27 protein-coding genes (1 of these 27 only partly in view) are annotated in these 44,010 nt (G+C 38.8%); 13 read left to right on the top strand and 14 right to left on the bottom strand.

What is annotated here, in order from left to right; genetic code table 11:
• Positions 1-422, top strand: partial view of a cytochrome b/b6 domain-containing protein gene (locus FNN08_RS15815; RefSeq protein WP_143587460.1) — the 3' portion only. Its footprint begins 232 nt before the window's first position; the window shows 422 of its 654 coding nt (coding positions 233-654); its start codon lies off the left edge, out of view; it ends in the stop codon at positions 420-422.
• A gap of 36 nt (positions 423-458) precedes the next feature.
• On the opposite strand, the gene FNN08_RS15820 is transcribed toward FNN08_RS15815, so the two are convergent.
• From FNN08_RS15820 to FNN08_RS15845, 6 genes are all read right to left on the bottom strand, one after another.
• On the bottom strand, positions 459-1,325 hold the full coding sequence (locus tag FNN08_RS15820) for a TraB/GumN family protein (protein WP_143587461.1): 867 nt from the start codon (positions 1,323-1,325) through the stop codon (positions 459-461).
• Between the two features lie 105 nt (positions 1,326-1,430).
• Positions 1,431-2,864 carry a M20/M25/M40 family metallo-hydrolase gene (locus FNN08_RS15825; protein WP_221931810.1) on the bottom strand — a complete coding sequence of 478 codons (1,434 nt, stop codon included), beginning with the start codon at positions 2,862-2,864 and terminating at the stop codon, positions 1,431-1,433.
• Between the two features lie 36 nt (positions 2,865-2,900).
• On the bottom strand, positions 2,901-6,047 hold the full coding sequence (locus FNN08_RS15830; protein WP_143587462.1) for an efflux RND transporter permease subunit: 3,147 nt from the start codon (positions 6,045-6,047) through the stop codon (positions 2,901-2,903).
• A gap of 6 nt (positions 6,048-6,053) precedes the next feature.
• Positions 6,054-7,139 carry an efflux RND transporter periplasmic adaptor subunit gene (locus FNN08_RS15835; protein ID WP_143587463.1) on the bottom strand — a complete coding sequence of 362 codons (1,086 nt, stop codon included), beginning with the start codon at positions 7,137-7,139 and terminating at the stop codon, positions 6,054-6,056.
• 218 nt (positions 7,140-7,357) lie between these two features.
• Entirely contained in the window at positions 7,358-7,699 is a 342-nt protein-coding gene (erpA, locus tag FNN08_RS15840; RefSeq protein ID WP_143587464.1) for an iron-sulfur cluster insertion protein ErpA, read from the bottom strand.
• A gap of 111 nt (positions 7,700-7,810) precedes the next feature.
• A complete protein-coding gene (locus tag FNN08_RS15845) occupies positions 7,811-8,530 on the bottom strand; it encodes a DUF6776 family protein (protein WP_143587465.1) in 720 nt (239 codons plus the stop codon).
• A gap of 69 nt (positions 8,531-8,599) precedes the next feature.
• On the opposite strand from FNN08_RS15845, the gene FNN08_RS15850 reads away from it, so the two are divergent.
• From FNN08_RS15850 to hemL, 4 genes are all read left to right on the top strand, one after another.
• Positions 8,600-10,282: a chloride channel protein gene (locus FNN08_RS15850; protein WP_143587466.1), complete on the top strand. Its 1,683-nt coding sequence runs from the start codon at positions 8,600-8,602 to the stop codon at positions 10,280-10,282.
• 4 nt (positions 10,283-10,286) lie between these two features.
• On the top strand, positions 10,287-10,724 hold the full coding sequence (gene hemJ, locus FNN08_RS15855) for a protoporphyrinogen oxidase HemJ (RefSeq protein WP_143587467.1): 438 nt from the start codon (positions 10,287-10,289) through the stop codon (positions 10,722-10,724).
• Positions 10,725-10,881: 157 nt separating this feature from the next.
• Positions 10,882-11,889 (top strand): aspartate carbamoyltransferase, encoded by a 1,008-nt coding sequence (locus tag FNN08_RS15860; RefSeq protein WP_185962697.1) that lies wholly within the window; start codon positions 10,882-10,884, stop codon positions 11,887-11,889.
• Between the two features lie 49 nt (positions 11,890-11,938).
• A complete protein-coding gene (gene hemL / locus FNN08_RS15865; RefSeq protein ID WP_143587468.1) occupies positions 11,939-13,219 on the top strand; it encodes a glutamate-1-semialdehyde 2,1-aminomutase in 1,281 nt (426 codons plus the stop codon).
• Between the two features lie 96 nt (positions 13,220-13,315).
• Here hemL and FNN08_RS15870 read toward each other — a convergent pair whose 3' ends face one another.
• On the bottom strand, positions 13,316-14,209 hold the full coding sequence (locus FNN08_RS15870) for a LysR family transcriptional regulator (protein WP_143587469.1): 894 nt from the start codon (positions 14,207-14,209) through the stop codon (positions 13,316-13,318).
• A gap of 114 nt (positions 14,210-14,323) precedes the next feature.
• Here FNN08_RS15870 and FNN08_RS15875 point away from each other — a divergent pair, with 114 nt between their 5' ends.
• Both FNN08_RS15875 and FNN08_RS15880 read left to right on the top strand, forming a co-directional pair.
• Positions 14,324-15,310: a zinc-dependent alcohol dehydrogenase family protein gene (locus FNN08_RS15875; protein WP_143587470.1), complete on the top strand. Its 987-nt coding sequence runs from the start codon at positions 14,324-14,326 to the stop codon at positions 15,308-15,310.
• A 67-nt stretch (positions 15,311-15,377) separates the two neighbouring features.
• Complete coding sequence (locus tag FNN08_RS15880) at positions 15,378-16,181, top strand: SDR family NAD(P)-dependent oxidoreductase (protein ID WP_143587471.1); 804 nt, start codon at positions 15,378-15,380, stop codon at positions 16,179-16,181.
• Between the two features lie 42 nt (positions 16,182-16,223).
• On the opposite strand, the gene FNN08_RS15885 is transcribed toward FNN08_RS15880, so the two are convergent.
• The 5 genes from FNN08_RS15885 to FNN08_RS15905 all read right to left on the bottom strand — a co-directional run bounded on the left by FNN08_RS15885 (position 16,224) and on the right by FNN08_RS15905 (position 23,689).
• On the bottom strand, positions 16,224-17,057 hold the full coding sequence (locus tag FNN08_RS15885) for a LytR/AlgR family response regulator transcription factor (protein ID WP_143587472.1): 834 nt from the start codon (positions 17,055-17,057) through the stop codon (positions 16,224-16,226).
• 22 nt (positions 17,058-17,079) lie between these two features.
• A complete protein-coding gene (locus tag FNN08_RS15890) occupies positions 17,080-18,195 on the bottom strand; it encodes a sensor histidine kinase (protein ID WP_185962698.1) in 1,116 nt (371 codons plus the stop codon).
• 107 nt (positions 18,196-18,302) lie between these two features.
• The gene (locus tag FNN08_RS15895) at positions 18,303-19,274 is read right to left on the bottom strand and encodes a glycosyl hydrolase family 17 protein (RefSeq protein ID WP_185962699.1); all 972 of its coding nucleotides are present in this window, start codon (positions 19,272-19,274) and stop codon (positions 18,303-18,305) included.
• Between the two features lie 24 nt (positions 19,275-19,298).
• On the bottom strand, positions 19,299-20,186 hold the full coding sequence (locus tag FNN08_RS15900) for a glycosyl hydrolase family 17 protein (protein ID WP_143587473.1): 888 nt from the start codon (positions 20,184-20,186) through the stop codon (positions 19,299-19,301).
• 47 nt (positions 20,187-20,233) lie between these two features.
• Positions 20,234-23,689 (bottom strand): hypothetical protein, encoded by a 3,456-nt coding sequence (locus FNN08_RS15905; protein WP_143587474.1) that lies wholly within the window; start codon positions 23,687-23,689, stop codon positions 20,234-20,236.
• Positions 23,690-24,145: 456 nt separating this feature from the next.
• Here FNN08_RS15905 and FNN08_RS15910 point away from each other — a divergent pair, with 456 nt between their 5' ends.
• The 5 genes from FNN08_RS15910 (at position 24,146) to FNN08_RS15930 (ending at position 33,449) form a co-directional block, all read left to right on the top strand.
• The gene (locus FNN08_RS15910; protein ID WP_143587475.1) at positions 24,146-26,920 is read left to right on the top strand and encodes a family 16 glycosylhydrolase; all 2,775 of its coding nucleotides are present in this window, start codon (positions 24,146-24,148) and stop codon (positions 26,918-26,920) included.
• 124 nt (positions 26,921-27,044) lie between these two features.
• Positions 27,045-30,005 (top strand): TonB-dependent receptor, encoded by a 2,961-nt coding sequence (locus FNN08_RS15915; protein WP_143587476.1) that lies wholly within the window; start codon positions 27,045-27,047, stop codon positions 30,003-30,005.
• A gap of 104 nt (positions 30,006-30,109) precedes the next feature.
• Positions 30,110-31,666: a tryptophan halogenase family protein gene (locus FNN08_RS15920; protein ID WP_143587477.1), complete on the top strand. Its 1,557-nt coding sequence runs from the start codon at positions 30,110-30,112 to the stop codon at positions 31,664-31,666.
• Between the two features lie 47 nt (positions 31,667-31,713).
• The gene (locus FNN08_RS15925; protein ID WP_143587478.1) at positions 31,714-32,436 is read left to right on the top strand and encodes a SapC family protein; all 723 of its coding nucleotides are present in this window, start codon (positions 31,714-31,716) and stop codon (positions 32,434-32,436) included.
• An 8-nt stretch (positions 32,437-32,444) separates the two neighbouring features.
• A complete protein-coding gene (locus FNN08_RS15930; RefSeq protein ID WP_143587479.1) occupies positions 32,445-33,449 on the top strand; it encodes a cupin-like domain-containing protein in 1,005 nt (334 codons plus the stop codon).
• A gap of 113 nt (positions 33,450-33,562) precedes the next feature.
• Here FNN08_RS15930 and FNN08_RS15935 read toward each other — a convergent pair whose 3' ends face one another.
• Both FNN08_RS15935 and FNN08_RS15940 read right to left on the bottom strand, forming a co-directional pair.
• Positions 33,563-36,529, bottom strand: coding sequence for a di-heme oxidoredictase family protein (locus tag FNN08_RS15935; protein ID WP_143587480.1), 2,967 nt, complete (start codon positions 36,527-36,529; stop codon positions 33,563-33,565).
• Between the two features lie 235 nt (positions 36,530-36,764).
• Positions 36,765-39,881, bottom strand: coding sequence for an immunoglobulin-like domain-containing protein (locus FNN08_RS15940; protein ID WP_143587481.1), 3,117 nt, complete (start codon positions 39,879-39,881; stop codon positions 36,765-36,767).
• 377 nt (positions 39,882-40,258) lie between these two features.
• Here FNN08_RS15940 and FNN08_RS15945 point away from each other — a divergent pair.
• Positions 40,259-44,010: putative Ig domain-containing protein (locus FNN08_RS15945; protein WP_185962700.1), on the top strand; the 3,752-nt coding region annotated here is incomplete at its 3' end.

Raw genomic sequence — 44,010 nt, forward strand, 5'->3', positions numbered from 1 at the left:
GGTGTGACAATACCATAACAGAGCCGCACAGCGGCCATAATCCAGTTGGTGGTTATATGGTATTAGCCTTATTAGCGACCATTGGACTGCAAATAGTAAGTGGCTTATTTTCTAGTGACGACGTGTTTAGTGAAGGCCCTTTATACGCCATGGTAAGTGACTCTTTAGCTTCTACTATGGACTCTTTACATCACTCAAACTTTGATATTTTATTAGTGTTAGTTGTATTGCATGCACTGGCGGGAGTTTTCCATGTATTTCGTGGTGACAATGTTATAGCTGCAATTATCACAGGTAATAAAACCTTTGCTAATGTAAAAGCAAAAGCACCTAACATTAAAGGTGCATTATTGCCTTTATCTTTATGGATAATCCTTTCTTCAGGTTTATATTATTGGGGCATGCAAGCTTCCAGCTATTAACCTCTCTAACTATAAAGCCCTTAATTATTAAGGGCTTTATAGTTGTGTAACTTTATAGCCTTTACTTTGCAATTGTTCAATTAAGCCATCTTTACCGACTAAATGCATAGCACCAACAAGCACAAATTCAACTTCACTGGTATTAAAATATTGCTCAATATGTGGCATCCAATTATTGTTGCGCTCAATAATTAACTGTTGATAAGATTTCGGAAACTCTTGTTGCCACTCTTTGCCACCAACCTCAAATAACTTGTCACCATCACCAGATCGCCAAGCATCTTTCATTTGCTGAAGCACCGTTGGCAGTTTATCCATATCATTTAAGGTATAGTTTATAAGCTCATCTTCATGACCTTTACCCATATTTGCTAAGTAATTAATTTGCTCTTCTGGCTTTTCTAAAAACAAAAATTGTTTTGAATCATTTAAGCCCCGTTGAGCATAAAATGCATCCACACCAGTACCACTTAACTTAAGACGTTGCAGTTCAAACATAGTTAAAGCGATTGATAGCATTGCAGGTTTAAATACTTGCATGTTTGAAGCCGGGATCCCTCGAGTAGCCATATATTGATTTAACTTGTTTACTGTTTCAGGCTTTAATTCATCGGCATAGGTTCGACCATCTTGATAGGTTAATTCTTTCATCATAGCTTGTTGAAACTTTTGAGTTTGAGCTTGGCTCATATCCATTTCAAACACTAAGGTTGCAGCTTGCTCGTACGCTGTTTCAAAGGCTTTAGGCAAAGGATAGTCACTCTGACTGAGAACATGTACAGTGCCACCTAAATAGACTGTCTTACCTGATTTTGTTACCTGCCAAACTGGCGAGTCGGCAAGGCTGTTATAACTAAATGTAAGTAATATAAAAGCTGAAGTAATTTTCCATAATTTATTCATGATGCGTCCAAGTTAAGTTTGCTCTTAGTTTTATAATAGCGTAAAAATAAAAAAGGTTAACAATAGTTAACCTTTTTAATGATTTAAATTTAGCGAGTTAGACAGTTACTTTCTAAAGTTAACGTCCGCCTGCGCAGCAAAATAAGCAAAAATAGTATACACCGAAGTGTTTTGTTGCAGATCTTGCGGTGATACTTTATCTAATGTGTCGTTGTCAGTGTGATGCACATCAAAATAACGACTTCCATCAGGGGCAAAGTTCATTGCAGGTACGCCTAAATCGGTCACAGCGCCCATATCAGATTGACCTCTAGCTTTATTGGCTGGATTAAATTCCACACCTAATGGTGCAACGTAATTAGCCAATTCAGCAATAGCAGGCTTGGCGTTTTCAGCAACATTTGCTTGCATGCTATAAATCTTACCTAAACCAAAGTCCCACTCAACGGCAATGACATGCTGATTTAATTCATCTTTATGGTCAATAACATACTGTTTAGCGCCAAGTAAGCCAACTTCTTCACCAGCAAATAAAATCACTCGGATGGTACGTTTTGGGCGCTGCGAAAGTTTTGCTATATGAGCCGTGGCAGCCATAGTCATCGCCACACCTAAACCATCATCAACCGCGCCGGTTCCAACATCCCATGAATCAAGGTGAGCACCTAATGCAACAATCTCATTAGGTAATTCACTACCTGTGATTTCGCCAATTACATTAGCACCTTTAACTTCAACACTTTCATTACGCATCGCGGTAACTTTAAGAGAGAACTCTACTGGTTTTTGACGACGAAATTGATTCACTAATAAGTCTGCATCAGGGTTTGATAACGCAACGGCTGGAATGCGCTTAACACCATCTTTATAACGAGTAACGCCAGTGTGGCCTAAACGATTATCATCTGTACCTACCGAGCGCATAATAAATGCAACAGCGCCCTTTTCAGCAGCAACTTGCGCACCAGTAACACGTGCACCAACAGCTTTTCCATAGCCTTTACCTGTGATGTGACGTTCCATACGGTATGAGATAAATGCAATTTTACCTTTTAGGCTATCACTAGGTGCGGCTTTTAAATCATCTAAAGTTTTAAAATGTACCACTTCAGCTGTTAAACCTTGTTCACCAGTACCAACGCTTTCACCAAGCGCAATTGCTTCAACACGATGCGGGAATGGAGCTAAAACTTGCGCTTCAACGTCACCTCTAATCCATTGATAATGGGTTACTTCTTCGGTCCAGACTTTGTCAAAACCTAAAGCATTCATTTTATCAACAGCCCATTTAATGGCACGTTTATCAGCTTCAGTGCCTATCATACGAGCCCCAACTTCAGTAGTTAGTGACTCAACAATATCATAAGATAATGTAGACTCTGCTGTTGTTGCCGTTAACTGCTCCAATTGCACCTTGTCGTGATCCGAAATATAGCTTTTAGTTTGAGCTATGGCATTGCCCATGCCCAAAGTTAATATTGCCGATGACAGCATTAAACCACTAAATGCTTTTGTTAAAATTGTTTTTTTAATACGCATAGGTTGTCCTAATAGATAGTTATACTAGGTATAACTTTAAACTTCTTCATAAACTGGTGCAGGAGTATAACCAACACTAGGGTTTGTTTTTTTACTTGGTTTATTTTCTTTACGATTATCGCGAATAGCTAATAAACAAGGGGTGAGAACTAAAGTTAAAACCGTCGCAAACGCTAAGCCGCCAGCAACGGCTGTTGCTAATTGTGCCCACCACTGCGTTGAAGGTGCGCCAAAGCTTATGTCTCTGCTAATGAAATCAATATTCATTTGTAACACCATAGGCATTAAGCCAAGAATCGTTGTGATCGTAGTTAGCAATACAGGACGAATACGCTGTGCACCTGTTCGTAAAATGGCATCACGAACTTTAAAGCCTTCTCTTCTAAGTACATTATAAGTATCGATTAATACAATATTATTGTTTACCACAATACCTGCTAAAGCTATTACCCCAAGGCCTGACATAACAATACCAAAAGCTTTACCTGCGATTAATAGCGCTAAAAACACCCCAACAGTTGAAAATAATACTGCAGACAAAATAAGGAATGCTTGATAAAAACTATTAAACTGGGTCACTAAGATAATTGCCATAACAAAAAGCGCAACACCAAAAGCATTCACTAAAAAGTCTTGTGACTCTTGCTGATCTTCTTGTTGACCTTTAAATGCAATATTCACCGTAGTCCAATCAATATCGAGTTTTTCCAACTCTTGCTTAAGAACTGGTAATACTTTACCTAGCTGTGCTCCACTGATTAAATCTGCTTGTAAGGTAACTACTTGTTTAGCATCGACACGACGAATTATGTCAACTTTTTGGGCAGCGCTTTTTTCTACAAAGTTAGTAACAGGTACCAAGCCGTCATTAGTTTTTAAACGTAACTCATCTAAACGACTTATACTGCGTTTTTCAGCAGGAAAACGAACACGAATATCTAGCTCATCGTCAACATCATCTGGACGGTATTCACCAAGTTTTAAACCATTAGTAACCATCTGAACTGATGTGCCAACTAAGGTTGCATCGGCGTTAAAGGTTGCTGCTAACGATCTGTCGACTTTCAATTGCCATTCAATACCAGGTTTAGAACCGCCATCTTCAACGTTAATCAGCTGGTTATTGGCTTGCATCGCTTTACGAATAATCACCACAGCATCTTGTAACTTATCGGCAAATCGAGACGATAGCTCTAACTCAAGATCTTTACCTTGCTGCGGACCGCTTTCATCTTTGCGGATCTCAATCTCAACACCCGCAAAATTATCTAAGCGTTGATGTAACTCTTCAATAATTTCATCGGCAGGTGCGCGGAATTGCCAATTGAGTAAATTCATGCGCAGTCGGCCAACTAAATCTGTGCCACCCGTTCTAGAATACAAAGATTTAATCTCTTCCATATCTAATATCCGGCGCTCAACCTCTTTCATGATGCTATCTTTTTCAGCTATAGATAAATCGCCAAAAGAGCGGACTTTAATATTAAGGCCTTCTGGCTCTACAACAGGGAAAAACTCGTCACCTAATCCCGATTGCACATAATTTGTCATTACCGTTATCGAGAATAAAATAGTTACTAACAACACTTTAACAGGGTGAGTTATGGCAACATTAAGCACATTAACGTATTTACCCATTAAACCTTTTAATTTGGTTAAATCACCTTCTTCTGCTTCAATAAACTGTTGTTTTTCTTGCTCTGAAATAAGCCTGCTTTTACCCCAAAGAGTCCCCATAGTAGGAACAAAGATTAACGCCATAACAAGAGATGCCGATAACACAGCAATTAAGGTAATAGGCAAGAATTTCATAAACTCGCCCATCATTCCCGGCCAGAATAATAGCGGAGCAAACGCAGCTAAGGTTGTTGCTGTAGAAGCTATGATTGGTAATGCCATACGACGAGCTGCTAAAACATAAGCTTGTTTACGGTGCATGCCTTCACTCATTTGCCTATCGGCAAATTCAGTAACAACAATGGCACCATCAACTAACATCCCCACCGACATTATCAAGCCAAAAAGTACCACCATATTTATGGTAAAACCAAAAACTGATAACACTAAAATACCCGTTAAAAATGCACCAGGAATTGATAAACCAACTAAAGATGCAGTTCTCGCGCCCAAAGCAGCAATAACCACAATAACTACTAAAAGCACCGCGGAAATTACATTATTTTGTAAATCACTGAGCATGGTTTTAACCTGCCTTGATTTATCACCAGTATAATTTACTAAAATATGATTCGGCCAAAATTTACGCTGCGCTTCAATAAGTGTTTTAACATTATCAACTGTTTCAATAATGTTTTGTCCTGGGCGTTTTTTTACTTCAATTGAAATAGCTCGTTCACCATTTAAGCGGGCAAAACTTGTAGGGTCTTTATAAGCGCGGCGCACGACAGCAACATCTTGGAAAGTAACAACTCGGTCGCCATCAACCTTAATAGGTAACTCCATTAAATCTTTTACCGACTCAAACACTGAAGGTACTTTTATGGCAAAGCGACCTTTACCAGTATCCATGGTACCGGCCGGTATTAAACGGTTATTACGCTCAACTAAGTTATAAATATCATTTTGATCTAGACCATAGCTTTCCATTAATAACGGGTCGACAATGATCTCAAGCATATCTTCGCGATCGCCGCCAATTTCTACTTCCAGCACTTGCGGCATACTGGCAATCTTATCTTCTAGATTACGAGCAATGGTAATTAGCCCGCGTTCACTAACGGGGCCTGATAAAAACACAGTAACCGCAGGATTTTGGTTGGCCATAGTTACTTCACGTACCTCTGGCTCTTCGGTTTCATTGGGCAGTTTAGCTTTGGCGAGAGTTACTTTATCACGTACATCGGCAAGGGCTGTTTTAGGATCAAAGCCAGCAATAAATTCAAGCGTCACACTCGCATGGCCTTCACTCGCTACAGCGCGCATTTCCTTTACGCCTTCAATAGCTTTTAGTTCATTTTCCATTGGCCTAACAAGCATGCGCTCGGCATCTTCAGGTGAAATACCATCGTGTATCATTGAAACGTAAATATTAGGAATGGTAATGTCTGGTTCAGCTTCTTTTGAAATAGACAAATAAGTCATCATGCCGCTAATTAGCAACAAGATGAACACCATCATTACCGACCGTGTGCGAACAAGACAAGAATCAATTAAAGACAGCATCTGTGGTTATTGCTCTTCACGAATTGGGTTTACTTTATCACCCGGTCTCACAAAGCCTTGCCCAAGAGTAATAATTTCAGCACTCTCGCCAATACCGGTTAGCCACACGCCATTTTCATCTGACTTAGCAATATTTATTTGAGTAAATACAACCGTATCATCAACAACAGATTTGACCCCAATATTGCCACTTTCATCTAAAGCCAATAATGCAGGAGACACTTTAATTGCAGAAACCGTATCTAGTGGTAATTCTACTTCAGAGCTAATACCCGCAAGATATTTGTAACCAGGATTAGCAATAGCGATTTCAACTTTAAAGGTATTGGTATTTTCATTGGCAACACTTGCCACATAACGTAATTGACCATTTATTTCGCGCTCATTAAGCAAGTTTACCTTAGCTTTTTGGCCTTCTTTGATAGCGCTAATTTGGTTTTCTGTAATGTGCGCGCGGATCACTAACGGGTCTAAATCAGCGACAATGGCAATATCATCACCAACTTTAAGATAATCACCAACTTCAACAAAGCGTTCGTTCAAAATGCCATCAAAAGGCGCAACGATAGTGGTGTTAGCTATATCATTTTGTGTTTGAGCAAGTTGTGCTTTGGCAGCAGTTACCGCAGATAAACGTTCGGCTAAAGCTGACTCGCCTTGATAACCACCTTTAAATAACTCTTTCGCGCCGTAGTAATCAATACGGCGTTGTTTAACTAAAGTTTGGTAATGCTCTAATTGTGCAGGTAAATCATTTAATGCAATGGTGGCAATAACATCGCCTTTTTTAACGAAGCTACCACGATTAGCATAAATTTTTGTAACCGCGCCTTTTACTTGCGCTTGTAGGGTAACGATTCTATCAGGCTCAGTACGGCCATATAAATTAATCGTGTTTTCAATTGATTCACCAATAAAGGTTTCAACTTTCACTCGAGGGGAAATGATTTTTCTTTCAGCAAGTTCATCAGGGTTAGTTTTTTCATTGTTAAAGCCGGAAGCAAGCCAAACTAATAATAAAATAGATATAAACGCGGCAATGAATGCTGGTTTTTGATATAGCTTTTGCTGATTTAAATTCCCTGAACTCATACTTACCCTTGTAAAGTACTACCAATCTATTTAATCATCTGTTTCAACGACAACATTAAATACCATGAATATTCATCATGAGCTTGGTATAAAACATTTATTATTATGTTAACAGTATAAAACGAACCAGTATGAATAAGCACCAATTTATTCACAGTTTTTGCGATAAATTAGTGCTTTTTTGTATGAAATTCTTTCTGAAGGGGTAAACGAATAGCTTAGATTGAAAAAGAAGAGCCACAACCACAAGTACTTTCTGCATTTGGGTTATCAACTAAGAAGCGAGAGCCTTCTAAACCTTCAATATAATCAACGGTACCGCCAACTAAATATTGTAGACTCATAGGGTCAACAACCATAACTACGCCTTGTTTTTCGATAGTCATGTCGCCTTCATTCACTTTTTCATCAAAAGTAAAACCGTACTGAAAACCTGAGCAACCACCACCGGTTACGTAAACACGCAATTTAAGCTCTGGATTTTCTTCTTCGCTAATTAATACTTTTACTTTAGTCGCTGCTGCATCACTAAATTTTATTGGCATTTCAGGGGTAGACATAATTATCTTCTTACATAGTTACAACTTAATGGAGCGAATTATCTTAAACCTGAGCGATTTAATCAAGTATTAGCTGAAATTCAGGCAAAGAAAATACAAATTATGCTGTTTTTAAGATTTATCTGGCCACGGATAGCTTTCATCTAAACGTAAACCTTTTTGCCAACGTCCAGCGGGCATAACCGCAGCAATCTCAATTTGTTCAGGAACAAAATCTTTCGGTAACGTAAATTCACCTTCTAACACCTGAAAATATTGAAAGCTAAAAGAAAGTTGTTTTTTATCCATTTCCGATACACTTTCCAATTTTATCGTTGCTGGGCGGCTTAATAAACTACCATCAAACTTAACTTCTATATGGCCTTTGGCATAACGTTTACTTTTTTGCTGCTGTACCAGCACCACTCTAATGCGGTAATGATTTTCGCTCGCACTAGGTGACACTTCGACTTCATCAATAATAACACCATTAACTTGTTTTTCCGGCGCCATAATTTTTTCATAAAAAGCTAATTCTTTTTTCAAAGCAAAATGATCATCTTCAATACTACGCAGTGCTTGCTGCGCCTTTAAATTAGCAAGTTTTTCAATTTCCAATTCAACATTTAAGGTGTTTATTTGGCTCTGCGCGGTTTCATTTTTTTGATAAAGATTGTCTAGTCGCTGAGCTTGTTCTGCAATGATCTGACTTTGATGTTTTTGATAAAAGTTACCCGCTTTAAAAGCCATAACCACTAACAAAAGTAATAATATAGCCGTGGCAATAAGTAATTTAAAAGCGCCGAAACGCTGATGTAAGTCTGATATTTTTATTGTTTTTAACCAATTCATTTTTAACGTATTATCTATTTTAAGTATGTTAAACTTTACCGAAAAGAATATTAACCTGACAGGAAAACTATGTCTCTCGTTGCGCTAAGGAAAAAACTTGCCCAGCCACAACCCTCTTGGCAATTATGTTTGCTCGGGTTGATTGGTGGCACCTTAGCATCAATTTTTATTATTATTTTTCGCTTTAGTGTTGAAAGAATTCAATTATTGTTTCTGAACAAAACTGATGATTACAGCACTTTATCAGATTTTTACATTTTTATAACCCCATTAATTGCAGTAACTGCAATTCTTATGGTTGCTAAATTATTAGGCTTTAAATATACCCGCATGGGTATTCCTTTTGTGATCCACCGCTTAAAAATAGCCTATGGCTCTATTCCTTTTAAAAATACTATCACTCAATATTTCGGTGGTATATTTGCCCTTGTAGGTGGATTCTCAGTAGGTAAAGAAGGCCCAGCTGTACACATAGGGGCAGCAAGTAGTAGCTTTTTTGGCTCTTACTTTGCACTGCCTAAAAACTCAGTAAGAACTTTATGTGCTTGTGGTATTGCCGCTGGTATATCAACGAGCTTTAACACGCCTTTAGCTGCGGTTATTTTTGTGATGGAAGTGATCCTGCGCGAGTATAAATTGCATGTTTTTGTGCCTGTAATACTCGCCTCAATCATTGGCTCAATTATGTCTAATGCTTTTTTTGGACCTTATCATGAGTATGAGTTTTTTGCCTTTATCAACCTTGACCTGTGGCACTATCCTTTTTTAATTCTCGCCGGCATGTTACTTGGTACTTTGGCCACTGCATTTAATAAAAGCTTGATGTCGATAGTCAAATTATCGGTCAAGTTGCATATGGTAAAACGTTTATACATAGCTGCAATTGTCATGTCATGTATAGCAGTACTTGTACCACAAAGTATGGGTTCAGGTTTAAATTCAGTCGGTTTTTTATTCGAGCAAAATCCTCACGCCTGGTTAATATTAAGCTTGTTAATTGCTAAGTTTATCGCCACCGTCGTTGTATTAGGCTTAGGTGTACCGGGCGGTATTATAGGTCCAACCTTGAGTATAGGGGCTATTGCAGGTGCATTGATTGGCTTTGGCGTAAGCTTTATTTATGAAGATATCCATTTTGTTAGTGATTATGCGCTATTAGGTATGGCTGGTATGTTAGCTGCCACGCTCAATGCTCCTCTTGCTGCACTTTTAGCGGTAATAGAATTATCTAACCAGCTACAAATAGCCTTACCCGCTATGGTAGTGATTACCTCTGCATTTTTAACCTCAAGTCAGTTATTCAAGAATCGTTCTATATTTTTACAACAACTCGACTTTCAGGGCTTGGCTTATCAGTTAGCACCAGTTGAACGTACCTTGCAAAAGCATGGTGTGATCAGCCAAATGGATACTGATTTTACCGTGTTAGAGCACAGTGATAATGCCTGTATTCGCCAGCACTTTATTGAGCAAGAGGATAACAAGCAATTAATAATCAAACCGAAGGAAAAAGGTGGAGAGTTTAGAACCGTTGAAATAGACCTCAACATTCATCCTTTAGCCAGTGAAGACCAAGCCATTAGATATATTTCAATGCCGGGCATAGATAGTGAGGCAACGTTAGCTGAAGCATATTTTGCTCTATATGAAAGTCGTCAAGGTGCGGTGTTTATTTATCATCGCCATCAAGATAAAATTATTGGTTATTTAACCTTTGACAAAATTCGCAAAATTCTAACCCATGGAGATTAACTAAATGACCACTATTCTTTGGATAAAAGCATTGCATATTGCTTTTATGGTGGCTTGGTTTGCTGGCATATTCTACTTACCTCGTTTATTTGTTTATCATGCCGAAAGTGATAGCAAAGAAGTGCAAGAACAATTAAAAATAATGGAACGTAGGTTATTATTTTTTATTACCCCTTTTGCCATACTTACCTTAGTTTTTGGCCTAGCTCTTATTTTTTTAATGGGTAGCCAGTGGTTTATACACAGTGGCTGGCTACATATAAAGCTTGTATTGGTTGCTGCGCTTTACGTTTACCACGGTTATTGTTTTAAGTTATTGGCTGATTTTAAAAATGATAAAAATACCCGTTCAGGCAAGTTTTATCGAGTATTTAATGAACTACCGGTTTTAGTTTTATTTGCGGTAATTATTTTAGCTATTTTAAAACCCGTATTTTGGTAAATAATTAATAGCAATTTGTTCTATAAATAGGCTATTTATGCTAAGGTTCTGCGCAATAAATTAAGCACACTTATGAAGGCATTCGAATCAAGCAAAGCCTTCATTTGTTAGTATGTAAATATAATAAATTTTATTAAAAAATATCAGGTAGTTAACCATGATGAATTTTCAAGGCGAGCATATTTTATCGGTTTCACAATTTGACCGTGAATCTGTCTCTCGTATTCTACAAGTTGCACAAAGCATGATCCCTTATGCTGCAAGACAAAAACGCTGTAATGTTTTAGAAGGTGCAATTTTAAATAACTTATTCTTCGAACCTAGTACTCGTACCCGTATTTCTTTTGGTACTGCTTTCCAGTTACTTGGTGGTTTTGTGCATGAGACAGTTGGCCAAGAAAGCTCTTCTCTTTCTAAAGGTGAATCTTTATATGACACCGCTAAAGTGATCAGCGGCTACAGTGACGTTATCGCGATGCGCCATCCTGCGATGGGCTCAGTAGCTGAATTTTCACAAGGTAGCTCTGTACCCGTGATTAATGGCGGTGATGGCGCAAATGAACACCCTACTCAAGCATTATTAGATTTGTTTACCATTCAAGCTGAAATGGAACGTTATGGTAAAGGTATTGATGGCTTAAACATTGTGCTAATGGGCGATTTAAAACATGGCCGTACAGTACACTCTCTTTCAAAACTATTAAGTCTTTATAAAGATATTACCGTTACTATGCTTGCTCCTAAAGAGTTGCAAATGCCAGATTCAGTCGTAGACGTACTTGCTAATGCAGGTCATAAAGTAACTATTACTGACACCATGGCAGGAAATTTAGCTAGTGATGTTGTTTATCAAACTCGAATTCAGCAAGAGCGTTTTTCGAGTAAAGAGGAAGCGGATATGTACCGTGGTCACTTTAGCTTAAACAAAACCGTGTATGAACAATACTGTAAAGATCATACCGTGATAATGCACCCACTGCCTCGCGATTCAAGACCAGAAGCAAACGAGTTAGATACCGATTTAAACGACAACACTAACTTGGCTATTTTCCGTCAAGCACAAAATGGTGTATTGGTGCGAATGGCTTTATTTGCATTAACTTTGGGTGTTGACGAAAAGCTCACTCAGTACGAAAAACCAGTTACATGGTTTACCAATAAATAAGTTTTATTGATAAACCTAATATTTACCCAAATTATTAAATAGGCAGAACATGTCACATTCACAACAATTATTTGAACAAGCTCAAAACACTATCCCTGGCGGCGTGAACTCGCCAGTACGTGCATTTACCGGCGTTGGTGGCACACCTTGCTTTATTGAACGCGCAGAAGGCGCAAACATTTTTGATGCCGATGGTAAAAAATACATCGATTACGTTGGTTCTTGGGGGCCAATGATCTTAGGGCATAATCACCCTGCAATTTTAGATGCCGTAATAGCAACAGCTAAAAATGGTCTAAGTTTTGGTGCGCCAACAGCGCTTGAAATTACCATGGCAGAGAAAGTGCGTGAAATTGTACCTTCGATGGAAAAGCTACGTATGGTTAGCTCTGGTACAGAAGCGACTATGAGCGCTATTCGTTTAGCTCGTGGTTACACTGGCCGTGATAAAATATTAAAGTTTGAAGGTTGTTACCATGGCCATGCCGACTCTTTATTAGTAAAGGCTGGCTCTGGTGCATTAACTTTAGGCGTACCAAACTCACCTGGTATCCCTGCTGATTTTGCTAAACACACGCTAACAGTTAACTATAACGACATTCAATCGGTTAAAGATATCTTTGCCGAACTTGGCGATGAAATTGCTTGTATCATCGTTGAGCCAGTTGCAGGTAACATGAACTGTGTACCTCCAGTTGCAGGATTTTTAGAAGGCTTACGTGAGATCTGTGACCAATATAAATCTGTACTTATTTTAGATGAAGTTATGACAGGTTTTCGTGTTGCATTAGGTGGCGCGCAAGCACATTACAATATAGTTCCAGACTTAACTACATTAGGTAAAGTTATCGGCGGCGGTATGCCAGTTGGTGCTTTTGGTGGTAAAGCTGAAATTATGGATTACATTGCTCCTGTAGGCCCGGTTTACCAGGCAGGTACATTATCTGGTAACCCTATTGCTATGGCTGCAGGTTTAGCTGCATTAGGCGAATTAAGCAGTAAAGATCACCACACACAATTATCTACTAATACCAAAGCAATCGCTGAAGGCTTTAAAGCTGCAGCACAACGCCAAGGTGTTGATTTATGTATTAATTACGTAGGTGCAATGTTCGGCTTCTTCTTTACCGACCAAGAGCGTGTAGATACATTCGCACAGGTAATGAAATGTGATACTGAGAAGTTCAATAAGTTCTTCCACCTAATGTTAGACGAAGGTGTTTACCTAGCGCCATCAGCATTTGAAGCAGGCTTCTTATCAACAGCACATACAGAGCAAGATATTGCAGATACCATTGCTGCAGCCGAGCGTTGTTTCGCTAAACTATAAGCACAGATTTCACTAATCAAATGAAAAAGCACTATATCTATAGTGCTTTTTTATGCCTGTTAGTAAAATTTAGAATCGTTTATTCTATATGAAAATTTACTTATCCCAAGAAGCCTCATTGTTAAAATGATTGGAAACATAATCGATAAACGCTCTGACTTTCGGTGCTAGCTGTCGAGAGCTAGGATAAATAGCCCAAATAGCTGTTTCTGAAACTAAAGGATATTCTGGTAATACTTCGACCAACTCTCCACTATGTAGTTGTTTGTATGCACTCCAAGTTGAATTAATTGTAATGCCAACCCCCAAGGCACAAGCATCTCGTATAGCTTCACCATTATCGACTCTAAAATTACCACTGACTTTAACATTAAAACTAGTTTTACCATTATCAAAATTCCAGTGGTCCATATTTAACAGCGTTATACAATTATGATTTTTAAGCTCTTCTGGGGTGCTAGGTAAACCAAATTTTTCAATGTAACTTGGAGACGCACATAAAATACGTTTATCAGGTACTAATTTTTTAGCAACCAAACTTGAGTCCTTCAACTCAGAGTTACGAATAGCAATATCAAATCCGCCTTCAACTAAATCAACGATAGTATCGGATAACTTTAAATCAACTTTCAAATTAGGATTTTGATTAATAAAATCTGCGATAACTGGTAATAAGTGCATTCGCCCAAATGACGCTGGTGCGGCAACCCTTAAAGTGCCACTTGGCGATGAAACACCAGCCCCAACGGATGCCTTTGCGGCTTCAACGCTAGCAATAACATCTTCAGCATGGTGAAGAAAAGCAGCCCCCTCTTCGGTTAGTGACACCTTTCTTGTGGTACGATGAATTAGCCTTACCCCTAAGCTTTCCTCTAACTTTTTTATATGGCTACTAGCTACGGCAGCCGATATACCAAGCTCTGCACCTGCGAAACTTATATTATTGGTAGCTGCTATTCGTACAAAAAGATTTAAATGCTCTATATTCATTATCAATATTTATTTGAAAGTGATTCACTATTTATAACCATTATCAAAACTATTACAAGTATCTATACTGTTTACAGTTTAAAAAACACACATCACCTTAAGGAGCGTGCTCGTATGAAAGCAATGATTGTCAATGAATTTGGTGGACCTGAAGTATTCGAACTTGCCGATATTGATAAACCAACAGCTAAGCCAAATCATGTGTTAGTAAATATTAAAGCAACAAGTGTTAATACTGTGGACACCATGATCCGTCAAATGGGTAGTGAGTTACCTCTTTCACCAGCGGCTCCTGCTATTTTAGGAATGGACTTTGCGGGTATTGTTGAGCAAGTAGGTGAAGGAGTTACTGAATATAAAGTAGGTGATGAAGTGTATGGTTGTGCCGGTGGCTTAGCAGATTTACCAGGCACTCTTGCAGAATACATAGTGGCAGACGCGCAACTTATCGCTTTAAAACCTAAAAACTTAAATATGGAACAAGCTGCAGCATTACCTTTAGTAGGTATTACTGCATATGAAGGATTAATACGTTCAGGCATTAAAGCAGGTCAAAAAGTATTAGTTCATGGAGGCTCTGGTGGTGTTGGTCATGTTGCTTTGCAGCTAGCCAAGCATTTTGGTGCAGAGGTTTATTCGACTGGAGGTGGCGAGGCTCAACTCGCTCTTATCAAACAATTAGGCGCTAAAGCAATAAACTACAAAACAGAAACCGTAAGTGACTACGTAAATCAATATACACATGGTAACGGCTTTGATGTGGTTTTTGACTCTGTTGGTGGTGAAAATATGCTTAACTCCTTTGAAGCTGCTGCGCTAAATGGTCAAGTAGCTTCAACTGTTGCATTAGTAAACATTGATTTATCAGTGGCACACTTTAAAGGCTTATCATTAAATGTAGTGTTTATGTTGATCCCTATGCTGCATAATATCAAACGTCAACAGCACGCTAGCATCCTAAAAGAGCTTGCTAGCATTGTTGAAGCCGGAGAGTTAACACCTATACTAGATACAAAACCGTTTTCATTAAGTGAGGCAGGTAAAGCTCATGAGCGCTTAGCAAGTGGTAAAGCCATGGGTAAAGTTGTTATTAGTATTTAGTAATCACAATTAGTAGCTGATTGTAAGAAGATGATGACTTTGATCAGCTATTGATAAAAGGTAAGTTATGAAAAATATTTTTATTACCGGTGCCACTGATGGTATTGGTTTAGAAACGGCAAAGTTATTAGCCGAAAAAGGACATAATTTAATTATTCATGGCCGCAGCGCTGAAAAATTAAAATCCGCTGAACAACAATTACGTTCGATTAACCCAACAATTAAGATTAATACTTATTTAGCTGATCTAGCAAATTTTACACAAGTAAGAAAATTGATTGAAGCGATTACAAATGCCAATAAGACTATCGACGTTATTATTAATAACGCCGGAGTATTCAAAATAAGTAATGCTATGACAGCAAGTGGCATAGATGTTCGCTTTGTTGTTAATACCATTACTCCGTTGATAATTACCCAAGAGCTTTTACCGCTGCTTGCAGCTGATGGCAGAATTGTTAATTTATCATCGGCGGCACAAGCGCCTATTGATATTAACGCCTTATCGGGCAAAGTTAGTATTGAAGATGAGTTTCAAGCTTATGCACAAAGTAAGCTTGCCATTACGATATGGTCACAAGAGCTAGCCAAGTTGTTAACTCCTAAGCAAGTAATTGTCGCTGTTAATCCAGGTTCTTTGTTAGCCAGTAAAATGGTTAAAGAAGGATTCGGCGTAGCAGGTAACGACCTAAGTATTGGAGCTGATATTTTGATCAGAGCAGCACTTGAAAATGAGTTTGCTAGCAATTCAGGTAAGTATTTTGATAACGATATTGGAAAATTCAGCTCTGCTCACCAAGAAGCTGAAGATACACAAAAATGTCAGCGATTAATGACTGCATTAGAGCAAATTGTAAAGCAACATAGTTAGAGCTCAAAAATCAGCTTAGGCAAAGAACGCGTAAGCCAATGCTTAAACATCAGTAAGGAAGTCTTTAATGACCTCTCGGTAATTACGACTTACTTTTACTTGATCATACTCGCCAAGCTTTAAGAAAAATTCACCTTTGGTATGAGGGATAACCTTTTGAATGAAATTCAGGTTTACGATGGTAGAGCGATGGACGCGTTTAAAGATTGCTGGATCGAGTTCATCAAGTAAGCTTTTTAATGTACTTCTTTTTATATGAGTTGCGCCATTAGCATGTAAGCAAACATAATCGCCAGCAGCATCGACCCATTCAATCTCAGATTGCTTGAGTAAGGTTATATCATCTCTATCTTTAACCACTACTTTTGGTTCAACATTGGCGTTAAAACCTGCTGCAGGTTGCTCATTTAAATCGTCAGCTAAAGGAAATCTGATAATCGTTTGTTCACGCTCATTAATTGAATCTATGGCGCCGATAATCCGGTTTTTATTGTTTTCACTTTCACCACGGTTAAATCGAGATAGTGCTCGTTTAACGGCTCTTTGAATGTGCTCTTCGTCAATTGGTTTTAAGATGTAATCTACAGCATGCACATCAAATGCATCTAAAGCGTATTGTTCAAAAGCAGTGGTAAAAACCACCATAGGAACTATATCTGTTTGTAGCTTTTCAATAACACCAAAGCCATTGACCCCAGGCATTTGAATGTCTAAAAATAATAAATCAGGCGCTAAATCTAGTGTCGCCTCAATTGCTTCACGACCATTTTTACATTCCGCGATAATTTCCAATTCGGGAAATTTCTCTAATTTAGAACGCAACAGCTTTAGTGCAAGAGGCTCGTCATCAACAATGATAGTTTTTAATTTAGTCATATTATTTAGTTTATTATAGTTATTATACTTTTGCTGCAGATTCAAAAGGTATTGTTATAGTAGTTTTTAATCCACCCGATGCCGTGATATTTAACTCAAAAGAGTAATTATCTTTATAAAGCACTTTTAATCTTTCGTCTATATTTCTTAAGCCCACACCACGTCCTTGCGATATTTGTAATTTGCTTTTGCCTAATTTAATTCCAGAACCAGTATCGGACATACCAAGAACCAATTTATTATCGACAATTCTAGCTTTGATACTGATAGTGCCCCCTTCTTCATTTTGGGCAACAACATGTTTCATTGAGTTTTCAATTACAGGTTGTAAAATCAAACTAGGAACTCGCGCATCTTCAGCTTGCGTATCTATTTGAAAATCAAGCTGTAAACGTTCACCAAAACGTGTTTTTTCAATATCTAAATAAAGATTAAGGGCATTAAGTTCGTTACGCAGGGCAATTTTATTATCGGGATTATGATCAAGAGAATAACGTAAAAATTTACTTAATTTGATCGTCATTGATTGCGCTATTTTCGGCTCTTGTGCTTCAATTAATGAATTAATCGCATTTAACGTATTACATAAAAAGTGAGGGTTTAATTGGTAGCGCAACATTTTTATTTGCGCATCTCGAGCAATAGTTTGTGCCGCGATTCTTTGTTCTAATTCATACTTTGCATCGGCCTCTGCGCTGAGCATAATTTTATGCTCTATTTGTGATAATTGATAATATTTCACTCCATGAACTAAGCCAGTCCAGCTTAAAAACACTAAGATACTACCGAAATACCAGCCACCAAAATCATTCCAAATATCATATTCTGGTGTCATCATGATAAAGGCCTGCATACGCATAACTGTCCAGGCAAAAGAAATCACGATAACGCCAAGAAGAACCACTACCAAGCGATAGCGCAATGAATGTTCCCAAAACGCAATAAACACACGATATAAAGGTATAGAGAGTAACAAGCCAAGACCTGATTGCACGATTGTGTGAGCTAAATTGGCAAAATTAAACTGCGCATACCACACGGTTAGCGTTGATAAACTAATTAAACATATAAATGCCCAATAGCTGCATTGCATAAACCAGTACTGATAGCTCTGATCATTAGCTATTTTTTTTAACATTTAGGCTCTCTATTACCAATTGAGATAAACTAAGTAGAATACATATTTTATCCTACTCAAGTTCAACAGCTAATACTAGCAATTTAAAATCTATTATTAACAATAAGTTAGCAGTTCTCAATGGCTAAATTAGAAAGCTCTACTTGATCACTGTCAAATTCATTTGCACTAGCAAATAAATCATTCATAACCAATTTAGGCTGTCTATCAACTGTAAATAGTCCCCAATGTTTCTCCGGCTCTTGCGGATGTTCCGATCCTTTCCAAGGTTCATCAAATGCTTCAAAAACAAAAGTGAGTATCTGCTCTTCATTACTCCAATCAACCAATTGCTTGTAGTAACTCGCTTGAATTTCTTGTGATGCATTCCATGGTTCAATACCACGGCCATTAGACTGAGTTGTCCAACCCGCCTCCGTAATAACAACAGGAGTATCTGGATATTGATTTGCAACAAAATGGTAGTTTTGCTTGGTGTAGTCTAGTGCTTCATCAATGGATTTATATTCCCAAGCAGGATAGGTATGAATTGAAATAAAATCTAATTCCGCCACTAAATCAGCTAGCTTATGGACCCAAGGAATGTAATTTTCACAGAAGGTAACCGGTTGCTTAATGTTTGCTTTAATACGATGTACAAAGCTAATCAGTCTATCTACAGGCACCATATGATCAGTCCAATCAACACTTGCCTCATTTCCGATAGATACTGAAAAAATAATGTCTTGGTATTTTGTTGATAAAGCAATTAACTTATCAATATTAGCAATATTTTGTAGTTTATTTGCTTGTAATTTTTCGTCACTGTAATCGGCTCCCCAAGGACAATTTGGGTTGCTCATTTCAGCGCCAACATCAGCACCTAGCATAACTTTTAAGTCGAGGTTTTCATTGCTAATAACAGACAAGGTTAGCTCTGCATGAGGGCCACAATCGTATAACCGAATGTAGTGCCAGTGTTGTGTTAAAATCAGTAGATCTTGTTTTATCTGTTCATAGCTAGGGTAAATTCCTTGGCCAGGCCCTTGCCCTTCTCGATAGCCTGAGTAACATATTGCATTAGCGTGAGTAATATTCATTATTTTTTACCTGTTATAGTTAATTCAAGCGTATTTTAATTTACCGTCTTTATCCCATAAGCCCCAATAAGCACCAACGTCACCTTCATCAGCTACTTTCCAAGCTTCATCGAATGATGAAAAATAGAATACATCTATGTCATCATTTTCGGCCCACATATAGGTATTAACAAAATATTTAATGGCGTTATCGGTAGAAGGTATAGCCCCATATTCAGCAGTGCCGACATTTGGCCAACCAGTTTCTGTAATAATCACTCGCTTACCATTACCGGCTTTAAGGGCTCGTTGATACATATCTTTCATATACAGTAATGAATACTCAAGCGCACAGCCTTCCCAAAAAGGGTAACAATTGGCTAAGATTAGATCACAAGCTTCGGCGACCTTTGGGTGATCTTCAAACTCATAATAAGCATCTACATAACCTACTTCGATTTCAGGCACGGCTTGTTTAGCACGCGTAATATAATCAATAAGCTGCTCTTGCGTTAAATCACCACGTAACAACACTTCATTGCCGACAGCAAGAATATCGGCATGTCCTGCCTTAGCAACTTCAATGGCATTAGTAAGCTCGAGTTCGTTATTGGCTAAGTCATCATCTAACCAAACCCCAACCATAGTCTTTAAGCCTTGCTTTTTAGCTATTTCAGGGATGTATTGATTACCTTCAGTACATGAAAACGAGCGCACCCAATTAATATTTCCTTTAATTATCTGCAAACGATCTTCTATTTGTTGTTTGCTTATTTGACTGCCTGGTCCTTGCCCTTCTACATAGGGACTAAATGAAATACCGTGAATTTTGTTTTGTAAAATTTCAGCGGCGACAGTTTTTAACTCATCCGTCGATAAACGGTTGTAGTTTTCACCAGCTAAAAACTGTTTTTTATAAGAATTACTCGACACCTTGTGCTCCAATAATATTAATATTTTTTATGGCTAATAAAGTCATGCTATTGCACGAATAAACTGCTAGCAGATACTTTTAATGTAATACGACGAATAAGCCCCGCTTTAGTAAAAATCAACGAGCTTAAGTCGGTAGACAATGTGTTACCGTCAATGATTTTTTCGCTAGAATCGTTAAATGAAACCGTTAATTGCTCATTAACGTCTTCATTGTTGGTAAGTTGATAAACAATTGGTATCTGACACCAAGTAAAAGCTAAGGAGTTATTGGCTAATAAGATTTCCTGCCAACAATTGTCTATATCTAAAAATTTAAATTTGCGCTGTGTTGCCGCAAACTCTTGGCTGCGTAATAGGCTTGGTAAAAATTGCACTTCGCCATTATTTACACGAATGCCTAACTCACCAAAACGAGTTAATATTTCTTCTTTTACTTGCCCTGTCATCCCCGGTTGCTGTGCACCGGCATGCTTAGGTGTGTGAGAATATGGGTCGGTAGGGAATGCGCCGTATTCACTCGGCGATTTATTAAACCCGATACCTTCGCGCACTTGATAATAAAGGTTTGCTAATTGCTGGCTAACCTCTGTATTGGCATTTGTCGCTATGGCATTAAAGTAGTTTTCTTGTACCGCTAAAAGCAACTTAGATACCATGTGCCAATAAATACAACCCAAGCCTTCAAAACCAAACATACCACCAGAGCGACCAGTAAATTCTTGATGATTAAATACTGATTCAAAAAGCTCGCTCAGTGCTTGTTTACTTTGCAGTAGCTCTGGGATTTCAGAGCTCGCGATTACATCTATTTGAGCAATTAAATCGCTAACATTTTTAAATGCACTATTAAAACGATAAGTACCTTCAATATCTTGTTCAATGATTGCTGTGTTGTTACTTTCTAAGAGATTTAATACACCAGGTATTGCTTTGAGTTGTTCACTATCGATAGTGTTTTTCGCAAGAAAACTAGGCAATTGACGATCAGGATAAAGCATAAAAGTCTTTTGATCGTTTCGATAGACATCACTCGCAAATAAAGACTCAACAACCTGTGCAGCTTCTTTAGGGGCTAACACACCTGAACTTAAAGCAGCTACTTGACCTTCAAGCATTGGGTATAATGCGTCGATAGATAATGATTCAGGCTTTAATGCAAGTAAATTGTAAGCATTATATAAACCGTCGCTACGCTTGTTAAATGCAATGGTTTTATCAATGGCAATAAGAGCATCACTTAATAATGTTTGTACATCGCTTACTGATTGCTCAGCTGTGCCACTAAAGCCACCATTTTTATATACGGTTAAACGATAGTTACTGGCAAATTGCCCTAGTTCATTTAAGCTAGCAAAGCGCTCTTGTGGTGTTAACGCATCCGCTTTAACCAGTTCACTCAGGTTGGTAATTGCTTTGGCTGTTTGAGCAAACCATTGGCTTACTTCTGCTGACAAGGTAAACGAACCAGTTTGTTGTGATAACAGGGTTTGCAAAAACTGAATATAGCGGCGTAAATAAGATAAGGTCACCATAGATAAACCTTGACCAACCAAGGCATTATTGGCGTCGTTCCATTCAGGCCTTTGAGTGTTTAACCAGATGCCTCCATCAACAACAAAGTTGCTTAATTTAGACAATAAAGTTACTAATAATTTTTCAAATAAATTAACTAAATATACTTGCCCATCACTGGCTAATAAAAGCTTACCGTCAGAGCCTATTTCTGCCACTCGCTTTTCTATTTCAGCAGCTAATTCATCATCATATTCAACGGTATCTTTAGCGTTAATAAGTAAGTCAGAAAAAGCCTTTATGCGATATGGTACGTTAGCATAAGTAAATATTGGCTTAGTTAAGAATTCAGTTAATCGCTGTGGATGGAATTGCGCGGAAAGCTCAAGCATCTTTTGCAAATAAATGATTTGGTGATCGCCCCAATAGCCAATATAACTCCAAGGATCAGCTGGGTCTTCAACTTCCCAATCAATTCCTTCTTTCGTGACACGGTACGGGTTATAACCATCTATAGTTGAGGCATTAACAAACTTACAAATTATATTTTCAATAAATTCAGGATTACTAAAGGTTAATGCTTCCCAGTTTTGGAAAATATCACGCCAGTTGCCCTGATAAGTTAAAATTCTTTCATCATTTTCATCGGTAAGATTAATGGCAAACTGATTCCAAGGTCGACTTGGATCGCCATGTCTTCGACCAAACATAATCGGTAAATATTCATAGCAAAGGCGCTCCAACTGAGCTGAATTTTGCTTTTTAACCAATGCAAGTAAATCAATAAAACTACAATGCGCAGGAAGTATAGACAAAAACTCTTGATGCTCAGTAAATACGCCTTGGTTAAATTGCTTTATGGTTGCGATAAAGTCTTTCTTGGTTATGCTGTAATGGTTATCAAATACACCGCCGCGCAATAAATTAAACTGTACGTTAGCATAATGGTGCACCGAGACTTCTTCTTCAGCCGTACATTGGAACGCATCGCCAGATGCCATTATGCGCGCTAAATCATCACTACCATGTGCTATAGAGTCTTTAATTTTTTGTTGCAGTTGTTCAGGGTTATTAAGTTGCTGCTTTAACGCAACGGCTTGTGCTTGGCTTTGCTCAACATTTGCGATAATTTGCCATGTCTGAGAGCTACCTGCTGCTAAATCTAGCTCACCGTTAACCATATATGCACCACGTATACCGCGCTTGTGGTATTCAGCGGCAACATCTTCGCCAACTAAGTAGCCAGCTATTTGTTCTGTTGAAATAAGTATCTTGCTATTGCTTAAACCTAAGCTAAACACGGTATTAGCATTTAATGATTCACACGGCTCGGCTCGATCTGTGATACCTGAGAAAAGGGTAAAAAAAGCTAATCCAGTTTGCTTATCAACTTCCGTCCATTTATAGGCGTCAACTAGATTACTTGAATTGGTTTGCGTAAACCTTGGTGTTCCGGCTGGCAAAATATTTTGTAAGCCATCTAAAACATCTACCTTAACTGCTGTTGAAGCTTCATTAATAAGTTCGCTTTCACGCACAAAGCCATACTCATGACTCAGCATCCATGTGTAACGATAGGAAAGCTTAAGATCGTGATTAACTTCTTCAAAGCAGAGTTTGTTGCCTAAGGTATTTTTATAAATATTGCGCGATACATTAAAGTTAGTATTTTGCTGTTGATTAAATGGTTGCCACTGAACTTTTTGTTCATCTGTTACAACTCTAAAGATGGTTTTAGAACCCGTATTTAAATAATCATCGTGGATCTTATCAACGGTTGTATAAGGGAATAACGCTGTATCAGGAGATACTCTACCAGCTGTTAAGCCACCAGTTGTAGAAATAAATAGCCAATGGTCACTGTTTGAAACCAAGCTAATAAAAAAAGGGCCCATTTGATCCATATTACAAATTTCGTAATAACGCTCAGTGCCCATGGTAACAAAACCGCCCGAAACTTGATTCTGCTTAAGATTATATTTGGTCATAATATTTTTAACTTATTAGTTAACGAGTTAATGGAAAATCTTTTAATTAGTTGCGTAAGTTTTAACTATCACAATCTTCAATAAAGCAAACATGAATCTTCAAATTTATTTGCGCAATCAAAACAAGTTAAAACGGACTCGGTTTGCGACCAGAAGAACTTTAAAAATTATTTAGAGGCTTATTTACAAAGCGAGTAAATAAGCTCGAACAATTAAAATCATTGAACTTTTTTAAATTATTTAGAGGCTAGTCCGTTTTAACTTTTCCCCAATCCGCTTTACCGTATTTTAATTTTTAATGAAAAATATCTGTGCTACCACTAACAATAAGGAATTTACAAGCAGTTAACACTAAGACGACTATTTACATAAATAAGTAAGTTTTTCATCGCAAGCGTTAATTAAGTTTTTATCAATATATAGAACAATAATATTCACATCTCTTGGGGAGATAACATGAAGACAACAGGTAGCGTAAAACGAAAGTCACACGCTTTCGCAACTTTAATCAGCGCATCAGTTACCCTAGCCTTATTTGGCTGTGATGACACAGAAACCAAAACAGATTTCAATGCAGTAGATTTTGTACAACCAGCGCCGACAGGTAAAATAGTTACTGATAACAAGTTAAGTTCAGATTGGAAAATGGTATGGAGCGATGAGTTTGACGGTGACACTATCGACCCAGACAAATGGTTTCATGAAGTAAATTGTGCAGGTGGGGGTAACAACGAAAATCAGTGTTACACCGACAGCCCTGAAAACTCATTCGTTGCTGATGGCAACTTAAATATTGTAGCTCTCCCTGCAAACGATACGTCAGAGAAAGATTATACTTCAGCACGCTTAAGTACTAAAAATTTAGGCGACTGGAAATATGGACGCTTTGAAATGCGTGCAAAAATGCCATTTGGACAAGGTACATGGCCAGCCTTTTGGATGTTACCGACAGATGAAGTTTATGGTGGCTGGCCAAAGTCTGGTGAGATTGACATTGTCGAGACTGTGAACTTAAAAACTATCAACGATGAGGGAGTTACTGAGTCTAATGTATATGGCACATTACATTACGGTAAAGCCTGGCCTAAAAACGATGAATCAGGTAAAGCTTATTCATTACCTTCCGGACTTAACCCTGCTGATGAATTTCATACTTATGCAATAGAATGGCAAGAAGGCGAAATTCGTTGGTATGTCGATGGTTATTTATATCAAACACAAATGGCATCGGATGTTAGATATAACTCTAAAGATCAAGCTGTTGGTTTAAGACATCGTGGTTGGTATACCGAATATTACAACCTTGTAACTGGTGAGTTAGAAACTCATTGGGACGCAGCTCCATTTGACCAAGATTTTCATTTATTACTTAATTTAGCTGTTGGTGGCGATTGGGCCGGCAACGTTAATGATGGTGGTATTGACCCTGCAGCATTCGCTAACGGCCAAGCATTTGTAATTGATTATGTTCGCGTTTACGAATGTTCAGCCAATCCTGAAACAGGTAAAGGCTGTGAAACGGTTCGAGCTGGATATAAAGACGCAGATGATGCATTAGTTACCGGCGCTGCGCCAATTCCTAGACCTCCTTCAACAGGCGTAGCTGTTAATTTAACCATCTTTGATACCGTTGAGAATCCGAGTTGGCCAATATGGGGCGATAATGGTGAAATTGAACCAACGATTCAAACTGATGATGAAGCTCACGGTGAGGTAGTCGAATTTTCAATTGGCGATACAAATACAGTAATGGGTTTTAATGTGTTTGAGTCTGATGCGCCACTTGGTTTTGACGCTTCTCCAATGATTGACGCCGGCAATGTTAGTTTTGAAATGAAAGTTGTAACACCACCAAGCAATTCAAGCGCAGAATGGTGGTTTAAAATCGAATCCAATGGAGCTGAAGAAGCTGTCGAATTAAGAGTGACAGAAAGCGTTGAAGGTTTAGCGCCAGTAACAGGCGAATGGCAAACTTATACCTTTAGTTTGCAATCTCTTTCTGACAAAGGTTTAGATTTAACCAACATCGATGTATTAATGCTCTTCCCTACCTGGGGCTCTGGCTCAGGCGCCGTATATAGAGTAGATAACGTAACAATTGCTCAAGAAGGCGTTGTTGGCTCTGGTCCAAATACTCCTGAACTAACTCTATTTGAAGATGGACCAAACCCTGATTGGGCTCCTTGGGATTGTTGTGGAGGTTCAACACCAACTGAGCAAACAGATGGTGATAACGGTAACACGGTTGAGTTTGTAATCGGTTCACAAGCAACCGTTATGGGCTTTACTGCTAGCGAACCAGATAAAGCGTTCGATGGCTCAGCAATCATCTCAGATGGTGTTGTGCAATTTGATATGAAACTAGTTACGCCACCAACAAACTCTGAAGCAGTTTGGTTATTCAAAGTTGAAAGCACAGGTGGTGTTGAAAACGGTAATGAAGGTGCGGCTGCTGAATATAACTTAACTGAAAGTGAAGAAGCTGTAGCGCCAACAGTGGGCGAATGGCAAACCTATACATTCAAACTTTCTGATTTAGCTGCTGCCGGTATAGCGATTGATGATATTACTACCATCATGATATTCCCTTCATGGGGCTTAGGTGAAGGTGCAGTATATCGCGTTGATAATGCAAGAATTTATTCTCCAAGTGGTGAAAGCTCAGACGACGATTCTACGCCACCAACAGGAGAAGATAACACACCAGCTCCGGGAACGTTATTCGCTGATATGGCTGCCACTGGTTGGGTGTTGTGGGATTGTTGTGGTGGTACTACTCCATCATTAGAAATAGATGATGCAGACCATAATATGGTTGCTGAATTTACTATCGGCGCACAACCTACAGTAATGGGGTTAAACACTCGCTCAGGTATTGGCGGCGGTGATGCCAACTTTGACGCTAGCGCATTATTAAGCCAAGGCGTGGTGCAATTTGAAATGAAAGTGGTTAATGCACCAAATGATGCTAGCTCATATTGGTTATTTAAAATTGAAAGTGGCGGCGGTCCTGACAATGGCGGTAAAGCTGTAGAGTTGGCATTAACAGACAGTAATGAAGGTGTTGCACCTGTTACTGGGCAATGGCAAACCTATACATTTGCTTTAGACGATATTGCTAATGCGGGACTTGATATTAGCGACATCGATGTCGTGATGATATTCCCTCTATGGGATACAGGCGAAGGTGCAGTTTATCGAATCGATAATCTAAAAATCGCTAACCCATAGAAACCCTAAAAGGGTTATTTAAAAGAATATTAATGTGCTAGGTGTGGCTCTAAAACTACAAATAAATTAAGACATACGCTAGCAAGACATTGAACATAAATACTTAAAAAATAAGTAGGAAAATATGAAACAAGTTAACTTTAATAAAAAACAACTTGCTGTCGCAATATCTATGTTATTAGGTAGCAGTGTTGTAGCACCAACCTATGCCGAAGAAGATGCAAACGCTGAAGCTGCAAATATTGTTGCTGATACAAATGAAGATGAAATTGAAGTCATTGAAGTATCAGGTATGCGCGGTTCATTAGTTCGCTCTTCAGATTTAAAACGTAGCAGTTCGGGTGTTGTTGATGCAATATCTTCTGAGGAAATGGGTAAATTTCCAGACACAAACTTAGCGGAATCACTGCAACGTATTACCGGTGTTTCGGTAAGCCGTGCCAATGGTGAAGGTAGTCAGATCACAGTACGTGGTTTTGGTCCATCATTTAACTTAGTTACATTAAATGGGCGTTCAATGCCAGGTACTGGTAACTCTCGCTCATATAATCTTGAGAATTTATCTTCCGAAGGTGTTAGCACATTAGAAGTTATCAAAACAGCTAGAGCCGATACTCCAAGTGGAGGCTTGGGTGCAACAGTAAATATAGTTACTACTCGCCCTCTAGATTCTCCAGGCCTAAAATACTCTTTAACAGGTAAAGCGATACATGATACATCGAATGAAGAAGGTGATGATGTTACCCCTGAAATAGCGGGTATTTTTAGTAATACTTTTTCTGATGAAACTTTTGGTGTGGCTTTATCATTCTCTCATCAAGAGCGTGATTTCCAACAGCAAAGTGCGCAAATTGACGGTTGGCAAGCGGATGTATCAACGGGTGCTGCAAGCGGTGAAAATGCGATTGATAACCGTCCAGAAGATTTAGAAGGCAACAAATTAGGAAATACTTTCTTCCCTCGAAATATGGGTTACAACTTTGCCAACGTCGAAAGAAGCCGAACTAATGGTCAGTTAACGTTACAATATGCACCTACTGATAATTTCATTACAACTGTTGATTATACTGCTTCAAAAGCAAAAACAGCCAATGAATCTTTAGCTTTTGGTGTGTGGTTCGTATACGGCGGTAACATCAATGAGTATGAACTTGATGAAAATGGTACAGCGGTTTACTTTAATGAAGCAAATAATGATTACGCTCACACAACTCGTCAAAACACTACAGAAGTTGAAGCGGAATCAATTGGTCTTAATTTTGAGTGGCAAGTAACTGACAACCTTGGTCTTGAGCTTGATTATCATAACTCGACTAACGATTTTAATGATGGTGCTGATAGTGGTAGTGGTTCTAACCCATTCTTAATTTTAGGTGCTAATAATCTAGACTCTAAAAGCTATTCATACCAAGGTGGTGAAGTTCCACAAATAGAGCTGTTTTGGCCAAATGGTGCAGAAGAAGCAAATCCAGCTGATTACGAAGCTCAATTTGGTGAGTTTATGGTCAATACTGGCGAGTCTGAAATTGACCAATTACAACTTGATGGTATTTGGGAAAACCCATATGACGGCTTCTTAGTAAACATAAGCTTTGGTGCATCTTATACCGATCAATCAATAGAAGGTAGTTTTGCAACTACTGGTCAACAAGGGCCTGTTGGTTATGCATCAGATGGGGCTGTATTCCCTGACAGCATGTTTACTAGAACCAGTACCGGCGGATTTTTAGATGAATTAAGTGGTGGTGGTAGCGATCTTACTACCAACTATTACTATGATTACAATTTCAACGAAGCCGTATCTAGAATGGATGCATTCTTCCCTAACTTTGAAACAGATCCTTGGGCGCCAAGTTCAGTTAACCCAAATCATCGAGAGTCTTATGCTAAAGTAGAAGAAGAAACTACCGCGGTCTATGTGCAAGCAGCACTCTATTTTGATGTGTACGACTTTCCAGTTGATGTAAATTTTGGCTTTAGATACGAAGAAACGGATGTTACCAGTACCGTTAGACAAAACGTTGAAGACAAACTGATTTGGATAAGTGCTACCGAGTGGAATTTGGCTTATCAAGATGGCTTTGGTTTAGTTGAAACAACAGGTAAGCATGATGTATTTTTACCAAGTTTTGATATTAAAGTAGATATCACCGATGACATAGTGGGTCGATTCTCTACCGGTAAAACAATCAGTCGCGCACCTTTAGGTAACCTAGCCGGTGTTCGCACACTTTCATCTTCTCCTAAACCGGGATCTCGTACTGGTAGCTCTGGTAATACCAACTTAGAACCTTTTGAGTCGACAAATATCGATCTATCGTTAGAGTATTACTATGCCGAAGGAAGTTATGCATCTATTGGTTGGTTCCAAAAAGATGTAAAAAACTTCATCTCTAATAGTAGTTCGCAAATAACCGTTGATGGCTTACGTGACCCGTATATTGGTCCTCGTGCAGAAGCAGCTCGAGCTGAATTAGGCGCAGGTGCTACTGAGGAAGAAATATTCAACCACATAGTTGCAAATGGCGGTGGTAATGCCTTGGGCCAAGTGGAACAAGTCGATGCTGACCCTTTAACCGTATGGGATGTATCACAACCAGCTAATGGCGATACTAAAAAAGTTGATGGTATCGAAGTAGCTCTTCAGCATTTCTTTGGTGAAACAGGCTTTGGTACCGCAATTAACGCGACCTTTGTTGACGGTGACGTTGAATACGATGTTTCTCAAGTAGGTGGTGAAGAACAAGCACCATTAAATGGGCTAAGTGATTCGGCTAACTTCCAGGCATTCTATGAAAAAGATGGCATCTCAGTGAAAATAACTTACGCATGGCGTGATGAATATCTTATTGGTGTTGGACAAGCTGGTGGTTCAGCCGATGCTCCTCCACAGTTTGCTAAAGAATATGGCCAATGGGATGCAAGTGTTAACTATGACATTAATGAACAGTTCACTGTATTTTTTGAAGGTGTTAATTTAAATAATGAAACTGAGCAAGGTTTTGGCCGTTATGAAGAGCAATTCTTATTCGCTCGCCAATATGGTCCACGATACACTTTAGGTGCTCGTTACACATTTAAATAGTCAATTTAACCGTTAGTTAAATAAAATAAATAGGCCTAGATTGTTAAATCAATCGGGCCTATTATACCTTTAACAGTTAAATTTATTTGGGAGTATTTACCCTTTTGAATCAAGAAATTAAGCGTATAGTTATTGTTGGTGGCGGCACTGCTGGTTGGTTAACAGCAGGTATCATTGCAGCAGAGCATAGCGCTGATGGTAATAGCGATGTTGAAGTTTGCCTAGTTGAGTCTCCAGATGTAAAACCTGTTGGTGTTGGTGAAGGTACTTGGCCAACGATGCGCGGTACATTAGAAAAGATAGGGGTAACTGAAACAGACTTTATCCGCCAATGTGATGCATCATTTAAACAAGGTGCCAAATTTGCTAAATGGGTCACAGGTAAAGAAGATGATTTCTATTATCATCCACTGGTTTTGCCACAAGGTTATGCTGATATAAATTTAGCCCCTTTTTGGCAACCACAATCAGATAAAGTGACCTTTACTAATGCGGTCAGCTTTCAAGGACATTTATGTGATCATGGTTTAGCGCCAAAACAAAATACCACACCAGAATATGCTCATATTGCCAATTATGCTTACCACTTAGATGCCGGAAAGTTTGCTGTTTTTCTACAAAATCATTGCACAAAAAAACTCGGTGTTAAGCATATTCTTGACCATGTAGTTAGCATCAACAATAATGAAAGTGGTGATATAAAATCATTATCTTGTAAAAACCAAGAGGATATCGAAGGCGATCTATTTGTTGATTGCAGCGGTTTTTCTTCGCTATTACTGGGTAAGCATTACCAAGTGCCCTTTATCAGTAAAAAGCATATTTTGTTCAATGATAGTGCCCTTGCTGTACATGTACCATATGAGTCAGAACAAAGCCCTATCGCCTCACACACTATCTCTACCGGTCAAAGCGCTGGTTGGATCTGGGATATAGGTTTACCATCTCGCCGTGGTGTTGGTCATGTCTACTCTTCTCGTCATATTAGCGACGAGCAAGCGGCTGATGAGTTACGCGAATATATTCGTGAGAGTGTCGGTGATAAAGCCGATCAATTAGAGTTTCGTAAAATACCAATTGAGCCTGGTCATAGGCAAAAATTTTGGCATAAAAATTGTGTTGCGGTTGGCTTGTCTGCTGGATTTTTAGAGCCTTTAGAAGCCTCGGCGTTAGTACTTGTTGAATTAAGTGCAGCTATGATAAGTGAGCAATTACCAGCTAATCGTCAGGTTATGGATATTGTTGCCAAACGATTTAACGATAAATTCTTGTATCGCTGGGATCGCATAATCGATTTTCTCAAGTTGCACTATATTTTAACTAAGCGCACCGATACCGAGTATTGGCGTGATAACTGTGATCCTGAATCCATACCTACAGAGTTGCAAGACTTATTAACGCTATGGAAGTATCAATCACCTTATCATCAAGATTTCACCCAAGTGGACGAAGTATTTCCATCGGCAAGCTATCAATATGTATTGTATGGTATGGGCTTTAAAACTGAGCAACCATTAAGTGCCAAACAAAAATCCATGATCGATACCGCGATGGAAAACTTTCAGAAAAATGCAAAATTAAGCCATAAATTACTTAGCGTATTGCCAAGTAACCGAGATTTAATTAATAAAATTAAAGAGTTTGGTTTACAAAAAATCTAATGTTAGATTGGTAAACAAACCAAATAATAAAAAGCCTAGGATGTAGCATGAGCAATCACCAATTATTAAATAATATTACCCATAAAGACTTACATATTATTTGCGAACACCACCCTAAATATGGTGATACCGCCAGTTACACTGGAATTATGCTAAGTGAGATAGATTTAGTACAAGGTGATTACCCTATTTTTTTCCGCAAAAACACCAATACAGGTCAATTTGAATGTATCGCTTTATTTGGTTTAAGCGCCGATGAAAACTTATATCTTGATGATAATGGTTGGCACGCGAGTTATATCCCATTAACTATTCGCAGACGCCCATTTTTAATTGGTTTTAGTGAACAGGAAATTGATGGCGAAATTAAGCAAGAAGCCATGATACATGTTGACATGGATAGCCCAAGAATAAGTACAACTATGGGCGAACCGGTATTTCTACCTCAAGGCGGGCAAACAGAATTTTTACAGCAAGCAGCCACAATTCTTAACGAAATTAATAATGGCCATGAACAAACTAAGCGCTTTATAGAAGTTTTACTCGAACATGATTTGATTGAAAGTGTTAATGTTAATATCACTCTAAAAGATGAAAATTCAATTGCTCTTAATAGTTTGTATACCATTAATAGTGAGAATCTAGCTAAATTAGATGGCTCTGTATTATCTAGCTTACATCAACAAGGATACATCAAAGCAATGCACATGATACTGGCATCAACAGCAAACCTTAATGATTTAATCGCTAAGAAAAATGCGTCATTATAAATACCGTTATGCTCAATATTAAACAACAAGTAAAGCAACTAACCATATCACCGGATGAGTTAACTGATGAGTTACTCACCTCTACTACGCCCCTTATATTTAAGGGCTTAGTTAAAGATTGGCCATTAGTTAAAGCAAGTCAGAGCTGTGATATTGAAGTAATTGACTACATTAAACGCTTTTATAATCAAAACCCTGTAAAAGCTATGATAGCGCCAGCAAATGTTGCTGGTCGTTTTTTTTATAATGAAACTCTTGATGGCTTTAACTACACTCGTAAAACAACTCAGCTCGATACAGTCTTAGATCAAATAGCAGCCGCTGCTAACGATGACAAAAGCGATAGTTATTATGTTGGCTCTGCATCCATAAACCACATAATGCCTGAATTGCGTAAGCACAATGATATTGACAAACTTAGCGACAAGCCAATTGTAAGTGCTTGGATTGGCAATCAATCAAGAATTGCCGCTCACTATGATGTTACCGACAATGTAGCCTGTGTTGCTGCAGGTAAACGAAGGTTTACCTTATTTCCACCAGATCAGCTCGACAATTTATATATAGGGCCAATTGACTTAACTCCGGCAGGACAGCCTGCAAGTTTGGTTGATTTTGAAAATGTAGATTTTGATCAATTCCCTAAATTCAACACAGCACTTGAGCATGCGCAATTAGCAGAGCTGGAAGCTGGCGACGCGATTTTCATCCCAAGTATGTGGTGGCATCATGTTGAAGGCTTAAGTGATATTAATGTATTAGTAAATTATTGGTGGCGACAAGTAGATCATTTTTTAGGTGCGCCAATGGACGCTCTAAATCATGCTTTATTAGCAATTAAAGACCTACCAAAAGAACAAAGAAATGCTTGGCGTGATATATTTGAGCATTATGTCTTTGACCCCAAAGAAGCTACCCATATTCCCCAGCAACAACGCGGAGTGTTAAACCCTATTGATGAATTAACCGCGCGCAAGCTAAGAGCAATATTGTTAAACAAGTTAAATCGATAATTTAAACTAACTCCACAAATTACCTGTTCATAAACAGCATTGATAAAACATAAAAAAAGCCACTAATAATAGTATTATTAGCGGCAAAGGGGCGAGAAATAACTAAATAAAAGTTAAAGGGAATTTAAGAACTTCAATAAATCTTGTTTATTATCACTGCTCAGTTGTTGATATTTTGTATTTGAGGATTGCCCTTCTCCACCATGCCATAAAATAGCCTCCTCAATGGTTCGCGCACGACCATCATGCAAATAACTATGTACAGGCGTACATACTTCATTGCCTTGACCACCTATAGTGTTAATAACGCCACCGGTAACACATGCCGATAATCCTATGCCCCATAAAGGCGTAGTTCGCCATTCTGAGCCTGTAGCAAGGCCTTCACCTAAGTTATCCGCTAAACCAGCACCCATATCATGTAAAAGCATATCGGTATAAGGATGAATAGTTTGTCCTGCAAGCTCTCTTAATGGATGGTTCTCACTAGTTGTTAGTGTTTGAGTATGACAATCGGCACAGCCAATGCTAGCAAATAGTGCTTTACCATTTTGCACTTGTGGATCGTCCAAGGCCCTTTGCGCTCTTACACCAAGTAGTGAAATATACTTAACTAAATTATCTAAATGCTCATCGGCTAATTCAACGTCATTAGTTCCGCAGCTACCTTGCGCTTTTTGATTTGTTCCACAATCAGGCGTAGCAAGAACGCTGGTCATTACCCCCATATCGGTATTTAAAGCCGCTGCGACTTGATGTTCAATGCTACTCGTACCCGCTTTCCAACCAAATCGGCCCAAACGAGTTTGCTTAGTTACAGGGTCTATTAGCTTTTGCGCCTTACCTGAAATACCAAATGGTGCAACTTTATCGTCAATATCTTCCATAGCCAGTATATCGGCTTCAGGTATTGCTTCCATTAATCCCAAGCCCACAAGTTGCGGAGCGATGCGAGCAGAAAATTTAGCCGGTGTGCCACTAGAAAATTGATAGCTAGGTGAGCGTAAACCGTTTGCTTCGTTCCATGCGGCTATCGAAACAGTACCTTCACTCGTTACATTGCCCACAGTATTTGGTTGTAAAACACTGCCACGATTTACATCAGGGTTACCGTTACTGTCGGCAATTTTAAACACCCACTTATCTAAGTTTTCTCCAACTTCTGCAGGGGCTGCTCGCCCATTACGCTCATGACAGCTAGTACAACTGCTATTGATAAAGTGCGGCCCAGCTTTACCTGATAATTCATTAAACCTACCGTTGGCAGGATCTTCATCATGCTGACCATCAACAAATGAGGTATGTAACACTCTGCGGCCAAGTACAAATGTCTGGCCATTAACGGTAGATAAATTTGTCGCCATTTGCATAAAATGATCGTTTGGCTCATTGGTGTATTGATAAGGTAGCGTGGTGTTACCACCTAACCATCCTGCAACATCAATTGGATGTGAATTTTCACGCTCTGTTGATTTAATAGCAAAGTCACCAACTGTTTTCCATGGAACCATGCCACCTTTACCCACTTGATATAAATATGTGGTGCCATAATAGTTAGCACGACCTTCAGGTACGCCATCTAAAAATTGACTAATTTCTATTTCCATATGCTGGCCAATTGCAAGCGGACCTACACTACCATTGAGTGCTCTGTAGTCTTTTATTACTAATGAGTATTTGTATTGATCGCCACTAGTGCTTATTCGTTCTAGATCATTGTCGAATGTCCCTTTGCCTTCAACCACAACTTCAGGCTCATAATTGCCGTGATATTCAGCGACAGTATTCATTCCTGAGTACCAAGCTCTAAATTCAAGTGCAGCTAGTTTCCACTCAGATACCCATTCAACTTTAATTGTCGAACCACCCTTGGCCACATAATCAGTAAACTTTATTCGAGCAGTACGGTGAGTCCAATAGTGCGATAAGTAGTGATCATATTGCTGGAATTGATCTTCTTTTGCATGTCTGTCTCTGCCACGATCGGCAAACTTAGTCACCACTGCATCGGCAGTTTCATAAAGGATGGCAGGTTGTTGAATTGTAGCTTGATTATATAAAGGCACTATGTCGCCAAGAATGTCTGAGCTAGGTATATATTCTTGTATACTCCAACCATTAATACTGTTGCCATTTTGCTCGCCTGGGCTTTGATCACCAATGAAGTAGTATAAAGGCTTGCCTTCATATGCTGCTTGTAATGCACCATCGTTACGAACAACCGTTGTTAAATTATCAACTCCGCTAGCCACAAGATCGGTAACTAATAAAGGCGGCCAGTTTAGTGCACATCCACCGTTACATGCACTGCCATCATTAATTAAATCATTTGCAAATACATAAAGTGTAAATCCTGGGTTAGAGGCATCTTTACCAGCAACTAAATTTACGCCATTATCAGACACTTCCTCAAAGGTGTTTACTTGCGTATATGGTTGAATATCCCAGCCATTTACACGACTACCTTGTTGTTCACCTACTGCATTATCTAAGCTAAAGTAATATAAAGGTTTACCATTATAGGCAGCTTGTAAAGTACCATCCTTTCGCACCACAGTTGTTAAGTTATCTACACCTGTTGCCGTATTATCGCTTACTAATACTGGAGGCCAATTTACTGCACAACCATCATTACAAGCACTGCCATTATTGCTAGAGTCACTGGCGTAAACATACAAAGTATAACCGGGCTTACTCGCATCAGCGCCAGCAACTAATTTAGAATCATTTACCGCAACTTCTAAAAATTGATCTAATACCGCACAACCGACAGAGTCTACAATTACATTAGCTAGTGAATCTGAACATTGATCAACTGTGTCTAATATTCCGTCATTATCTGTATCAATATTTCCTTCTGGCAGATTAGTTGTGTCATCTGCGTTTTCTTGCTCACCATCACTACCTTCGGTATCTGTTTTATCTTCGCTATTGTCGGTATTTTCAACTGGCGTAGGCAGCACTTCAACTTCAGTTGTCTCGGTACTTCCTCCACCACCACAAGCTGTCATTGCAAATGCAACAATAAATAATGAAATGAGTCTAAAGGATTGAGTTTTGATGCTGCTAAAAATTCGCATTTTATTATTTCTATAATTATTAGTAATGCAAATACACTATTAAACGCTTTAAAAGTTAGCAATATAGAAAAGCTGAAATGGATTTGCCCTGAGATTAAATGGACATAAGGAGTTTTTAACATTCAATGGAATTAATACTAAAACCTATAATAAAAAAGCACTAAATTATTAATCTAGTGCTTTAATTTAAAACTATTTTAACTAGTAAGCCCTTTACTAAAGAGCTTTATATTTATCAATAAAAGTAGATGTTATCGATATACACAGCATCGCTAGTTGTACCCCATAATTGCACGCCTAGTTGAGTTAACTTAGCTGGATCAAAATTACCCGTTGAATCAACTAAACTTGCAAATGGTAATTCAACAGTTATCCATTGCTCGGTTACTACAGGTAACATAGTCGATATACCCGGACCTGAATTTGACACGATTTGGAAAACAGCCTGAGTTATACCTGCAGTTGCGTACATATTAAAGCGAAGACCTGTAGCCGTTGATGCATCAACAGCACCTCCTTCAATACCATATTGAATACCGGTAACACCGCCAGCAACGCCATCAGGAATAATCTGTAATTTTGCAATTTTGTCATTACCAATGGTTATCTCAGAAAATGTTGGTGCATTCCACCAGTTATCCGACCAATAAGAAATTGGCTTATCTACGGTTAAGGCATCACTATAAAGTACAAATGCTTGTGCGTCAGTTTCTGTTGGCGCTGGTGCTGCGCTAACTGGACCACTATTTAATGGCACAACGCTAATAGATAAACTTGTATCGCCACCAGCAATGACTTTATTACCTTGAGCAACACCAAACCCGTTAGCATCAACAACTACCTTATGTTCACCTTCAGGTAGCGTTAGTACTGCGACACCAGAAGCGTTTGTCATTGCTGAAACATTACCAACAGAGACATTTGCATTAGGTAAAACAGCATTATCAGCATCAGTTACAGTGACAGCTAACTCATAATAAATTGATTCACCTGAGAAATAGATGTTATCAACATAAACCGCTTGCCCTGCGTCTCCCCAAAGCTGAATACCAATACTCTGTAGTAAGCCACTGTTAAGCACGCCAGGGCCTTCAGCATCGTTATCGATTAAGTCAGAATACAATAACTCATAAGTTACCCAAGAGCCTGTTGTTGGGCTATCAATAGTGTATTTAGAACCACCATCTTTTGATACTAATTGTACTTCAACTCTAGAAATGCCCGACTCTACAAATAAGTCAAAATTCAACGTTGTTGTTGATGATGCATCTAATTCACCATTTTCATAACCAAACTCTAAACCTGTAACTCCACCTTCAACTCCACCAGCGGTAATTTCATATTTAGCAAAATGGTTGCCGTCAACATCGCCTTCTGAATATGTTGGTGCATTCCACCAATTAGCATTCCAAACACCAATAAAGCTATCTTGAGTTAATGAATCACTATATAAAACAATAACTTCTTCATCAGCATAAGATGGTGGAACAGGTGCAGCTTCTGGCGGTCCTGTCACAGGTTCTGCATCTAAGGTTGTGAAATATAAATCTGCTAATAAGACGGTAGTGCCAGCATCACCAGTAAAGTTCAGAGCAAACCATGTCATGTCGGTAAAACCAGGTAAAGCAACTTGCATTTCAACCCAGCCATTTCCTAAATCTACTCCAGCACTAAGATCATAAGTAATGTTAGATTCTGGTAATGTTTTGCTTTGCACAAATACTTGCACAAGTTCGAAAGTACTGGTTTTTACTTTAAATTTAGCATGAGTATATGGTGAAATATTTATCGCATTCTCAGGCTCATTACCCCAAGCAACAACAGTTCCCCAACTATCACTCTTACTAATTTCTAATGCTTTAGCATAGGTATTATCAGTAGGTTGATCTGTATATGCGGTGCCTGTTCCCCATGTATCTCCCCAGTACTCCATAAAATAAGAATCTTCATTAGCTGACTCAAAAATATAAGCATCACCCGCAGGAGGTTCTACCGGAGGTACCACACCAGATGTGGTGAAATGTACATCGGCTAATAAGACTGTCGTGCCAGCATCACCAATAAAGTTAAGAGCAAACCATGTCATATCGGTAAAACCAGGTAAAGCAACTTGCATTTCAACCCAGCCATTACCTAAATCTACTCCAGAAGAAAGATCATAAGAAAGGTTGGTCTCTGGCTGTGTCTTGCTTTGTACGAATACCTGCACAGAATCAAACGAATCAGTTTTTACTTTAAATTTAGCGTGAGTATATGCTGAGATATCTATACTATTTTCAGGTTCATTACCCCAAGCAACAACTGTTCCCCAACTATCACTCTTGCTAATTTCTAACGCTTTAGCATAAGTCATATCGCTAGGTTGGTCGGTAAATACGGTGCCAGTTCCCCAAGCATCTCCCCAATACTCCATAGAGTAAGAATCATCATTATTTGAATCAAAAATATAAGCATCACCCGCTGGCGGCTCTACCTGTGGCTCTACTGGAGGCTCTACAACTGGTGGTTCAACGTTTGGCCCAGTAAAATATAAATCAGCAAGTAACACCGTTGTACCATCATCGCCGATAAAGTTAAGAGAAAACCATGTCATATCGGTAAAACCAGGTAAAGGCACTTGCATTTCAACCCAGCCATTACCTAAATCTACCCCGGTAGTAAGATCATAAACTACATTAGACTCTGGCAATGTTGCGCTTTGAACAAACACTTGCACCGACTCAAATGTATCCGTCTTCACTTTAAAATTAGCCGTAGTATATGAGGAAATATTTATCGTATTCTCAATCTCATTACCCCAAGCAACAACTGTTCCCCAGCTGGCACTTTTAGAAATTTCTAATGCTTTAGCATAAGTTGTATCACTCGGTTGATCTGTATATTCAGTTTCGGTTCCCCAAGTATCACCCCAATACTGCATATAGAAAGTGTCTTCGTTAGCCGAATCAAAAATATAACCATTACCGGCGGGGACTTCATTTTCTCCAACTTCAGCTTTAACTATAATAGTTCTACTGATGGTTCGAGTGTTACCGGCACTATCACTTACTGTATAGGTAATAGTGTAAGTACCTGCGGTATTGACATCATATGAACCCGTCGTTGTTACCGCTAAATTAGTATCTACATTATCGACAACTGTTACCCCTTGATCAGAATAACTCTCACCAAATGACAGAATTACTGTATCACTGCCTATTAATGTAAGTACTGGTGCAATAGTGTCAGCTGCTTGGTTTGTATCAGCAACTTGCGTTGAATCAACATCGACGTCATCATTACTACTGCCTCCACAGCCCACAAGTACCATGGATAATAGTGCTGGTAATATTAGTTTTTTATTTATTATCATCTGAATTCTCTGTGCCTATTTAGAATATATACCTTCAACCTAGAACATTACTTGGTTGTTAAATACTCAAAAAAGATAAAAAGGACTTTCTAAAAGACGAAGTGGACATAATGATATCTATTGGTTTATCTACTTACTAATTAGCAATAGGGTTAATGTAGTAATTTACTGCCTGTTTATATAAACAAGGGAAATTTGAAGTAAATCCTATGATTAAAACCCTAAATAACAGCATCTAATTCCCCAAATTCCACTTCAACGTATCTAGCCCCCCAATTCACCGATTATAAGTTGCTGCTTGAAAATCTTTGTCTCATGGTGATATTGGACGTTTTTAACTTCAAAAAAATTAATTAAAAAAATCAGTGGGGAAAATAATGGCTTTAGTACACAAGAAAGTCCATTTGAAAAGAAGCATGATCATGGCAAGTGTCGCATTAGCGTTAACAGCTTGTGGTGGTGATAGCTCATCAGATGATGCAGAAGTTTTAGAAGAACCCGTAGTAATCATAAATAACGCACCGGCAATTAAAAGTGTTGCGCCACTAACCGTTGAAGCGGGAAAAACATATACTTATACGCTGTTAGCAAGCGATGCTGATGCTGATGCAAATTTAAGTATATTTGTTGATAAGCTACCTCGTTGGCTTGTATTTGACTCACAAACTGGCGTTTTTTCTGGTATGCCAACAGAGGCAAACGCAGGTGAAAATGAAGTTTCGATCAGAGTAAGTGATGGCATTGATAGCGTTTCACAAACATTTACTATTACAGTGACGCTACCTCCATCAGCTGATGTTCCAGTTATTACCAGTAGTATTATTTCTAATGCAACAGTAGATACAGCGTATAGCTATATGCTAACCGCTACACATTCTACAGCTTTAACACTAACAGCAACCGAATTACCAATTTGGTTAAATTTTAATGAAAATACCGGTGAATTATATGGAACGCCTTCTAGCGAAGACGTGGGTGACCATTCTGTCACATTAAAAGTTAGTGATGGCGATAAAGAAGTATCTCAGTCATTTTCAATTACCGTATCATTAGCTCCAGTTGACCCTGTCGATCCTGTTGACCCAGACCCAACAGCACCAACAACTGCAGCTCCATCACCAACAGAGGCTGACGCAGATGTGATTTCAGTATTTAGTGATGGCTATACACAAATCACAGGCGTTGATACTAACCCTGATTGGGGCCAAGCGACTGTAACTACAATAGAGAGCATTGAAGGTAATAGCACGCTTAAAATGGCTGGCTTAAACTATCAAGGTATACAATACGACTCTCAAGATGTTTCAGGTAAAACAACTTTACACCTTGATTATTGGACAGCTGATGCTACGGCATTTGATGTATTTCTTATTAGCCCAGGTAACGAAGTAGCCTATACAGTTACAGCCACTCAAGGCGGCTGGCAGAGTGTTGATATTCCATTAAGTACTTTTGATGGTGTCGTTGATTTAACTGATGTATTCCAGTTCAAATTTGATGCTCAAAATCATACTGGTGGTACTATTTATGTTGATAACTTATATTTTTCAGGAACTGCCACTGTAGATCCTGTTGATCCGGTAGACCCTGTTGATCCAGTAGAACCAGGTGCAAATTTGGTTGTTAATGGTGACTTTGAGCTAGGCAATGCTGATGTTTGGGGTGGCACAAATAACTTCATAACTATCGAACAAGGTGGCTCAGATGCATTTATTGCAAAAGTAATTGCTCCAGAAGCACAAAGCCCAGGTTTGAAACAAACTAAGATTGGTGAAGGTGTAATAACCGCAGGACAGGCATTAACCGTTTCATTTGATATGAAAGGAAGTGTATTAGGTGATGGTGGCGTAGTAAACGCATTACTTTTCACTGAATCATCTGCAGGCGTTAGTAAAACAGATCAGTTAGCTCCTATTGCTATTACTCCTGACTGGACTAGCTATAGTTTTGACGTAACCGCTGGTGATAATCCTGAATGGGGTGTTTCATTACTACTGCAAGCAGCTTGTGGTGCAGTAGCAGGTTGTGAAGTTACTGCTTATTTTGACAATGTAAAAATTGTACCTACAGGTAGTGTTGACCCCGTTGATCCAGTTGATCCAGTTGACCCTGTCGACCCAGTTACACCAGATGTTGACTTAGTCGAAAACGGAGATTTTGAATTAGCGAACCTAGATGGTTGGTTAGCCGAAGGTGCAAGCATTTCAGCGATGCAAGATGGATCAGGAAACTGGTTAGCTGAAATCATCGCAGCTGAAGCGGAAAACCCGTTTATCAAACAGACAAAAATTGGTGAAGGTGAAATAACACCAGGACAAGCTATAACTGTTTCTTTTGATATGAAAGGTACTCTTGAAGGTGCAGGCGGTGTTGTTAATGCAATACTGTTCAGTGAAGGCTCTGCGGGTGTAAGTAAAACAGATGTATTCCTTACAGAAACGGCTTTATCTGCTGACTGGAAAAATTACAGTTTTGATTTAATTGCGGGCAATGATACTGAATGGGGTGTTTCATTATTGCTACAACCTGCTTGTGGTGCTGTTGCTGGTTGTAAAGTATCTGCGTATTTTGACAATATTAAAGTATTAGTTGAAGGCGATGATGATCCAGTAGAACCTGTTGACCCTGTTGATCCTCAGCCAACAGAACCAACTACTGCAGCTCCTGTACCTACTGAAGCTGATGCAGATGTAATTTCTATTTTCAGTGATGACTATACGCAAGTTACAGGCGTTGATACTAACCCTAATTGGGGTCAAGCGACGGTAACTACAGTAGAGAGTATTGAAGGTAATAGCACTCTTAAAATGGCTGGATTAAACTATCAAGGTATACAGTTCGAATCACAAGATGTTTCAGGTAAAACCTATTTACATCTCAATTATTGGACTGCTGATGCAACGGCATTTGATGTATACCTTATTAGCCCTGGTAACGAAACTGGCTATACGATAACAACGTCTCAAGGTGGCTGGCAAAGTATTGATATACCGCTAAGCACATATAGTGGCGTAGTTGATTTAACCGATGTATTCCAATTTAAGTTTGATGCCCAAAACCATACAGGCGGTACAATATATATTGATAACTTATATTTCAGTAATGTTGTTTCAGTTGACCCTGTTGACCCTGTTGACCCGGTTGATCCTGTTGACCCTGTTGACCCCGTTGACCCTGAAGGACCAGTTGAGTTAGTTGGTAATAGTGGATTTGAAGATGGTGCAACAAATTGGGTTACACCAAACACAGGAACTATCGTAACCGAAGGTGATAATAGTTTCTTCCAAGCTACTGTTGCAACTGCAGGCAATGCATGGGACGTTAATTTAAGTCAAGTGATGACTCTTGTATCTAGCCAAACTTATGAGCTTACTTTTAAAGCCAAAGCTGATGTGGAACGCACTATACTTGCTGGTCTTGGATTAAATTATGATCCTTGGACAAACATTGTAGAAACAGTTGCTTTAACAACAGATTGGGTTACTTATAGCTATATAATTACGCCAGAATTTGGTGATGATAATAACCGCGTTATATTTGATATGGGCGCTGATGTTGGCACAGTTTATCTTGACGAAGTCAGTGTAATTGCCATAGATGCACCTACAATGCCAATAGCTGCGGCTCCAGTTCCAACTGAAGCAGATGCCGATGTGATTTCAGTATTCAGTGATGACTATACGCAAGTTTCTGGGGTTGATACTAATCCTAACTGGGGTCAAGCGACGGTAACTACAGTAGAGAGCATTGAAGGTAATAGCACTCTTAAAATGGCCGGCTTAAACTATCAAGGCATACAGTTCGACTCTCAAGATGTGTCTGGTAAAGCATCTTTACACCTTGATTATTGGACTGCCGATGCAACTGCATTTGATGTATTCCTTATTAGCGAAGGTAACGAAGTAGCGTACACAGTAACTACTACTCAAGGCGGTTGGCAGAGTGTTGATATTCCATTAAGTACTTTTGATGGTGTCGTTGATTTAACTGCTGTATTCCAGTTTAAGTTTGACGCTCAAAATCATGCTGGTGGTACAATTTATATTGATAACTTGTATTTCGGTAACCTTGTGGTTGATCCAGCACCAAGTGCACCAGTTACGGCTGCGCCAGCACCAACGGCTGCGGA

Origin of the sequence: Thalassomonas sp. M1454 (assembly GCF_007097525.1) — a bacterium.
GTDB lineage: Bacteria > Pseudomonadota > Gammaproteobacteria > Enterobacterales > Alteromonadaceae > Thalassotalea_A.

Excerpts from the sequence above, each read along its gene's own strand:
- hemJ (WP_143587467.1), top strand. The coding sequence starts at position 10,287 with ATGACCACTATTCTTTGGATAAAAGCATTGCATATTGCTTTTATGGTG.
- FNN08_RS15935 (WP_143587480.1), bottom strand. The coding sequence starts at position 36,529 with ATGCGAATTTTTAGCAGCATCAAAACTCAATCCTTTAGACTCATTTCA.
- FNN08_RS15905 (WP_143587474.1), bottom strand. The coding sequence starts at position 23,689 with ATGACCAAATATAATCTTAAGCAGAATCAAGTTTCGGGCGGTTTTGTT.
- FNN08_RS15875 (WP_143587470.1), top strand. The coding sequence starts at position 14,324 with ATGAAAGCAATGATTGTCAATGAATTTGGTGGACCTGAAGTATTCGAA.
- FNN08_RS15880 (WP_143587471.1), top strand. The coding sequence starts at position 15,378 with ATGAAAAATATTTTTATTACCGGTGCCACTGATGGTATTGGTTTAGAA.
- FNN08_RS15835 (WP_143587463.1), bottom strand. The coding sequence starts at position 7,139 with ATGAGTTCAGGGAATTTAAATCAGCAAAAGCTATATCAAAAACCAGCA.
- FNN08_RS15925 (WP_143587478.1), top strand. The coding sequence starts at position 31,714 with ATGAGCAATCACCAATTATTAAATAATATTACCCATAAAGACTTACAT.
- FNN08_RS15930 (WP_143587479.1), top strand. The coding sequence starts at position 32,445 with ATGCTCAATATTAAACAACAAGTAAAGCAACTAACCATATCACCGGAT.
- FNN08_RS15870 (WP_143587469.1), bottom strand. The coding sequence starts at position 14,209 with ATGAATATAGAGCATTTAAATCTTTTTGTACGAATAGCAGCTACCAAT.
- FNN08_RS15860 (WP_185962697.1), top strand. The coding sequence starts at position 10,882 with ATGATGAATTTTCAAGGCGAGCATATTTTATCGGTTTCACAATTTGAC.
- FNN08_RS15825 (WP_221931810.1), bottom strand. The coding sequence starts at position 2,864 with ATGCGTATTAAAAAAACAATTTTAACAAAAGCATTTAGTGGTTTAATG.
- FNN08_RS15845 (WP_143587465.1), bottom strand. The coding sequence starts at position 8,530 with ATGAATTGGTTAAAAACAATAAAAATATCAGACTTACATCAGCGTTTC.
- FNN08_RS15915 (WP_143587476.1), top strand. The coding sequence starts at position 27,045 with ATGAAACAAGTTAACTTTAATAAAAAACAACTTGCTGTCGCAATATCT.
- FNN08_RS15890 (WP_185962698.1), bottom strand. The coding sequence starts at position 18,195 with ATGTTAAAAAAAATAGCTAATGATCAGAGCTATCAGTACTGGTTTATG.
- FNN08_RS15850 (WP_143587466.1), top strand. The coding sequence starts at position 8,600 with ATGTCTCTCGTTGCGCTAAGGAAAAAACTTGCCCAGCCACAACCCTCT.
- FNN08_RS15910 (WP_143587475.1), top strand. The coding sequence starts at position 24,146 with ATGAAGACAACAGGTAGCGTAAAACGAAAGTCACACGCTTTCGCAACT.
- FNN08_RS15830 (WP_143587462.1), bottom strand. The coding sequence starts at position 6,047 with ATGCTGTCTTTAATTGATTCTTGTCTTGTTCGCACACGGTCGGTAATG.
- erpA (WP_143587464.1), bottom strand. The coding sequence starts at position 7,699 with ATGTCTACCCCTGAAATGCCAATAAAATTTAGTGATGCAGCAGCGACT.
- FNN08_RS15895 (WP_185962699.1), bottom strand. The coding sequence starts at position 19,274 with ATGAATATTACTCACGCTAATGCAATATGTTACTCAGGCTATCGAGAA.
- FNN08_RS15820 (WP_143587461.1), bottom strand. The coding sequence starts at position 1,325 with ATGAATAAATTATGGAAAATTACTTCAGCTTTTATATTACTTACATTT.
- hemL (WP_143587468.1), top strand. The coding sequence starts at position 11,939 with ATGTCACATTCACAACAATTATTTGAACAAGCTCAAAACACTATCCCT.
- FNN08_RS15940 (WP_143587481.1), bottom strand. The coding sequence starts at position 39,881 with ATGATAATAAATAAAAAACTAATATTACCAGCACTATTATCCATGGTA.
- FNN08_RS15885 (WP_143587472.1), bottom strand. The coding sequence starts at position 17,057 with ATGACTAAATTAAAAACTATCATTGTTGATGACGAGCCTCTTGCACTA.